This window comes from Ralstonia condita, from assembly GCF_958405655.1.
GTDB classification, from domain to species: domain Bacteria; phylum Pseudomonadota; class Gammaproteobacteria; order Burkholderiales; family Burkholderiaceae; genus Ralstonia; species Ralstonia condita.
The window spans coordinates 55722-112401 of sequence record NZ_CATYWO010000007.1 but is presented as its reverse complement, the minus strand read 5'-3'; the positions used below and the strand labels follow the sequence as shown (position 1 = coordinate 112401).

55 protein-coding genes (1 of these 55 running past the window's edge) are annotated in these 56680 nt (G+C 64.3%); 46 read left to right on the top strand and 9 right to left on the bottom strand.

From position 1 onward, the window contains the following. The 7 genes from R2N03_RS18545 to msrQ form a co-directional block, all read left to right on the top strand. A protein-coding gene (locus tag R2N03_RS18545; RefSeq protein ID WP_316659318.1) for a cytochrome c biogenesis protein ResB crosses the window boundary here: on the top strand, positions 1-1844 show its 3' portion. It extends 343 nt beyond the left edge of the window; the window shows 1844 of its 2187 coding nt (coding positions 344-2187); its start codon lies beyond the left edge, outside the window; it ends in the stop codon at positions 1842-1844. Between the two features lie 7 nt (positions 1845-1851). Beyond that, positions 1852-3042: a c-type cytochrome biogenesis protein CcsB gene (gene ccsB, locus R2N03_RS18540; protein ID WP_316659316.1), complete on the top strand. Its 1191-nt coding sequence runs from the start codon at positions 1852-1854 to the stop codon at positions 3040-3042. Between the two features lie 101 nt (positions 3043-3143). Continuing rightward, positions 3144-3572 (top strand): COG4315 family predicted lipoprotein, encoded by a 429-nt coding sequence (locus tag R2N03_RS18535; protein ID WP_316659315.1) that lies wholly within the window; start codon positions 3144-3146, stop codon positions 3570-3572. A gap of 24 nt (positions 3573-3596) precedes the next feature. Further along, a complete protein-coding gene (locus R2N03_RS18530) occupies positions 3597-4151 on the top strand; it encodes an RNA polymerase sigma factor (RefSeq protein ID WP_316659314.1) in 555 nt (184 codons plus the stop codon). A gap of 8 nt (positions 4152-4159) precedes the next feature. Next, complete coding sequence (locus R2N03_RS18525) at positions 4160-5017, top strand: anti-sigma factor family protein (protein ID WP_316659313.1); 858 nt, start codon at positions 4160-4162, stop codon at positions 5015-5017. A 96-nt stretch (positions 5018-5113) separates the two neighbouring features. After that, entirely contained in the window at positions 5114-6109 is a 996-nt protein-coding gene (gene msrP / locus R2N03_RS18520) for a protein-methionine-sulfoxide reductase catalytic subunit MsrP (protein WP_316659312.1), read from the top strand. Positions 6110-6116: 7 nt separating this feature from the next. Beyond that, a complete protein-coding gene (msrQ, locus tag R2N03_RS18515) occupies positions 6117-6776 on the top strand; it encodes a protein-methionine-sulfoxide reductase heme-binding subunit MsrQ (RefSeq protein ID WP_316659311.1) in 660 nt (219 codons plus the stop codon). Positions 6777-6838: 62 nt separating this feature from the next. On the opposite strand, the gene lysA is transcribed toward msrQ, so the two are convergent. Continuing rightward, a complete protein-coding gene (gene lysA, locus R2N03_RS18510) occupies positions 6839-8098 on the bottom strand; it encodes a diaminopimelate decarboxylase (RefSeq protein WP_316659310.1) in 1260 nt (419 codons plus the stop codon). Between the two features lie 66 nt (positions 8099-8164). Next, positions 8165-8395: an LPS translocon maturation chaperone LptM gene (gene lptM / locus R2N03_RS18505; protein ID WP_316659309.1), complete on the bottom strand. Its 231-nt coding sequence runs from the start codon at positions 8393-8395 to the stop codon at positions 8165-8167. Between the two features lie 115 nt (positions 8396-8510). Here lptM and cyaY point away from each other — a divergent pair, with 115 nt between their 5' ends. Continuing rightward, positions 8511-8852: an iron donor protein CyaY gene (gene cyaY / locus R2N03_RS18500; RefSeq protein WP_316659308.1), complete on the top strand. Its 342-nt coding sequence runs from the start codon at positions 8511-8513 to the stop codon at positions 8850-8852. 80 nt (positions 8853-8932) lie between these two features. Here the strand turns inward: cyaY and R2N03_RS18495 are convergent, their stop codons facing one another. Further along, a complete protein-coding gene (locus R2N03_RS18495) occupies positions 8933-11350 on the bottom strand; it encodes a penicillin-binding protein 1A (protein ID WP_316659307.1) in 2418 nt (805 codons plus the stop codon). A 441-nt stretch (positions 11351-11791) separates the two neighbouring features. Between R2N03_RS18495 and pilM the strand changes: the two genes are divergently transcribed. From pilM to R2N03_RS18455, 8 genes are all read left to right on the top strand, one after another. Further along, the gene (gene pilM, locus R2N03_RS18490) at positions 11792-12862 is read left to right on the top strand and encodes a pilus assembly protein PilM (protein WP_316659378.1); all 1071 of its coding nucleotides are present in this window, start codon (positions 11792-11794) and stop codon (positions 12860-12862) included. An 11-nt stretch (positions 12863-12873) separates the two neighbouring features. Further along, positions 12874-13503, top strand: coding sequence for a PilN domain-containing protein (locus R2N03_RS18485; RefSeq protein WP_316659306.1), 630 nt, complete (start codon positions 12874-12876; stop codon positions 13501-13503). Between the two features lie 2 nt (positions 13504-13505). After that, positions 13506-14165 (top strand): type IV pilus inner membrane component PilO, encoded by a 660-nt coding sequence (locus R2N03_RS18480; protein WP_316659305.1) that lies wholly within the window; start codon positions 13506-13508, stop codon positions 14163-14165. Beyond that, positions 14162-14707, top strand: coding sequence for a pilus assembly protein PilP (locus R2N03_RS18475; RefSeq protein WP_316659304.1), 546 nt, complete (start codon positions 14162-14164; stop codon positions 14705-14707). The genes R2N03_RS18480 and R2N03_RS18475 overlap by 4 nt, the downstream gene beginning before the upstream one ends. Before the next feature lie 2 nt (positions 14708-14709). Beyond that, positions 14710-16875, top strand: a complete 2166-nt coding sequence (gene pilQ / locus R2N03_RS18470; RefSeq protein ID WP_316659377.1) for a temperature dependent type IV pilus secretin PilQ — start codon at positions 14710-14712, stop codon at positions 16873-16875. A 139-nt stretch (positions 16876-17014) separates the two neighbouring features. Then, the gene (locus R2N03_RS18465) at positions 17015-17587 is read left to right on the top strand and encodes a shikimate kinase (protein WP_316659376.1); all 573 of its coding nucleotides are present in this window, start codon (positions 17015-17017) and stop codon (positions 17585-17587) included. Continuing rightward, positions 17584-18690, top strand: a complete 1107-nt coding sequence (gene aroB, locus R2N03_RS18460; protein ID WP_316659303.1) for a 3-dehydroquinate synthase — start codon at positions 17584-17586, stop codon at positions 18688-18690. Before R2N03_RS18465 ends, aroB begins: the two co-directional genes overlap by 4 nt. A gap of 19 nt (positions 18691-18709) precedes the next feature. After that, on the top strand, positions 18710-19876 hold the full coding sequence (locus R2N03_RS18455) for a deoxyguanosinetriphosphate triphosphohydrolase (RefSeq protein ID WP_316659302.1): 1167 nt from the start codon (positions 18710-18712) through the stop codon (positions 19874-19876). A gap of 196 nt (positions 19877-20072) precedes the next feature. On the opposite strand, the gene R2N03_RS18450 is transcribed toward R2N03_RS18455, so the two are convergent. Continuing rightward, positions 20073-20747, bottom strand: a complete 675-nt coding sequence (locus R2N03_RS18450; protein WP_316659300.1) for an OmpW/AlkL family protein — start codon at positions 20745-20747, stop codon at positions 20073-20075. Between the two features lie 271 nt (positions 20748-21018). Between R2N03_RS18450 and R2N03_RS18445 the strand changes: the two genes are divergently transcribed. From R2N03_RS18445 to tatC, 28 genes are all read left to right on the top strand, one after another. Next, positions 21019-21744 (top strand): transposase, encoded by a 726-nt coding sequence (locus R2N03_RS18445; protein ID WP_316659299.1) that lies wholly within the window; start codon positions 21019-21021, stop codon positions 21742-21744. Positions 21745-22003: 259 nt separating this feature from the next. Then, a complete protein-coding gene (locus R2N03_RS18440) occupies positions 22004-26752 on the top strand; it encodes a glutamate synthase-related protein (protein ID WP_316659298.1) in 4749 nt (1582 codons plus the stop codon). A 134-nt stretch (positions 26753-26886) separates the two neighbouring features. After that, a complete protein-coding gene (locus R2N03_RS18435) occupies positions 26887-28350 on the top strand; it encodes a glutamate synthase subunit beta (protein ID WP_316659297.1) in 1464 nt (487 codons plus the stop codon). 182 nt (positions 28351-28532) lie between these two features. Continuing rightward, on the top strand, positions 28533-29567 hold the full coding sequence (locus R2N03_RS18430) for a Bug family tripartite tricarboxylate transporter substrate binding protein (protein ID WP_316659296.1): 1035 nt from the start codon (positions 28533-28535) through the stop codon (positions 29565-29567). Positions 29568-29799: 232 nt separating this feature from the next. Further along, positions 29800-30633 (top strand): ABC transporter ATP-binding protein, encoded by an 834-nt coding sequence (locus tag R2N03_RS18425; RefSeq protein ID WP_316659295.1) that lies wholly within the window; start codon positions 29800-29802, stop codon positions 30631-30633. Continuing rightward, the gene (mlaE, locus tag R2N03_RS18420; protein WP_316659294.1) at positions 30630-31397 is read left to right on the top strand and encodes a lipid asymmetry maintenance ABC transporter permease subunit MlaE; all 768 of its coding nucleotides are present in this window, start codon (positions 30630-30632) and stop codon (positions 31395-31397) included. The genes R2N03_RS18425 and mlaE overlap by 4 nt, the downstream gene beginning before the upstream one ends. A gap of 28 nt (positions 31398-31425) precedes the next feature. After that, a complete protein-coding gene (mlaD, locus tag R2N03_RS18415; protein WP_316659293.1) occupies positions 31426-31947 on the top strand; it encodes an outer membrane lipid asymmetry maintenance protein MlaD in 522 nt (173 codons plus the stop codon). A 3-nt stretch (positions 31948-31950) separates the two neighbouring features. Then, entirely contained in the window at positions 31951-32778 is an 828-nt protein-coding gene (locus R2N03_RS18410; protein WP_316659292.1) for an MlaA family lipoprotein, read from the top strand. Between the two features lie 156 nt (positions 32779-32934). Next, on the top strand, positions 32935-33570 hold the full coding sequence (locus R2N03_RS18405; RefSeq protein ID WP_316659291.1) for an MlaC/ttg2D family ABC transporter substrate-binding protein: 636 nt from the start codon (positions 32935-32937) through the stop codon (positions 33568-33570). A gap of 64 nt (positions 33571-33634) precedes the next feature. Continuing rightward, positions 33635-33946: an STAS domain-containing protein gene (locus tag R2N03_RS18400; RefSeq protein WP_316659290.1), complete on the top strand. Its 312-nt coding sequence runs from the start codon at positions 33635-33637 to the stop codon at positions 33944-33946. 238 nt (positions 33947-34184) lie between these two features. After that, a complete protein-coding gene (locus R2N03_RS18395) occupies positions 34185-35141 on the top strand; it encodes an ABC transporter ATP-binding protein (protein ID WP_316659288.1) in 957 nt (318 codons plus the stop codon). Continuing rightward, positions 35138-35926, top strand: a complete 789-nt coding sequence (locus R2N03_RS18390) for an ABC transporter permease (protein WP_316659287.1) — start codon at positions 35138-35140, stop codon at positions 35924-35926. The genes R2N03_RS18395 and R2N03_RS18390 overlap by 4 nt, the downstream gene beginning before the upstream one ends. Before the next feature lie 58 nt (positions 35927-35984). Continuing rightward, positions 35985-36221: a BolA family protein gene (locus R2N03_RS18385; RefSeq protein WP_316659286.1), complete on the top strand. Its 237-nt coding sequence runs from the start codon at positions 35985-35987 to the stop codon at positions 36219-36221. 89 nt (positions 36222-36310) lie between these two features. Further along, positions 36311-37576 carry a UDP-N-acetylglucosamine 1-carboxyvinyltransferase gene (gene murA, locus R2N03_RS18380; protein WP_316659375.1) on the top strand — a complete coding sequence of 422 codons (1266 nt, stop codon included), beginning with the start codon at positions 36311-36313 and terminating at the stop codon, positions 37574-37576. A 7-nt stretch (positions 37577-37583) separates the two neighbouring features. Further along, positions 37584-38273 (top strand): ATP phosphoribosyltransferase, encoded by a 690-nt coding sequence (gene hisG / locus R2N03_RS18375; protein WP_316659284.1) that lies wholly within the window; start codon positions 37584-37586, stop codon positions 38271-38273. Further along, the gene (hisD, locus tag R2N03_RS18370) at positions 38270-39598 is read left to right on the top strand and encodes a histidinol dehydrogenase (protein ID WP_316659283.1); all 1329 of its coding nucleotides are present in this window, start codon (positions 38270-38272) and stop codon (positions 39596-39598) included. Before hisG ends, hisD begins: the two co-directional genes overlap by 4 nt. A 16-nt stretch (positions 39599-39614) precedes the next feature. Beyond that, on the top strand, positions 39615-40739 hold the full coding sequence (gene hisC / locus R2N03_RS18365) for a histidinol-phosphate transaminase (RefSeq protein WP_316659282.1): 1125 nt from the start codon (positions 39615-39617) through the stop codon (positions 40737-40739). After that, positions 40736-41326 (top strand): imidazoleglycerol-phosphate dehydratase HisB, encoded by a 591-nt coding sequence (gene hisB, locus R2N03_RS18360; RefSeq protein ID WP_316659280.1) that lies wholly within the window; start codon positions 40736-40738, stop codon positions 41324-41326. Before hisC ends, hisB begins: the two co-directional genes overlap by 4 nt. A gap of 56 nt (positions 41327-41382) precedes the next feature. Next, positions 41383-42006: a MarC family protein gene (locus R2N03_RS18355; protein WP_316659279.1), complete on the top strand. Its 624-nt coding sequence runs from the start codon at positions 41383-41385 to the stop codon at positions 42004-42006. Beyond that, positions 42003-42656 (top strand): imidazole glycerol phosphate synthase subunit HisH, encoded by a 654-nt coding sequence (hisH, locus tag R2N03_RS18350; protein ID WP_316659278.1) that lies wholly within the window; start codon positions 42003-42005, stop codon positions 42654-42656. The genes R2N03_RS18355 and hisH overlap by 4 nt, the downstream gene beginning before the upstream one ends. 75 nt (positions 42657-42731) lie before the next feature. Beyond that, positions 42732-43475: a 1-(5-phosphoribosyl)-5-[(5-phosphoribosylamino)methylideneamino]imidazole-4-carboxamide isomerase gene (gene hisA / locus R2N03_RS18345; RefSeq protein WP_316659277.1), complete on the top strand. Its 744-nt coding sequence runs from the start codon at positions 42732-42734 to the stop codon at positions 43473-43475. A 35-nt stretch (positions 43476-43510) separates the two neighbouring features. Further along, entirely contained in the window at positions 43511-44281 is a 771-nt protein-coding gene (gene hisF / locus R2N03_RS18340) for an imidazole glycerol phosphate synthase subunit HisF (RefSeq protein ID WP_316659275.1), read from the top strand. Between the two features lie 2 nt (positions 44282-44283). Continuing rightward, positions 44284-44706 carry a phosphoribosyl-AMP cyclohydrolase gene (gene hisI, locus R2N03_RS18335; protein ID WP_316659274.1) on the top strand — a complete coding sequence of 141 codons (423 nt, stop codon included), beginning with the start codon at positions 44284-44286 and terminating at the stop codon, positions 44704-44706. Further along, a complete protein-coding gene (locus R2N03_RS18330; RefSeq protein WP_316659273.1) occupies positions 44699-45073 on the top strand; it encodes a phosphoribosyl-ATP diphosphatase in 375 nt (124 codons plus the stop codon). Before hisI ends, R2N03_RS18330 begins: the two co-directional genes overlap by 8 nt. Before the next feature lie 31 nt (positions 45074-45104). Next, positions 45105-45479 carry a DUF4870 family protein gene (locus R2N03_RS18325; protein WP_316659272.1) on the top strand — a complete coding sequence of 125 codons (375 nt, stop codon included), beginning with the start codon at positions 45105-45107 and terminating at the stop codon, positions 45477-45479. A 66-nt stretch (positions 45480-45545) separates the two neighbouring features. Next, a complete protein-coding gene (gene tatA / locus R2N03_RS18320) occupies positions 45546-45794 on the top strand; it encodes a Sec-independent protein translocase subunit TatA (RefSeq protein ID WP_316659271.1) in 249 nt (82 codons plus the stop codon). Positions 45795-45811: 17 nt separating this feature from the next. Next, entirely contained in the window at positions 45812-46330 is a 519-nt protein-coding gene (tatB, locus tag R2N03_RS18315; RefSeq protein ID WP_316659270.1) for a Sec-independent protein translocase protein TatB, read from the top strand. A gap of 51 nt (positions 46331-46381) precedes the next feature. Next, positions 46382-47182 (top strand): twin-arginine translocase subunit TatC, encoded by an 801-nt coding sequence (gene tatC / locus R2N03_RS18310; protein WP_316659269.1) that lies wholly within the window; start codon positions 46382-46384, stop codon positions 47180-47182. A gap of 68 nt (positions 47183-47250) precedes the next feature. Here tatC and R2N03_RS18305 read toward each other — a convergent pair whose 3' ends face one another. The 5 genes from R2N03_RS18305 to R2N03_RS18285 form a co-directional block, all read right to left on the bottom strand. Then, entirely contained in the window at positions 47251-48327 is a 1077-nt protein-coding gene (locus R2N03_RS18305; RefSeq protein ID WP_316659267.1) for an ABC transporter ATP-binding protein, read from the bottom strand. Beyond that, positions 48320-50131 (bottom strand): ABC transporter permease, encoded by a 1812-nt coding sequence (locus R2N03_RS18300; RefSeq protein ID WP_316659266.1) that lies wholly within the window; start codon positions 50129-50131, stop codon positions 48320-48322. The genes R2N03_RS18305 and R2N03_RS18300 overlap by 8 nt, the downstream gene beginning before the upstream one ends. Before the next feature lie 87 nt (positions 50132-50218). After that, the gene (locus tag R2N03_RS18295; RefSeq protein WP_316659264.1) at positions 50219-51325 is read right to left on the bottom strand and encodes an ABC transporter substrate-binding protein; all 1107 of its coding nucleotides are present in this window, start codon (positions 51323-51325) and stop codon (positions 50219-50221) included. A gap of 119 nt (positions 51326-51444) precedes the next feature. Then, positions 51445-52956, bottom strand: a complete 1512-nt coding sequence (locus R2N03_RS18290; RefSeq protein ID WP_316659263.1) for a sensor histidine kinase — start codon at positions 52954-52956, stop codon at positions 51445-51447. Continuing rightward, on the bottom strand, positions 52956-53657 hold the full coding sequence (locus tag R2N03_RS18285; protein ID WP_316659261.1) for a response regulator: 702 nt from the start codon (positions 53655-53657) through the stop codon (positions 52956-52958). The genes R2N03_RS18290 and R2N03_RS18285 overlap by 1 nt, the downstream gene beginning before the upstream one ends. Before the next feature lie 95 nt (positions 53658-53752). Here R2N03_RS18285 and R2N03_RS18280 point away from each other — a divergent pair, with 95 nt between their 5' ends. Both R2N03_RS18280 and R2N03_RS18275 read left to right on the top strand, forming a co-directional pair. Next, a complete protein-coding gene (locus R2N03_RS18280; RefSeq protein ID WP_316659260.1) occupies positions 53753-54895 on the top strand; it encodes an ABC transporter substrate-binding protein in 1143 nt (380 codons plus the stop codon). 333 nt (positions 54896-55228) lie between these two features. After that, positions 55229-56344, top strand: a complete 1116-nt coding sequence (locus tag R2N03_RS18275) for a porin (RefSeq protein ID WP_316659259.1) — start codon at positions 55229-55231, stop codon at positions 56342-56344. Positions 56345-56680 lie beyond the last annotated feature (336 nt).

The following is a 56680-nucleotide window of genomic DNA, read 5'->3' as shown; positions in this document are numbered from 1 at the left end:
ACGTCCGCGAGGGCAGCCTGCGCGCGTTCCATCACAAGGACGAATTTGATACGTCCGCCGATGCCGCGACCGTCACGGCACGCCTGGCGGCACTCGCACAGAACCGCGGCTTCCGCATCAAAGCCTTCGCACGCGAGGAGGGCGCCACGCTCATCACCGCCAAGGCTGGCGCAGGCAGCAAGATCGGCTACATCCTCGCGCACGCCGCCATCGTCATCATCTGCATCGGCGGGCTGCTCGACGGTGACATGATGATCCGCCTGCAGATGTGGTTCGGCGGCAAGTCGCCGATCAAGGGCAACGCCGTCATCAACGAGATCGGGCCGGAGCACCGGCTTTCCACGTCCAATCCGGGTTTTCGCGGTAACGCGTTCGTGCCGGAGGGTTCGAGCGTGAGCACGGCGATCCTGAATATCGCTGATGGGGCGCTGATCCAGGACCTGCCCTTCACGATCACGCTCAAGAAATTCACGGTCGAGCATTACTCGACCGGTATGCCCAAGCTGTTCGCCAGCGACATCGTCGTGACGGACCGCCGCACAGGCAAGCGGACAGACGCGCGCGTCGAAGTGAACAAGCCTTTCGTCTTCGACGGCGTGGCAATCTACCAGTCGAGCTTTGAAGACGGCGGTTCCAAGCTCACGCTGACCGGATTCCCCATGCAAGGGAACAACACGAAGACGTTCGCGCTCTCCGGTACCGTGGGCCAGGACACCAAGCTGACCGGCCACGGGGCTGACTACACCGTCGAGTTCACCGACTTCCGCCCGATGAACATCGAGACCGTCACGGATGCCTCCGGCAAGCCCGACGCGCGCGGCGTCGGTAGAAAGGGCGGCAATGACGCTGGCCTGCGGGCGGAACTCGGCAACATCACCAAGATGACGCGCGATCGGGATCTGCGCAACGTCGGTCCTTCGGTGCAGTACAAGCTGCGCGACGCCAACGGTCAGGCACGCGAGTTCAGCAACTACATGCAGCCGGTCACGCTCGATGGGCAGTCTGTGTTTCTGGCCGGCGTGCGCACGCAGCCGGACGAGCCCTTCCGCTACCTGCGCATCCCTGCCGACGCACAAGGCACCGTGAACGACTGGATGCGCCTGCGCGCCGCGGTGCAGAACCCAGCGATGCGCGGGGAGGCTGCACGCCGCTTTGCGCTGCTCTCCATGCCTGGCGACGACCGTGCCCAGCTACGCCAGCAGTTGATGGAGAGTGCCCAGCGTGCGCTCGACCTGTTTGCGGGCAGCACCACCGCACAGGGCGCCTCCGCGGATCCACAAGGCGGCTTTGCCGCCATGGCCGCCTTCCTGCAGAAATCCGTTCCCGAGGGCGAGCGCGAGAAAGCCGCCGACGTGCTGATGAAGATCATCAACAGCTCGATGTGGGAGCTGTGGCAACTGGCCCGGGCGCAAGACGGCCTGCCAGCGCCCGCCGTGGACGCCACCACCAGCCAGTGGCTGCAGACCGCGGTCAACTCGATATCGGACAGCTTCTTCTATGGCGCCCCCGTGTATTTGCAGCTCACCGACTTCCAGCAGGTTCAGGCGAGCGTGTTCCAGCTCACGCGTGCGCCGGGCAAGAACATCGTGTATCTTGGGTCGTTGCTGCTAGTGCTGGGCGTATTCTCGATGTTCTATGTGCGGGAGCGCCGCTGGTGGCTGTGGGTCCGACCGCAATCCGGGGACGCCGCTTCCGGCGCACATGTGCTGACCGCCATGTCGACCACGCGCCGCACGCTCGACTTTGACCGTGAGTTCGAGCGCCTCAAGCACGATGTCCGCGCCGCGACTGGCGCAGCCGGTGCCGCCCAGACTGCGCTGGCCGGTCCCAACCCAACGAAGTGAGCAGGTGATGGAAGCGACCAATCCTCCCCAAACGTCCGTGGCGAGCGCTGATCTGGGTGCGCTGCAGCGCCCATCGTATTTCCGCCGCCTGCATTGGTTTGACTGGCTGTTCGCCGCGCTGCTTGTGGCGGGTGCCGGCTATGCATTTTCGCGCTACGGCGCCTACATGGACGGCTACGAGCGCGGCATCCTGATTGCCGTGGTTCCGGCCTTCGCCTGGCTGGGCTGGACTTGGAAGCCGGTGCGAGTCCTGATGATCGGCGTGGCCATCCTGGCGCTGTTCGGGATCGCGCAGTACAGCGGCCCGAACGGCCCCGAGCTCGCCCGCGCAGAGCATGCGTTTTTCCTCAAGTATTTCCTCGCCAGCCAGTCGGCCATCCTCTGGATGAGCGCACTGATCTTCCTGTCCACGCTGTTCTTCTGGGCGGGGCTCGCACTGCGCTGGGAGGCTGGCGGGGCGATCGGCAGCAAGCTGTGCTGGGCCGCCGTGGTGCTGGGCCTGACCGGTATGCTGGTGCGTTGGTATGAGTCCTACCTGGTCGGGGCGGATATCGGGCATATCCCCATCTCGAACCTGTATGAGGTGTTCATCCTCTTCACGCTGATCACCTCGCTGTTCTATCTGTATTACGAACAGCGCTACAGGACACGCGCCCTGGGGCCCTTCGTGATGCTGGTGGTGTCGGCGGCAGTGGGCTTCCTGCTGTGGTACACGGTCTCGCGCGGCGCGCAGGAGATCCAGCCGCTGGTGCCGGCATTGCAGAGCTGGTGGATGAAGATCCACGTGCCGGCCAACTTCATCGGGTACGGCACCTTTGCCCTGTCCGCCATGGTGGGAGCTGCCTACCTGCTCAAGGAACACGGCATCCTCGCCGACCGGCTGCCGCCGCTCGAGGTACTCGATGACGTGATGTACAAGGCCATTACGGTTGGCTTTGCGTTCTTCACCATCGCGACGATCCTCGGTGCGCTGTGGGCGGCTGATGCCTGGGGTGGCTACTGGAGCTGGGATCCGAAGGAAACCTGGGCCCTGATCGTCTGGCTGAACTATGCAGCGTGGCTGCACATGCGACTGATGAAGGGCCTGCGCGGCCGCATGGCAGCGTGGTGGGCCCTGATCGGCCTGGTGGTGACGTCGTTTGCGTTCCTGGGCGTCAACATGTTCCTGTCGGGGCTTCACAGCTACGGCGAACTGTAAGTCGCAAAAATGCTTCGGCGGACTGGAATAAAGACGCGCCCAGCGTGTTTACTGCTCTGAGAGGGCGCGACTCCCGCGCCTCTCCACCCAAGGAGAACGAGATGAGCCAGTCCGCAGCTTCCCCCATGTTGTCCCACCCGCGCATGGCATTGGCCGGTGCCGTACTGCTCGCCGCGCTGGGTTTGGCCGGCTGCAGCAGCATGGGCATGGGGACGCCCGCCACGCCGACAGCCGTGAAGGTGGCCAACGGCGCGCTGACCGATCAGCACGGCATGACGCTCTACACGTTCGACCGTGACACCGTCGCCGGCAAGAGCGCCTGCAACGGCAAGTGCGCAGCCAACTGGCCTCCGCTGGCTGCCAACGACGCCGACAAGCCTTCTGGCGACTACACCATCGTCACGCGCGACGACGGCAAGAAGCAGTGGGCATACCGGGGCAAGCCGCTCTACCTGTTTGGCAAGGACAAGATGCCCGGCGACCAGACCGGTGACGGCTTCCTGAACATCTGGCACATCGCCAAGCCGTAAGCCCACCGCCGCGCCCGCGCGCTCATGACCGACATCGCTGGCCGCCTGATCGCGCTGACGCCGCGTCTGCGCCGTCACGCGCGTGGCCTGGTGGCCGACCCCAGCCGCGCCGATGACCTCGTCCAAGATACGCTGGAACGCGCCTGGCGCTACCGCTGGCGCTTCCAGTTGCGGCCGACGAGTCTGGGCGTGCTCGGGGCGGCGAGCGCCGCCGACGGGCTGTTTGCCTGGCTGCTGACCATCATGCACCGCCTGCATCTGAACGCCGTGCGCCGGCCGGATCGGATCGAGCTGACCGACACGCCGCCCGATATCCCGATCGATGACGACCCCGGCTTGCGCCGCGACCTGGTGCGTGCGCTTGCCTCGTTGCCAGAAGACCAGCGCGCGGTGCTGCTGCTGGTCGGGCTCGAACAGTTCGCTTACAAGGAGGCTGCCAGCGTGCTCGGCGTGCCGGTCGGGACGGTGATGTCGCGCCTGTCGCGCGCCCGTGAGCGGATGCGCATCGCGCTGGACGGCACGCCTGCCGCGTCGAACCCATCACGTGATGGCAGCCCCGCGCTGCACCGTGTGAAGTGAGGCCCGTCATGTCCGCCAACATCCACATCGACGAACTTCACGCCTATGCCGACGGCTGTCTGCCTGCGGCGCGGCGGGCAGCCGTGGAAGCCCATCTCGCGGCGCATCCGGGGGTCGCCGCCGAGGTGGCCGCCTGGCGCGAGACCAATGCCCGACTGCATCGTGCGTTGGATCCACTCCTCAACGAGCCGGTACCGCCGCGTCGCATTCCGGCGGCCGTTCTTGCGGCAGCGCAGCGGCCGTCCCGTGCCGGCTTCGGCGCATCGCGCGGCTGGCATGTTGCGGCACTGAGCCTGGCCTGCCTGGCTCTCGGAGTGGGCGCCGGTTGGCTCGGCCGAGGTGCCGTCGAGCGCGCCTTGCCGATGCAACGCTTCGCCAACGACGCGCTCGTTTCGCACGTTGTGTTTGCCCCGGAGTCCAAACACATGGTGGAGGTGCCGGCCACGGAGGAGGCACATCTCGTCACGTGGTTGTCGCGGCGACTGGATGCGCGACTTCACGTTCCCGATTTGACGGCGCTCGGCTATCGGCTGATTGGCGGGCGCCAGACGGTCGTGGCAGATGCCCCCACGGCCATGTTGATGTACGAGGGCCCCGGCGGCACGCGCATCTCCGTACAGGTGCGGCGCATGCCGAATAACCGCGATACCGGCTTCCGGCTCGAGACGCTGGCGCCAGACAACCGCGTGCTGCAAGCGATTCATCCGGCCGTCGATCGCCAGCCGCCGATGGCCTTCTATTGGGCCGATCACGGCCTGGGATTTGCGGTATCCGGACCGCTGGCGCGCGCGCAGTTGCTGGAAGTCGCGCAGGCGGTCTACCGGCAGTACGGCGAATTCACCGCGCCGGCCGCCTTGGCCGACTAGACCCACTGACTTTTTTGGGATCGCGCTGTCAGGTTGGCGGCGTGGCCACGACAGAAGCACATCGGGAGCGCATCTCCCCAACGACGAGGAACGATCATGCTGATCAAGACCGACCGCTGGCTCCGCGGCGAAGACATTCCCGCCAGCGAGATCACGCCGCAGCACATTTTCGAGGAGCGCCGCCGCTTCCTGGCTGCGGCGGCTGCCGGTGCGGCTGGCGCGGCGTTGACGCCCTGGGCGTCGCGCGAGGCATTTGCGGCCAGCGCGCCGCTGGCCAAACTTGCGGCCAGGCCGAATCCGGCCTACACGACGGTCGAGAAGGCTACGCCATTCGCAGATGTGACGTCGTATAACAACTTCTACGAGTTTGGAACCGACAAGTCGGATCCCGCGCGTTACGCCGGCACACTGCGCCCGCGTCCCTGGCAGGTCAGCGTAGAAGGGCTGGTGAAGGCGCCCAAGACGTATGATCTGGATGACCTGATGAAACTGGCGCCGATGGAGGAGCGCATCTACCGCCTGCGCTGCGTCGAGGGCTGGTCGATGGTGATTCCCTGGGTGGGCTTCTCTCTGGCGGAGCTGATCAGGCGGGTGGAGCCGCTGGGCAGTGCGAAGTACGTCCAGTTCATCTCGCTGGCTGACAAGCGTCAGATGCCCGGTGTGACCAGCCCGGTACTGGAGTGGCCGTACAGCGAGGGCTTGCGCCTGGACGAAGCGATGCATCCGCTGGCGCTGCTCACTTTTGGCCTCTACGGCCAGGTCCTTCCCAATCAGAACGGTGCGCCGGTGCGCGTGGTCGTGCCCTGGAAGTACGGCTTCAAGAGTGCCAAGTCCATCGTCAAGATCCGCTTCGTCGACAAGCAGCCGCCGACCAGCTGGAACATCGCCGCATCCAACGAATACGGTTTCTACTCCAACGTGAACCCGACGGTTGACCACCCGCGCTGGAGCCAGGCGACCGAGCGCCGCATCGGCGAAGACAAGGGGGGCTTCGGCGGCCTGTTTGCGCCGAAGCGCAAGACGCTGATGTTCAACGGTTACGATCAGGTCGCCTCGCTCTACACGGGCATGGACCTGCGCAAGAATTTCTGAGGTCGACATGACATTGCTACCGACCATGCTTGCGCCAAGGCAGGTGCGCGCGGTGAAGGCCGTAGCGTGGCTGGTGGCCCTCGTGCCGTTCCTGCGCATTGTCTTGCTGGGCGCGACCGACCAGTTTGGGCCGAATCCGCTGGAGTTCGTCACGCGCTCGACCGGCACCTGGACCCTGGTCCTGCTGTGCTGCACGCTGGCCGTTACGCCCTTGCGCCGGCTCACGGGGATGAACTGGCTCATACGCCTTCGCCGCATGCTGGGGCTCTATGCGTTCTTCTATGGCACGTTGCACTTCCTGATCTGGCTGGTGGTCGATCGCGGTCTTGATCCGGCGTCGATGCTGCAAGACATCGGCAAGCGGCCCTTCATCACGGTGGGCTTCACCGCATTCGTATTGATGATTCCGCTGGCCGCCACATCGACCAACGCGATGGTGCGCAGGCTGGGCGGCAAGCGCTGGCAGTGGTTGCACCGGCTTGTCTATGTGACCGGCGTGCTGGGCATCCTGCACTACTGGTGGCATAAGGCTGGCAAGAACGATTTTGCCGAGGTATCGATCTATGCTGCCGTGATGGCGATATTGCTGGGGTTGCGCGTATGGTGGGCATGGCGCGGCGCCCGACAGGGGGCGGTCAGGGGCGGGGTCATGCCGGCACGCGATTGATACCGTGTGCGCAAAACAAAAAGCCGCGAATGTCGCGGCTTTTTTCTTGCGGTGGCGGTGGCTTATTGCGGCAGCAGATGCTCGCCGCGGACCAGGTCTTCGAACCGCTCGCGCTCGCGCACCAGGTGCACCTGGTTGCCGTCGATAATGACCTCTGCCGCGCGGTTGCGCGTGTTGTAGTTCGAGCTCATCGTGAAGCCGTACGCGCCGGCCGACAGGATCGCCAGCAGGTCGCCCGGCTGCACGGCCAGTGAACGGTCGCGGCCGAGCCAGTCGCCGGACTCACATACCGGACCGACCACGTCATAGACCACCGGCGCGCTTTCCCCTTCTCGCACCGGCACGATGTGGTGGTACGCCTCGTACATGGCGGGGCGCGCCAGATCGTTCATGGCCGCGTCGACGATGCAGAAGTTCTTGGCTGCGCCCGGCTTGAGATACTCGACACGCGTGAGCAGCAGCCCCGCGTTGCCGACCAGAGACCGGCCCGGTTCGAACAGCACGGCGCGGTCACCGAAGCCGCGTTGCTCGACACGGTCCAGCAAGGTGCGCGCAAAGGCCGTGATGTCGGGCGGCGTTTCATCCGTGTAAGTAATGCCCAGGCCGCCGCCCACGTCGATGTGCGACAGGCGGATGCCCTCGGCGTCAAGCTGCGCCACCACATCGAGCACCTTGTCCAGTGCATCCAGGTACGGCGACACTTCGGTGATCTGCGAACCGATATGGCAATCGATGCCGACCACGCGCAGGTTTGGCATCGCTGCCGCGGCACGGTAGGTCGGCAGCACCTCGTCGAATGCCACGCCAAACTTGTTGCCCTTCAGTCCCGTCGAGATGTAGGGGTGCGTCTTGGCATCCACGTCGGGGTTGATGCGCAGCGACACCGGGGCTGTCTTGCCCATCGAGGCGGCTACATCGTTCAGTCGGTGCAGCTCGGGGATCGACTCGACGTTGAAGCATGCGACGCCAGCCTCCAGCGCGAAGCGCATTTCATCCGCGCTCTTGCCGACACCCGAGAACACGACTTTCGACGCCGATCCGCCGGCGGCCAGCACGCGCTTGAGTTCACCAGCCGAGACGATGTCAAAGCCTGCGCCAAGCTGCGCGAACACCTGCAGCACGGCGAGGTTCGAGTTGGCCTTCATGGCGTACTGCACGTGCGCGTTGCGGCCCTCGCAAGCGGCGGCGTAGGCGCGATAGTTGGCCGTCAGCGCGGCGCGCGAATACACATACGTGGGCGTGCCGAACTGAGCGGCAATCGCATCGAGCGCGACGCCTTCGATCATCAGCGCGCCGGATTGGCGGACAAGGGACTCAGACATGGGCGAGAACATTCAGGGCGCCGCGACAGGCTGGGCGGACGGCGCCGGTTGAGCGAAATGGTCGGATCAGCGGTTGGCAGGCACCGCGCTGGCAGCTTGTGCGTCGGGTTTTGCGCCAGGTACGGGCGGTTGCGGCACGGCGTTCGGGCCTGCGATGCCGGGGTCTGCAGTCTGCGGCGCAGTCGGCGCCGGCGGCACCCTGGGCATATATAGCGGCCCGCGAATCCCGCAGCCGGATAGGCCCGCGGCCGTCAGGGTCAGGCCGACAGTGGCTACAATGGCGGCGATTCGTATCATCGGATGATGGTGCAGAAAGGATGCCCAAGGGTGCAGCCCTTGCGGCGATTGGAGTCACATGAGGCGAGGCGTCAGCGGGCCGGAAAGGCCGCTGCGCAAGACTTTGGAGTGTAGCATGCCCCCCCTGAGCGAATCGGAGTTCCTGGCCTTGGCCGACGCCGAACTCACCCGTATCGAAAGCATCGTCGAGATCGCTGCCACCGAGGCCGAGGCCGACATCGAGATCAACCGTACCGGCAACGTGCTGACGCTCGAATTCGACGACGGCTCGAAGATCATCATCAACAGCCAGGCGCCGATGCAGGAGCTCTGGGTGGCGGCGCGCGCGGGCGGTTTCCACTTCCGGCGCGACGATGGCCGCTGGGTGGATACGCGCAGCGGCGAGGAGTTGTACGTCGCGCTCTCGCACTATGTCAGTCAGCAGTGCGAGGTCGATGTGACATTGGCGGCAGGCTGAACGCGGCGCGCATCGCGTTCGCTGCAAAAACAAAAGCCGCCCCGCAGGGCGGCTTTTTTCGTGGGCGAGCCGAACGGAGCTCAGTTGCCGCGGAACATGTCGAGAATCTTCTGCTTTTCCTGTTCCGGCGTCGGCGCGAGGTTGATGCCTGGCTGCTGCGATTGCTGCTTATCGCCTCCCGGTTGGGCGCCCGGCAACGCGTCGCCAAGCCCCACCGAAGCGACGCCCTGACCGTTGGCGTATTCCTCGTAAGCCCAGTCGCCCGCCATCTGCACGACGCCTTCGGGCGGCTGGCGGTCGATTTCAGGCTGGCCCTTGAGGGCATAGCTCATGTAGTTGATCCAGATCGGCAAGGCCAGGCCACCGCCGGTTTCGCGGTCGCCCAGGCTGCGCGGGTTGTCGTAGCCCATCCACGCGATGCCAACAAGCTTGGGCGTATAACCACAGAACCACGCGTCGAACGAGTCGTTGGTGGTGCCCGTCTTGCCGGCCATGTCGTTGCGGCCGAGCTTCTGTTTGGCGAGGTAACCCGTGCCGCCCGATACCACGCTGCGCAGCAGTGAATCCATGATGAAGTCGTTGCGCGGGTCGATCACCCGCACGGCATCCTTGCCGGCCATCACCGGATGCGCCTGCTGGATGACCGTGCCGCGTACGTCGACGACGCGATCGATGATGTACGGGTTGACGCGGTAGCCGCCGTTGGCGAAGACCGAATACGCACCGGCCATCTGCAGCATCGTCACGGATCCCGCGCCCAGGGCCATCGGCAGGTAAGCGGGATGCTTGTCAGCCTCGAAGCCGAAGCGCGTGATGTACTGCTGGGCGTACTGCGTACCGATGGCCCGCAGGATGCGCACCGACACCAGGTTCTTCGACTTCTGCAGCGCGCGGCGCATCGTCATCGGGCCGTCGTAGCCGCCGCCGTAGTTTTTCGGCTCCCATACCTGCCCCCCTGTGTCACCGGACGGGATCGACAGCGGCGCATCGTTGATCACCGTGGACGGCGAAAAGCCCTTGTCCACCGCCGCCGAGTAGATGAACGGCTTGAAGCTCGAGCCCGGCTGGCGCCAGGCCTGCGTGACATGGTTGAACTTGCTGCGGTTGAAGTCGAAGCCGCCGACCATGGAGTAAATGGCGCCGGTCTGCGGGTCCACCGAGATGAAGCCCGAGGCGACTTCCGGCAGCTGCGTGATCGACCACTTCTGTGTCTTGGCGTCCTGGATGACGCGAATCACGGCGCCAGGGCGCAGTTTGATCTTGGGCTGCGCATTGGCCGACAGCGCCGCCTGGGCGAAGCGCAGGCCGTCACCCGACAGGTCGATCGTCTCGCCGGTCAGCATGGTTGCGCGCACCAGCTTGGGCGCAACGCTCACGACGACCGCCGATTGCAGGTCGTCGCTGTTCGGGTGTTCGAGCAGCACGTCGTCGATGGCCTGTTCGCGGTCCTCCGCATCGGAGGGGAGGTCGATGAAAGCCTCGGGCCCGCGGTAGCCATGGCGGCGTTCGTAGTCGAGGATGCCGCGGCGCACGGATTGGTAGGCGACCTCCTGATCTTCCTTGCGCAGCGTGGTGTAGACGTTCAGGCCGCGCGTGTAGGTCTCTTCGCGGTACTGCGCATACATGAGCTGGCGCACCATCTCGGCGACGTACTCGGCGTGCACGTCGAATTCATGGCCTTCGCCGCGCACCGGCAACTGTTCATGGATCGCCTGATCGTATTGCTCCGGCGTGATGTAGTGCAGGTCGCGCATGCGCTGCAGGATGTACTCCTGGCGCACCTTGGCACGCTTGGGGTTCACCACCGGGTTATACGCGGACGGCGCCTTGGGCAGGCCCGCAAGCATCGCGGCCTCGGCCAGGGTAATGTCCTTGATGTTCTTGCCGAAGTAGATCTGTTCGGCACTGGCAAAGCCGTATGCGCGCTGGCCCAGATAGATCTGGTTCATGTACAGCTCGAGGATCTGGTCCTTGGTGAGGCTCGCCTCGATCTTGTAGGCCAGCAGCATCTCGTAGATCTTGCGCGTGTACGTCTTCTCGCTCGACAGGAAGAAGTTGCGCGCCACCTGCATGGTGATGGTCGACGCGCCCTGCGACAGGCTGCCGTGCAGGTTCGCCAGGCCCGCGCGCAGCACGCCGATGAAGTCGACGCCGCCGTGCTCGTAGAAGCGGTCGTCCTCGATGGCCAGTACCGCGCGCTTCATCACGTCGGGCATCTGCGTGATGGGAACGAAGCTGCGGCGCTCCTCGCCGAATTCACCGATGAGGACATTGTCAGCCGTGTACACGCGCAGCGGGATCTTCGGCCGGTAGTCGGTGATGACGTCCAGCGACGGCAGGTTGGGCGCGGCCACCAGCAGGGCGTAGCCCACCAGCAGCGCCCCGACGAGCCCCATGGCAACGAACAGGCCAATCATCCAGAGGAGCAGGCGCACCCACAGCGGACGGCGGGCTTTGGGCGGCTTGGGCGAGGCTGGTGTGGTTTGGGCAGTAGCCATTACGAGGGGTATCTGTCAGCGTGGCGGCGATTATATCGTCGTGCCTCCCTGGCTCCGGGCGCGCGGGCGTAACAGCGCGTAACGGGCGTCACGACTGCGGCGTAGAGCGCACCCGCGTGGCTCAAGGGCCACCTCAAGCGCGCCGGTTGTGCGGTTGCGGCACCCGGATTCAAGCCAGCAGAGAATCCGCCGTTAGAAGTAGATGAAGCGGAAAGCAAGTCAGACGAAAGGGGTATCCCCCGACCGTGGGGTTTTGACAACGCTTTACGAATCGGCGCCAGCGAAATGCTTCGTGGTCTGCCGGAGCGTTTGCCTGTTCTAAAGGATTTTGTGAGAATCCAGCAGCAAATCCATGCAGGCTATGGCGCACGTAGGACGTGGATCGGGCGCCAGGGTTCAAAAATATATAAACGGTGGGGTGTCTCTGTGCGACGGGGTTTGTTGTCCGGCCTGCTGCGCCGCAATATCGTCGGGATAGATATCGGGTCTTCCAGCGTCAAGGTGGTGGAGCTATCCGCCAACGGCAAGCATGGAGATTTCCGTCTCGAGAAATGCGCAAGCGAGCTCATTGAACGCAGTGCCGTCGCCGACGGCAATCTGGTCAACATCGATGCGGTAGGCAACGCGCTCAAGCGTGCCCTCGCCAAGGCCGGTATCCGCAGCAAAGATGCCGTGCTTGCCATTCCTTCCAGCCTGACGGAGTCCCAGACCGTCAGCCTGCCCGACAACCTGACCGAGGACGAGCTCTTCGTGCAGGTCGAGAGCGAGGCCAACCGGCTGTTCCCGCCCTCGCAAAACGTCAACTTCGACTATGTCGTGATCGGCCCGTCCGAAACGGAAGGCGGCGTCGGTGTACGCGTGACGGCCACCGTTTCCGAGCGTGTGACCGAGCGCGTGACCGCGGCCGAGATGGCCGGGCTCAAGCCGATCGTCATGGACGTGGAAGAGAACGCCATCCAGCGGGCCATGACGCACATGTTGTCGGTCAAGCCGGACGCGAACGAGACCGAGATGCGGGACATGCCCGTCGTGGCCGTCTTTCATCTGGGCGGTGCGCGCTCGCACGCGCTCTTCTACCAGGGCTGGAAGGAGCTGTACGACCAGCCGCTGTCCGGCTCGGGCGACCAACTGACACAAAGCATCTCGCGCCTGTTCTCGCTCGACCTGCTCAAGGCCGAGGTCAAGAAGCGCAAGAACACGCTGCCCGACGAGTACCGCGGCCAGTTGCTCAAGCCGTCGCTGGAGACGCTGGCGATGGAAGTGAGTCAGGCGATCCAGAATTTCCTGTCGACATCCAGCGTCGGCCGCGTTGATGAAATCGTCCTCTCCGGCGGCCATGCGTCGTTGCTGGGGGTGCAGACCGCCATTCAGCAGCAGACGCAGATCAACACGACGCTGGCCAACCCGTTCGCCAACATGGGCGCTGCCAAGAACGTCAATGCGCGTTACCTGCAACGCGATCTGCCGGCCTACATCGTCAGCGCGGGCCTCGCCCTGCGCGGGCTGCAATAAAGGAGGGGGCGATGGCCAACGAAAGCGTCAACGCGCTCCCGAGCGTGAACCTGCTGCCGTATCACGCCGAGCGGCGTGCCGGCAAGCGCAAGAAAGTCTTCATGAGCCTGGGCGCGGCAGCGGCCGCAGGCGCCGCGGTGGTGCTCCTTGGCGGCATGGTGATCGATCACCAGACCGAGGAGGCGCAACGCATTAACAACGTCCTCACGCAGAAGAACGCGGAGATGGACCGGCAGATTGCCGAGGTCAACACTCTCAAGAAGGAAATCGACGACCTGCTGCAGCGCCAGCAGGCTGTCGAGGGGCTGCAGAATCAGCGCAACCGCCCGGTGCAGCTGCTTGAGGAACTGGTGCGCCAGGTGCCGGATGGCATCTATCTGACTGCGCTCAAGCAAGAGGGTGACAAGTACACCGTGTCTGGGGTCGCGCAATCCAACGAGCGTGTGTCGGATCTGCTGCGCAATCTCGGTTCAGTGCCCTGGTTGGACCATGCCGAACTCGGCGAGTCAGTGGCGACCACCATGACGAACAACCTGAAGGAGCAGCGCCGCCTGTTCAATTTCACCATCCGTTTCCAATGGAAGGCCGAGCCCGCAGCGCCGGCCAAGCCCGGGGCGGCCAGCGCAGTGGCGAGGAAATAACCATGGCTCTCTCGACCGAAATCTCGCTGGAAGACGTGGTCAGCCAGTTCCGTGGCCTGAACTTGAACGAGCCGGAAACCTGGCCTGCGGCACCGCGCATCCTGTTCATGATTCTTGCCGCCGTAGTGGTGATCGGACTGGGCTGGCAACTGTACTGGAGCGGCAAGTTTGACGAGCGCGATGCCAAGCGCAACGAGCAGCAGAACCTGAAGAGCGCTTACCAGGCCAAGCTTGCGCAGGTGGTCAACCTCGAAGCGCTGCGCAAGCAGAAGGCCGAGGTGGAGCAGCGCGTCGCCAAGCTCGAACTGCAACTGCCCAACAAGACCGAAATGGACGCACTGCTGGCCGACGTCAACCACGCCGGCATCGCGCGCGGCCTGACGTTCGACCTGTTCCGTCCCGCCGCCGCCGTGATCAAGCCGTACTACGCCGAGATCCCGGTTGCGGTGAAGGTGAATGGCCGTTACCACGATATGGCCCTGTTTGCCGCAGATGTCGCTGCGCTGTCGCGGATCGTCACGCTGCAGAACATCGCCCTGACGGGCACCAAAGACGGCGGAATGGTCATGGAAGCCCGGGCCGAGGCTTACCGTGCCCTCGACGCTGACGAGCAGGCTGCCCAGCGCAAGGCTGCAGCCGCCGGCAAGGGAGGCGCCAAATGAAGGGCCGTACCATGAGCCGTCGCCGTATGACGCATCTCGTGCGGCTCTCGCCGCTGTGCCTGGCGGTCGTGCTGACCGCGTGCGGCGCGAGTGAAGACGACGAGTTGCAGCAATGGATGCAGCAGGCGCGTCAGCACGTGAGCACGACCGTGCCGCCGCTGCCGCAGCCCAAGCCTTACTCGCCGCGCGAATACACGACCACCAAGCAGACTGATCCGTTCAGTGTGCAGAAGGTGGCAGAGCTATCGCGCGCGCAGAACGAATCGCCGGAGCCGAATCGCCGTCGCGAGCCGCTGGAAGACTATCCGCTGGAAGCCTTCAAGCTGCTCGGGACGATGAAGCGCAACGGCGAGACGGAAGCCGTCGTGTCTGTCGGGGACAAGACGCAGCATGTGCATGTGGGGCAGTACATCGGACAAAACTATGGCCGCATCGTCCGCATTGGCGACCAGGAACTCACCCTGCGTGAGCTGGTGCGCGAAGGCACGGCCGAATGGAAAGAAAAAATGACTACCCTGAAAGTTCAGGAGGGCGCGCAATGACGATGCGTCTCGTGAAGGGCGGCCTCGCGCAGGCCGCCCGAGTGGCCCGGGGGGGCGCGGTCGCATGGCTCTCGCTGTGCATGCTCATGGTGGCCGGCCAGGCCGTGGCTCAGCAGGCGGCCACGCCTCCTGCGGCCGTGGCGGCCAATATGATCGAAAAGGTGGAGCAGGCCTCGGCCGGTGAATCCACCGTGGTGACGATCACGCTGAAGAGCCCGCCCGCGCAGAAGCCGGTGGAATTCAGTACCCAGCAGCCGGCGCGCATCGCCGTCGATTTCTTCGGCGCCGGCTTTGCGCAGGGGCGTGCGAACTATCAATACGGCGGCAAGCTGCTGCGTGCGGCCAATGTCGTGCAGATCGGGGACCGCACCCGCGTCGTGCTCGACCTGTCGCGCCAGACGCAGTACACGTCAGAGGTGCGTGGCAATCAGTATGTGCTGACGCTGGCGGCGGCACCGGTCGCGGCGGCCTCGCCTGCGCCGACCTTCTCTGCGCCCACGCCCGCGGCTGGCGCTGAGCGTCCTGCGGTCCGTAACGTCGATTTCCGCCGCGGCGAGGATCAGGCCGGCCGCGTGGTGGTCGATCTGTCGACAGCAAATTCGGCAATCAATATCGCCCAGCAGGGTCAGAACCTGGTAGTCGACTTCGTTGGCGCGACGCTGCCGCAGTCGCTGCGTCGCCGCTACGACGTGAGCGACTTCGGCACGCCCGTGCAGGCCATGCGCGCCACCGACAACGGCACCGGCGCGCGCCTGGTCATCGAGCCGCGCGGCAACTGGCAATACAGCTCCTACCAGACCGACACGCAATTCGTGGTGGAAGTCCGCCCGACCAAGGAAGACCCGAACAAGCTGATCTCGGGCCCCGGCTACCGCGGTGAGCGGCTGTCGCTGAACTTCCAGAACATCGATGTTCGTTCGCTGTTGCAGGTCTTTGCAGATTTCACGAACCTGAACATCGTCACGAGCGATAGCGTGACGGGCACCCTTTCACTGCGTCTGAAGGACGTGCCGTGGGATCAGGCCCTGCAGATCGTGCTCGATTCCAAGGGGCTGGCTTCGCGTCGCAACGGCAATGTGCTGTGGGTGGCGCCGCGCGGCGAACTCGCGACGAAGGAAAAGGCCGAACTCGAATCGCAGCAGCAGGTGACCGAACTGGAGCCATTGCGCAGCCAGGTGTTCCGGCTGAACTATCAGAGCGCTGCCGACGTGCGCAACATGCTGTTGGGCGTCGCGGCTGCCGGCGGCGCAGGCGGTGCGGTGGGCGGTGCCACCACGACCTCACGGATCTTGTCCAAGCGCGGCTCGCTCACGGCCGACACCCGCACGAACCAGCTGTTTGTCTCGGATATTCCGAGCAAGCTTGAAGAGGTCCAGTCCTTCCTCCAGAAGATCGACATCCCCGTTCGCCAGGTGATGATCGAAGCGCGCATCGTCGAGGCGGATGACACGTTCAGCCGCAACCTGGGTGCCAAGCTGGGCTTCGCCTCCAAGACCAACGGCGCGGGTTACGGCAACACCTATACCAACGTGGTGTCGCCCATCACGCAGGGTGCGACCTGGGATAACAGCCCGGCTCTCAGCTTCCCGGCTAACGGCATCAACGGGGTGAACGCCGCCAGCGTGGCGGTGAGCCTGTTCAACGCCGGTGCCGGCCGCTTCCTGGCGCTGGAACTGTCCGCATTGGAAGCTGACGGTCGCGGCAAGATCATCTCCAGCCCGCGCGTGGTCACCGCCGACAACATCAAGGCACTGATCGAGCAGGGGACCGAGATCCCCTATCAACAGGCGACGTCTTCCGGTGCCACCTCGGTGTCTTTCAAGAAGGCCAACCTGAAGCTGGAAGTGACGCCGAAGATCACGCCGGACGGCAACGTCTTCCTGGACGTGGACGTCAACAAGGACAGTGTCGGCATCCAGACCACCAACGGTTTTGCTATCGACACAAAGCACGTGCAGACGCAGGTGCTGGTCGAAAACGGCGGGACGGTCGTGATCGGCGGGATCTTCACGCAGAACGAGCGGACGGATGTGAACAAGGTGCCGCTCCTGGGCGACATTCCGGTGGTCGGCAACCTGTTCAAGAGCACCAACAAGATCAATAACCGGACGGAGCTGCTGGTGTTCCTGACGCCGCGCGTGCTGTCTGATCAACTGTCGCAGAAGTAATCGACAGTCCGGGATCTCATCTGCAAGCCCGGCCTCCTGCATGGAGCGCCGGGCTTTTTTGCATCTGGCGGGCGGGTTTGCGCGGGATGGAGCGCAAAAGCCACTACAATCGGACTCAATTTTCCGATTTCACGCGATTTTGTCTGTTCCCAACGTTTTTTTCGTCGGCCTGATGGGCGCCGGCAAGACCACGGTTGGCCGGGCGGTTGCCCGCCGGCTCGATCTGCCGTTCTTCGACTCCGACCATGAGATCGAAGCGCGATGCGGCGTTCGCGTGCCGGTCATCTTCGAACTCGAAGGCGAGGCAGGGTTTCGCGATCGCGAGACCCACATGATCGACGAACTCACCTCCCGGGAGGGCGTGGTCGTGGCCACCGGCGGCGGCGCCGTCCTGCGGCCGCAGAACCGCGCGATGCTGCGGGAGCGCGGCACCGTGATCTACCTCCGTGCCAATCCGCACGACCTGTATCTGCGCACGCGCCACGACAAGAACCGGCCGTTGCTGCAGACAGAAAACCCCCGTGCCAAGCTGGAAGAGTTGCATGCCATCCGTGATCCGCTGTATCGCGAGGTGGCTCACTTTGTCATCGAAACCGGCAAGCCCACGGTCGCCCAGCTTGTTAATATGGTGCTCATGCAACTCGAAGTGGCCGGCATTGTGGCGCCACCAGCGGGTTCTTCCTCACCCTCGTTCGTTTCCCCTCAGTCATGATTACCGTTGATGTCGACCTTGGCGAGCGCGCTTATCCGATCCACATCGGGCCGGGGCTGCTGTCCAGGGCGGAGCTGTTTGGTCCCCACATTCGCGGCGCGCGTGCCGTGATCGTCACCAACGAGACCGTTGCGCCGTTGTACGCCGCGCAGGTCGAAGAGGCCATCCGATCGCTCGGCAAGGCCGTCGATACCGTCGTGCTGCCCGATGGTGAATCGTTCAAGAAGTGGGAGACGCTCAATCGCATCTTTGACGCGCTGCTGGCTTCGGGTGCCGATCGCAAGACGACACTCATCGCGCTGGGCGGTGGCGTGATCGGCGACATGACCGGCTTTGCCGCCGCCTGCTATATGCGCGGCGTGCCGTTCATCCAGGTGCCCACGACGCTCCTGTCGCAGGTCGATTCGTCCGTGGGGGGCAAGACGGGCATCAATCACCCGCTGGGCAAGAACATGATCGGCGCGTTCCACCAGCCGCAGGCGGTGCTGGCCGACATCGATACGCTGCGCACGCTGCCCGCACGCGAGCTTGCCGCCGGCATGGCCGAAGTCATCAAGCACGGCGCGATTGCCGATGCCGGTTACTTCGACTGGATCGAGCGGAACATCGGCGGCCTCAACAACTGCGATGCCGGGCTGATGGCCGAGGCCGTGCGCGGCTCGGTGCGGATCAAGGCTGCCGTCGTTGCCCAGGACGAGCGCGAATCCGGCCTGCGCGCGATCCTCAACTTCGGCCATACCTTCGGGCACGCCATCGAGGCCGGCCTGGGTTACGGCGAATGGCTGCACGGCGAGGCCGTCGGCTGCGGCATGGTGATGGCGGCCGATCTGTCACATCGGCTGGGTTTCATTGATATCGACACGCGCAATCGCATCGCGGCACTGACGCGGGCCGCAAACCTGCCGACGGTCGCCCCAAACCTCGGCGTCGATCGCTTCATCGAGCTGATGCGCGTCGACAAGAAAGCGGAGGCTGGCGAGATCAAGTTCGTGCTGCTGCGTAAGCTTGGCGAGGCGTTCGTGACCACCGTGCCGGACGCCGATCTGCGCGCGACCTTGCAGCATGCCGTGCTGCGCCCGCCGACCGAGGCCCCTGTCGCCTGATGCCTGACGAGAGGGCCTGATGAACGATCGACTCGATTTGCCGCCCGCACCGTTCGATCTCGAGGGCCATCTCGCTCCGTATGCCGCGCACGCGGCGCAGACGCGCGGCCGCGTCCACGCCGAGCCACCGTCCACCTCGCGCACGGAGTTCCAGCGCGACCGCGATCGCATCATCCACAGCACGGCGTTCCGCCGCCTCGAATACAAGACGCAGGTGTTCGTGAACCACGAGGGCGACCTGTTCCGCACCCGGCTCACGCATAGCCTCGAAGTCGCGCAGATCGCCCGCTCGATTGCGCGCAGTCTGCGCCTCAATGAAGATCTCGTTGAAGCGATTTCACTGGCGCACGATCTGGGCCATACGCCGTTTGGCCATGCGGGGCAGGATGCGCTCAACGATTGCATGAAGCCGTATGGCGGCTTCGAGCACAATCTGCAGAGCCTCCTGGTCGTCGATCGGCTGGAGGAGCGTTATGGCGGTTTCGACGGCCTGAACCTGACATTCGAAACGCGTGAGGGCATCCTCAAACACTGCTCGCGCAACAACGCCGCCACACTGGGCGAGCTTGGGAGACGCTTTCTCGAGGGCCAGCAGCCCTCGCTCGAAGCGCAACTTGCCAATCTGGCCGACGAGGTCGCGTACAACAACCACGACATCGACGATGGCCTGCGCTCCGGCCTCATTACGCTGGAGCAGATGGAGGACGTGCCGCTCTGGGCGATCCATCGCCGCGAGGCCGAGGCGGCCTTTCCGGAAGTCGGCGGACGGCGCCTGATCAACGAAACCATCCGGCGCATCATCAATGCGCTGATCGTGGATCTGATCCGTGCCACGCGTGCCGCCATTGCAGAAGCTGGGCCGCAGAACATCGACGACGTGCGTGCCGCGCCAGCGCTCGTGACGTTTTCCGAGCCGATGCGCGAGGAGGCGCGCGCGCTCAAGCGCTTCCTGTTCGACAACCTCTACCGGCATTACCTCGTCATGCGGATGTCCGCCAAGGCTCGCCGGATTATCGAAGACCTGTTCAGCGTATTCCTTGACGATCCGCGCCTGCTGCCGCCCCAGTATCAGGCGAAGTCCGACCCCGCCGAGCAACCCCGCTGGATTGCGCATTACATTGCCGGCATGACGGACCGCTACGCCATCAAGGAGCATCGCCGCATCTTCGCGGTGGATGCGGTCTGAACGATCGCAGCGCCGCGTGGCGTCCGGGCGATCGACGCCGGCCCCAAAGCGAGCGCCCAAAAAAAATGCCCGGCCGCCCCAACGCATGCCGGGCCGAACGCGCCAACCACCGCCGACGAGCGCCCCCGCCGTCGACGGCCCCTGCGGCACGTCGGAAAAGTCGATCAGAAGAAGTCTGGTTCGCTGATCGTCTCCCTCAGAAGCGGTAGCCCAGGCCGACGCCCAGCAGCCACGGGTCAACCTTGACCTTGCTGATGGTCTGGCCAGCCATCTTCACGTCTGCGCTGATCCAGGTCTTCTTCAGGTCGACGTTGAAGTAGACGTGATCGGACAGGCGATAGTCGAAACCCACCTGCAGCGCGGGGCCGAAGCTGTTCTTGCTCAGATCCAGCGGGCCGACGCCGGGCACCTGCAGATCCACGTTGGAGATGCGCGTGTAATTGATGCCCGCGCCCACGTATGGCTTGAAGCGTGATTCCGGCGTGAAGTGATATTGCAGCGTCAGGATCGGCGGCAGATGGCGGAAGCTGCCGATCTTGGTCGGACCGCCCAACGCGCTCTGCGTGACCGTCACGTCCTGCTGTTGCGGATAGGTCAGGATCAGCTCGGTCGCGATGTTCGGGGTGAAGAAGTACGAGACATCAAGCTCCGGGAACGCCTTGTTGTTGATCTGGATCGCATCCGCAGGCACAGCCAGCGCGGGCACGGGATCCGACTTGTTGGCCGCGGTCAGGTTGACGGCACGCAGGCGCACCATCCAGTTGCCGGTCGCTGCCGGCAGATCGGTCGTCTGCGCAAAGGCGGTCGGGCTGAAGGCGGCAGCAAGAACTCCGCTGACTGCGGCCGCGGCGGCTAGGCGAACAAAAGCCATGAATCGCTCCCTTGTGATGGTATGTCGTGATGTGATGGGAGCCAGTCTCGCGGGTAAGTCGCCCAATCGATTTGCGCCCGATCAACTTCGGGGTGCCGCCGCGCAGGCGCCTGCCCGCCGATTTGACGCGACGCAAATTCCGCGGTGAACGCGCGGCCTCACGTTGCGCCTCGGCGGCCGCATCTCCGCAACCGTTTGGTATTCGAGTAAATGGGGACAGATATGGAGCGCTCGCGCTACGATACGTGTTTCCCAATTCGGTCTTGTCACCATGGCCCGTCTGCCTCGCCTCAGTCCCGTTGATGTGCCCGTGCACGTGTTGCAGCGCGGCAACAATCGGCAGACGGTATTTCGTACCGACGAAGACTATGTGTTCTACCTCGACACGTTGCGCATGGCCGCCCGTGAGCATGACTTCGCCATCCACGCCTTCGCACTGATGCCCAATCACGTACACCTGGTGGGGACGCCCAAGGCGCCTGACAGTCTCTCGCGCACGCTGCAAGCGGTGGGGCGGCGGTACACGCGGTACTTCAACGCGGCGGCCGAACGCAGCGGCACGCTATGGGAAGGCCGCTTTCGCTCGACCGTGCTGGACCCGAGCGAATGGGTACTTCCGATGCAGCTTTATGTGGAGTCAAACGCCGTGCGTGCCGGGCTGGCCGCGACGCCGGAGGAGGATCGGTGGAGCACGTATCGCCACCATGCCGGTATCCAATCGATTCCGTGGGTGAGCGATCACTATTGCTATTGGCGGCTGGGAAACACGCCGTTCGAGCGCCAGTCCCGGTACCGGGCGTTGTGGCACGAGGGCTTGGGGCCGGACCAGCTCACGCAGATTCGCCAACACGTCCATAGTGGATGGCCATTGGGTGGCGAGGCGTTCCTGGCGACGCTGGCGCGTATGGGTGGGCGACGTGTGGCGCCGCTGCCAAAGGGGAGGCCGCCGCGTCGAACAGAAGAGAGCGGGCGTCAGAGGAATACCGAGGCCGATTAGCGCCGTGCCGCACTCCCCGCGCACATGCGTATCCATCAGCGCATTTCTGATCTGTCCCTATTTAAAAGTCCGTGCCGGGAGTAGGCATTTTTAAATTTACTCCGACCCCATTTAAAAACTTTTGCCTGTTCCGGGGCGCTCTCTTATAGTCGATCCACCCGCATTCATGGTGCGGCGCGCCATTGTCTGTCCATCGCACCTGCACCTTATCGCGAAGGCCCTCCACGGCGCGTCGTGCCGACTACATCGGAAGATCGCCGTGGAACAACATTCCTTCCCCGCCGCGCCGCAGGGCGCTGAACCGACCGCCGTCCAGGGCGTGCCGTCGTCCCAAGGGTTGTACGACCCGACCAACGAACATGATGCGTGCGGCGTGGGTTTTGTCGCGCACATCAAAGGCAAGAAGAGCCATGAGATCGTCCAGCAAGGGCTGCGCATTCTGCACAACCTGGACCACCGGGGCGCCGTCGGTGCTGACCCGTTGATGGGTGACGGCGCGGGCATCCTGCTGCAGATTCCCGACCAGCTGTTCCGCGAAGATCTGTCGAAGCAGGGCGTCAACCTGCCGCCCGCCGGCGAGTACGGCGTCGGCATGGTCTTCCTGCCGAAGGAGCACGCCTCCCGCCTGGCCTGCGAACAGGAACTCGAGCGCACGGTGCGCCTGGAAGGTCAGGTCGTGCTGGGCTGGCGCGACGTGCCGGTCGACAAGACCATGCCGATGTCGCCCACGGTGCAGAAGACCGAGCCGGTGATCCGCCAGATCTTCATCGGGCGCGGCCGCGACATCATGACCACCGATGCGCTGGAGCGGAAGCTGTACGTGATCCGCAAGACCGCCAGCCATGCCATCCAGGCGCTCAAGCTCAAGCACGGCAAGGAATATTTCGTGCCGTCGATGTCGGCGCGCACGATCGTCTACAAGGGCCTGCTGCTGTGCGAACAGGTCGGCCGCTATTACCAGGACCTGGCCGACCCGCGCACGGTGTCGGCGCTGGCGCTGGTGCACCAGCGTTTCTCGACCAACACGTTCCCCGCATGGGAACTGGCGCACCCGTACCGCATGGTGGCGCACAACGGCGAAATCAACACCGTCAAGGGCAACGTCAACTGGATCAACGCGCGTACGGGCGGCATCTCGTCGCCGGTGCTGGGCGATGACCTGCCGAAGCTGTGGCCGCTGATCTATCCGGGTCAATCGGATACGGCATCGTTCGACAACTGCCTCGAACTGCTGACGATGGCCGGCTACCCGCTCGCCCAGGCCGTGATGATGATGATTCCGGAAGCGTGGGAACAGCACGCGCTGATGGACGACAACCGCCGCGCATTCTACGAATACCACGCCGCGATGATGGAGCCGTGGGACGGCCCCGCCGCCATCTGCTTTACCGATGGCCGCCAGATCGGCGCAACGCTCGACCGTAACGGCCTGCGTCCGGCGCGCTACTACGTAACCGACGACGACATGGTCGTGATGGCGTCCGAAGCCGGCGTGCTGCCGATTCCCGAGTCGCGCATCATCAAGAAGTGGCGCCTGCAGCCGGGGAAGATGTTCCTGATCGATATGGAGCAGGGCCGCATCATCGACGACAAGGAGCTCAAGGACAACCTGGCCAATGCCAAGCCTTATAAGAGCTGGATCGAGGCCGTGCGCATCAAGCTGGATGAACTCGACGCCAAACCGGAAGACGTGGCCGCCGAGACCAAGCCGGCTGCCAAGTTGCTGGACCGCCAGCAGGCCTTTGCCTACACGCAGGAAGACCTCAAGTTCCTGATGGCGCCCATGGCGGCCAACGGTGAAGAAGCCACCGGCTCGATGGGCAACGACAGCCCGCTGGCCGTGCTGTCGTCCAAGAACAAGACGCTCTACCACTACTTCAAGCAGCTCTTCGCGCAGGTCACCAACCCGCCGATCGACCCGATCCGCGAAAACATGGTGATGTCGCTTGTCTCGTTTATCGGGCCGAAGCCGAACCTGCTCGAACTGAACAACATCAACCCGCCGATGCGCCTGGAAGTGAGCCAGCCCGTGCTCGACTTCAAGGACATGGCGAAGATCCGCAAGATCGAGCACTACACCGGCGGCAAGTTCATGTCGTATGAGCTGAATATCTGCTATCCGGTGGCGTGGGGCAAGGAAGGCATCGAAGCGCGCCTGGCGTCGCTGTGCGCCGAGGCCGTCGACGCGGTCAAGTCGGGCTACAACATCCTGATCGTGTCGGATCGCGCGGTCGACGAGAAGCAGGCCGCCATTCCGGCGCTGCTGGCGACGTCTGCGATCCATCATCACCTGGTGGAGAAGGGCCTGCGTACGAGCACGGGTCTGGTCGTCGAAACGGGCTCGGCACGCGAAGTGCACCACTTCGCCCTGCTGGCCGGCTACGGTGCGGAAGCCGTGCATCCGTACCTGGCGATGGAAACGCTCGCAGAGATGGCGCCGGGCCTCGGCCTGACCGCCGAGAAGGCGATCTACAACTTCACCAAGGCGATCGGCAAGGGCCTGCAGAAGGTGATGTCCAAGATGGGCATCTCGACGTACATGTCGTACACCGGCGCGCAGATCTTCGAGGCGATCGGTCTGTCGCGCGAGCTGGTGGACAAGTATTTCCATGGCACCGCGTCGAACGTGGGTGGCATCGGCATCTTCGAGGTGGCCGAGGAAGCCCTGCGTCTGCACCGCGACGCCTTTGGCGAGGCCCCGGTGCTGGCCGGCATGCTGGATGCCGGCGGCGAATACGCCTTCCGTATCCGCGGCGAAGAGCACATGTGGACGCCGGATTCGATCGCCAAGCTGCAGCACGCCACGCGCGCGAATTCGTACCAGACGTACAAGGAGTACGCCAACCTGATCAATGATCAGAGCAAGCGCCACATGACGCTGCGTGGCCTGTTCGAGTTCAAGGTGGAACCGGCACGCGCCATTCCGCTGGAAGAAGTCGAGTCGGCCAAGGAGATCGTCAAGCGCTTTGCCACTGGCGCCATGTCGCTCGGTTCGATCAGCACGGAAGCGCACACCACGCTGGCCGTGGCGATGAACCGTATCGGCGGCAAGTCGAACACGGGCGAGGGCGGCGAAGACGAGCGCCGTTACCGCAACGAGCTGCGCGGTATTCCCATCAAGCAGGGCACCAAGCTGTCGGACGTGATCGGCCGCGAAGTGGTCGAGCGCGACCTCGAGCTGCAGGAGGGCGATTCGCTGCGCTCGAAGATCAAGCAGGTGGCCTCGGGCCGCTTTGGTGTGACGGCCGAGTACCTGGCCTCCGCCGATCAGATCCAGATCAAGATGGCGCAGGGCGCCAAGCCCGGCGAGGGCGGTCAGTTGCCCGGCCACAAGGTCACGGATTACATCGGCAAGCTGCGTTACTCGGTGCCGGGCGTGGGGCTGATTTCGCCGCCGCCGCACCATGACATCTATTCGATTGAAGATCTGGCGCAGCTCATCCATGACCTGAAGAACGTGAACCCGCGTTCGGACGTCTCGGTCAAGCTGGTGTCGGAAGTGGGCGTGGGCACGGTGGCGGCAGGTGTCGCCAAGGCCAAGGCCGATCATGTCGTGATCTCCGGGCATGACGGTGGTACGGGCGCCTCGCCGTGGTCGTCCATCAAGCACGCTGGCACGCCGTGGGAACTGGGCCTGGCCGAAACGCAGCAGACGCTGATGCTCAACGGCCTGCGCAACCGCATCCGCGTGCAGGCCGACGGCCAGATGAAGACCGGTCGCGATGTCGTGATCGGCGCGCTGCTGGGTGCCGACGAGTTCGGTTTCGCCACGGCGCCGCTGGTGGTCGAAGGCTGCATCATGATGCGCAAGTGCCACCTGAACACCTGCCCGGTGGGCGTGGCGACGCAGGATCCGGTGCTGCGCAAGAAGTTCTCGGGCAAGCCCGAGCACGTGGTGAACTACTTCTTCTTCGTGGCCGAAGAAGTGCGCGAAATCATGGCGCAACTGGGCATCCGCACGTTCAACGAATTGATCGGTCGTGCGGATCTGCTGGATACCAAGGCTGGCATCGAACATTGGAAGGCACGCGGTCTGGACTTCGCGCGCATCTTCTACCAGCCCCCCAGGAAGGAAGACGAGCCTTGCTACCAGGTGGATGTGCAGGACCACGGCCTGGATCGGGCACTGGATCACCAGCTCATCGAGAAGGCCAAGGCCGCGCTGGAAAAGGGCGAGCGCGTGTCGTTCATCCAGCCGGTGCGCAACGTCAACCGCACGGTGGGGGCGATGCTGTCGGGCGAGGTGGCCAAGCGTTATGGTCATGAAGGCTTGCCGGACGATTCGATCCACATCCAGATGCAAGGCACAGCTGGCCAGTCGTTTGGCGCGTTCCTGGCGCACGGCATCACGCTGGATCTGGTGGGTGACGGCAACGACTACGTGGGCAAGGGCCTGTCGGGTGGCCGCGTGATCGTGCGTCCGCCGCACGAGTTCCGGGGCGAGCCGACCTCCAACATCATCGCCGGCAACACGGTGCTGTACGGCGCGCTGGCGGGTGAAGCATTCTTTAACGGCGTGGCAGGCGAGCGGTTTGCGGTGCGCAACTCCGGTGCCACCACGGTAGTGGAAGGCACCGGTGACCACGGCTGCGAATACATGACTGGCGGTACCGTCGTCGTGCTGGGCACCACCGGCCGCAACTTTGCGGCAGGCATGTCGGGCGGCGTGGCCTACGTCTATGACGAGGACGGCCTGTTCGACAAGCGCTGCAACACGGCCATGGTCGCGCTCGAATCCGTGCTGTCGTCGGCGGACCAGGAGAAGGCGCACACGCCGTCGACCTGGCACAAGGTGAACGGCGAGCGCGTGCTGGACGAGCAACTGCTCAAGGCGCTGGTGGAAAAGCACTTCCGCTACACCGGCTCGGAGCGCGCCAAGGAGCTGCTGGCCGACTGGAACAACGCTCGTCGCCGCTTCGTCAAGGTCTTCCCGACCGAGTACAAGCGTGCACTCGCCGAGATGTACGAACGCGAGCAGGAAGCGGGTCGCGAGCAGATCGCAGCCTGATCCAGCGACCTGGCGGGCGGCTGATCCAAGCGATCGGCCACCCGCCGCCAATGAAGACAACGTAACCTCACAAGACACGCTCGAGCGTCTGCGCGGCAAGGCTGTGCCGGCAGCGTCGAGCCAGGAAGGACACCATGGGCAAGGCGACCGGTTTTCTCGAATTTCCCCGCCAGAACGAGGCATACGAAGCGCCCGAGGCGCGCGTGAAACATTACAAGGAGTTCGTGTTCGCACTCGCGGACAACGAAGCCAAGATCCAGGGCGCACGCTGCATGGACTGCGGCATTCCGTTCTGCAACAACGGCTGTCCAGTCAACAACATCATCCCGGACTTCAACGATCTGGTGTACCGCCAGGATTGGAAGGCCGCGATCGAGGTGCTGCACTCGACCAACAACTTCCCCGAGTTCACGGGGCGCATCTGCCCGGCACCGTGCGAAGCGGCTTGCACGCTGGGCATCAATGAGCTGCCGGTGGGCATCAAGTCGATCGAGCACGCCATCATCGACAAGGCCTGGGAAGAAGGTTGGGTCGAGCCGCAAGTGCCGAAGCACAAGACGGGCAAGACCGTGGCGGTGGTTGGCTCCGGCCCCGCAGGCATGGCCGCCGCGCAGCAGCTGGCACGCGCCGGCCACGACGTGACGCTGTTCGAGAAGAATGACCGCATCGGCGGCCTGCTGCGCTACGGTATCCCCGACTTCAAGCTGGAGAAGGCGCAGATCGACCGCCGCATGCAGCAGATGGAAACGGAGGGCGTGACGTTCCGTACCGGCGTCATCGTGGGCGACAAGACCGTGCCTGCCGGCATCTTCAACGATGCGCGCGAGATGATCTCCGCCGACGACATCCTCAAGCAGTTCGATGCGGTAGTGCTAACAGGCGGTTCGGAAGTGCCGCGCGATCTGCCCGTGCCGGGCCGCGACCTGGACGGCGTGCACTATGCGCTCGAATTCCTGATCCCGCAGAACAAGGAAGTGGCGGGCGACGCCCCCAATCCGATCCGCGCCGACGGCAAGCATGTCATCGTGATCGGCGGCGGCGATACTGGCTCGGACTGCGTCGGCACGTCCAACCGCCACGGCGCGGCATCCGTCACGCAGTTCGAACTGCTGCCGCGTCCGCCCGAAGAAGAGAACAAGCCGCTGGTGTGGCCGTACTGGCCGATCAAGCTGCGCACCTCGTCGTCGCATGACGAAGGCTGCGAGCGCGACTGGTCGGTTGCCACCAAGGCACTCATCGGCGAAAACGGCCGTGTGACCGGCCTGAAGGCCGTGCGCCTGGAGTGGAAGGACGGCAAGATGAGCGAGGTCGAAGGCAGCGAGTTCACGCTCAAGGCCGACCTCGTGTTGCTGGCAATGGGCTTCACCAACCCGGTCGGCGGTCTGCTGGATGCCTTCGGCGTTGCCAAGGATGCGCGCAGCAACGCGCGTGCCTCCACCGAGGGTGACAACGCGTACGCTACCAACGTGCCGAAGGTGTTTGCCGCCGGTGACGCGCGCCGCGGACAATCGCTTGTGGTGTGGGCCATCCGCGAAGGCCGTCAGGCCGCCCGTGCGGTGGACACGTTCCTTATGGGGCATTCGGAACTGCCGCGCTGACCACGCGGCTGACCGCCTGACCCAGGGCCCGCTTCGGCGGGCCTTTTTGCGTTAACGCAGGCACGGAGGCGATCATGCTGCCCCCGAGGCGAGCCTTCATGGTTTACATCGACATGGTTTACATGAGTGCAGGGCGGGTGGGCGGATTTCTAGAATGAAAGCTCCGCCGGATCTCCGCCCACATGCCCTCTCGTCCCTGCAACCCGTCCGAAGATGTGCCTGCCGCCGCGCTCGATCGGCGTCGGCGACGGGCAATGGCATGGCTGGGCGCGTTGCCTGTTGCGCTCGCGCTTCCGGCCCGTGCGGAACTGTTGGGGTATCCGTCGCGGCCGCTGCATCTTGTCGTGCCGGCGGCCGAGGGCGGTGTATTCGACGCGCTGGCCCGGGCGCTGGCAAGCCAGTTGCAGCAGCAACTCGGCCGGCTGACCAGTGTCGATGATCGTCCTGCCGGCAACGGCATGGCGGCCGGCGAAATGGTTGCGCGTGCGCCGTCCGACGGTCACACCTGGCTGCTCCACCAGACCACGTTCGTCACCCAGCCTGCGCTCGAGCCTGCGCCATACGACCCCCTGCGCGATTTTCTGCCCGTGGCCATGGTGGCGACGCTGCCGCTCTTCCTGGCGGTCGACGCCCGGCTGCCTATCGGCTCGGTCGCGGACCTGATTGCCCGTGCGCGCGCCGAACCTGCCAGCGTCAATTGCGGCTCGGAGCCCCTTGGCGCCTGGTCGCATCTGGTTGCCGAACAGTTTGTCCGCGAATACGCGATTCATGCGCCACACGTAACGCTCAAGGGCGAGGCGGGACTCGTTCAGCAAGTGTTGGCGGGACGGATCACCGCATGCTTTGCGGCGTTCCCCAGTCTGTCGATGGGCGCCGCGAGCGGGCAGCTGCGCCTGCTCGGTGTGACGGGCAGCGCGCGTTCGCCATTTGCACCGGACGTGCCGACACTGCGCGAAGCCGGACTCGCCGGATTCGATCGAAGCGCCTGGGTGGGGGTATTCATGCCTGCCCGTACACCCAAACCGCTGTCGGCGCGTGCCTCTGCTGAGTTGCGGGACGCACTCAACGCGAGTGATGTCCGGGCCACGCTCCGTGCCGGCGGGTTCGAGCCGGAATGGGGAGCCTCCGACACATTCGCACAAGCCGTGCGCCGAGACGCTGTCCGCTGGCAGACGCTGGTACACCAGGCCGATCTGCGGCTGAGTCGCGGCGAATAGCCTGTCTTCCAGCGCACTTGCGCAGGGTTTTCGGCCGCCGGCAAGGTGCGATGCCGAGGCGCTGCGCTCAAGCCACACATGCCGTCGGTAAGCAGGGCGTGACTGACGGGCTACGCGGGTTTCCACCTATAATGGCGGGCCGTACCGAACCGGTGCGGCGAGCGAACACAACAAGATGCGGCGTCCATCAAGGCCGCCGATCGAACCGAGCCCTCCGCACCCGAACGCCACCGTGTCCACCCAGACCTCCACCGCCGTTGTCGAACTCGACCAGGTCGATTTCGCCTACCAGCCAGGCGCGCGGCGCATTCTGTCTGGCCTGTGCATGCGCGTGCCCAAGGGCAGCGTGGTCGCCGTCATGGGCGGCTCGGGTTGCGGCAAAACGACGGTTCTGCGGTTGATCGGCGGGCAGGTAGGCGCGGCCGCCGGTACGGTACGCGTGCTCGGGCAGGACATTGGTGCGATGGACAAGCCGGCACTGTATGCCGCGCGCCGCCAGATGGGCATGCTGTTCCAGTTTGGCGCGCTGTTCACCGATATGTCCGTGTTCGACAACGTGGCATTTCCGCTGCGCGAACATACCGGACTGCCCGAAGCGCTGGTCCGCGACCTCGTGCTGATGAAGCTCAATGCCGTCGGCCTGCGCGGTGCACGCGATCTGATGCCCTCGCAGATTTCCGGTGGCATGGCGCGGCGTGTAGCGCTGGCCCGTGCCATTGCGCTGGATCCGTCGCTCATCCTCTACGACGAGCCATTCGCTGGGTTGGATCCGATTTCGCTGGGCCTTACCGCATCGCTCATCCGCAAGCTGAACGATGCGCTGGGTGCGACCAGCATCGTCGTCTCACACGATGTGCAGGAGACGTTTCATATCGCCGACTACGTCTACTTCATTGCCAACGGCGGCGTTGCAGCCGAGGGCACCCCGGCGGAATTGATGGCCTCGACGGACCCATTCGTGCGCCAGTTCGTGCACGGCGAGGCGGACGGCCCCGTGCCGTTCCACTATCCCGGCTCGCCGCTTGCGGACGATTTCGGGCTGGGCAAGAAGGGAGGCGTCCGATGATTGCCTCGATCGGCGCTTTCGTCCGCGATCTCATCGGTCGCCTCGGTTATGCGGCGCGCACGCTGATGGCCCTGCTCGCGGCCTCGGGTGATGTGTTGCGTCGGCCGCGTCTGGTCATCGAGCAGTTGCGCTTCATCGGTAACGATTCGTTCATCATCATCGCCGTATCGGGGCTATTTGTCGGTTTCGTGCTTGGTCTCCAGGGCTATTACACGCTCAACCGGTATGGGTCCGAGCAGGCGCTGGGCCTGCTGGTGGCGCTTTCGCTGGTGCGCGAGCTGGGTCCGGTGGTCACGGCGCTGTTGTTTGCCGGACGGGCCGGGACGTCGCTGACCGCAGAAATCGGTCTGATGAAGGCCGGCGAGCAACTCATCGCCATGGAAATGATGGCGGTCGATCCGCTCGCCCGTGTGCTGGCGCCGCGCTTCTGGGCAGGCTTCATCGCCATGCCCTTGCTGGCAGCGATCTTCAGCGCGGTGGGCATTCTCGGGGGATACTTTGTCGGCGTGGGCCTGATCGGAGTCGATCCCGGCGCCTTCTGGTCGCAGATGCAGGCGGGCGTGGACGTGATGGACGACGTCGTCAATGGCGTCATCAAGAGTGTGGTGTTCGGCGTGGCGGTGACATTCATCGCGCTGTTCCAGGGCTACGAGGCCAAGGCGACGCCAGAGGGTGTGTCTAGGGCAACCACGCGGACGGTGGTGATTGCCTCGCTGGCCGTGCTGGCGCTGGACTTTGTGCTGACGGCGCTGATGTTCAGCTGACGCGCGGCGGATTCAACGAGAAACAACTATGCGTAAGAGCCTCCTCGATTTCTGGGTCGGACTGTTCGTGCTGGCGGGCATCGTGGCCCTGCTGTTTCTGGCGCTCAAGGCCGGGAACATGAGCGCGTTCTCCTTTGCCAAGACGTACCAGGTGAAGGCCTCCTTCGACAACATCGGCGGTTTGAAGGTGCGCGCGCCGGTCAAGAGCGCGGGCGTCGTGGTCGGCCGCGTGTCGAAGATCCTGTTTGACGACAAGACGTATCAGGCGACCATCGTGCTGGACATGGACCAGCGTTATCAGTTTCCTAAAGACAGCTCGGCCAAGATTCTGACGTCTGGCCTGCTGGGCGAGCAGTACGTCGGTATCGAGCCGGGTGGCGACTCGGCCATGCTGGCCGGCGGCAGCAAGATCACCATGACGCAGTCGGCGGTGGTGCTGGAAAACCTGATCAGCCAGTTTCTCTACAGCAAGGCGGCAGATGCCGGCGCGGGCAGCAGCAACGGGAGTGCCGGTGGCGCCAAGCCAGCCGGGGGTAGTGGGAGTCAATAAATCATGAAAACAACACCGTTCCTCCGCGCGCCGCGCGTTGTGCTCCAGGCTGCGCTGGCCGCGATGGCCGGGGCCACGATGCTGCTGGCAGGCTGCGCCACCGGCCCGAACGCCAATCCGGCCGATCCGATCGAGCCGTTCAACCGTGAGGTTTTCCGCATCAACGAAGACTTTGACAAGGGTGTGCTCAAGCCCGTTGCGCAAAAATATGTCGATGTGGTGCCGTCGCCCGCGCGCACGGCCGTGTCGAACTTCTTTTCCAACGCCGGCGACGTCTACTCGGCCGTCAATAACCTGCTGCAATTGAAGGGCACGGCTGCGCTGGAAGACACCATGCGCGTGGCCATCAACACCGTGCTGGGCCTCGGCGGCTTGATCGACATTGCCTCGGATGCCGGCCTGTCCAAACACAAGGAAGACTTCGGCCAGACGCTGGGTGTGTGGGGTGTGCCGGCAGGTCCGTACATTGTCTGGCCGTTGCTGGGCCCGAGCACCGTGCGGGATACCGCGGGCTTCCTCGTCGACTGGCAAATGGATCCGCTCACGTACTTTGACAGCACGGCGACGTATTCCTTGGCCGTGCTGCGGGTGGTCGACGTGCGTGCCAGCCTGCTCGGCGCAAGCAATGTGCTGGAGCAGGGCGCTGTCGACAAATACACCTTCCTGCGCGACGCCTACCTGCAGCGTCGCCGCTACCTGATCTATGACGGCAACCTGCCGGAAGACAGCGACGGGGCCAAGCCCGAAGACGTCGAGGGTGGCAGCGGCACGGTGGCGCCCTCCCGCCGCTTCACGCCCAACTGGCCTAACTGGCCGATCTTCCGGCGCTGATCGGCCACTCGTAACAGTGTTGCCTCAATGGTGACAAGGCGTAAAAGGGAGCGGTGGTTCGCGAACCAGATCGCGCGTGCTCTGTTCTAATTGCCGCCCCCCTATTGCTGCGGTGCCGCCGCATGCAAATCGAGAATCACACAAGAAGGACGCGATATGTTGAAGACTTTCCTCCGCTCCCTGTTTTCGGGCCTTGCGCTGACGGCAGTCATGGCTGCCTCCCCCGTCCATGCCCAGGAAGCTGATGCCCAGAGCACCGTCAAGACGGCGGTGGATGACGTGTTGTCTACCATCAAGGGTGATCCGGACTTGCGCAACGGCAACATGGCCAAGGTCTACCGGCTCGTTGACCAGAAGATCGTCCCGCGCACGGACTTCACTCGCACCACCCGGATCGCCATGGGCCGCTACTGGAACCAGGCGACGCCCGAGCAGCAACAGCAGATCCAGGACGGCTTCAAGACGTTGCTGATCCGCACCTATGCCGGGGCACTCTCGAACGTGAAGAACCAGACGGTCTCGTACAAACCATTCCGTGCCGCAGCGGATGACACCGATGTGGTGGTGCGATCCACGGTCAACAACAACGGCGAGCCGGTAGCGCTGGACTATCGACTGGAGAAGACGCCGGCCGGCTGGAAGGTGTACGACATCAACATCAGCGGCCTGTGGCTGTCCGAGACGTACAAGAACCAGTTTGCTGATGTCATCAGCAAGCGCGGCGGCGTTGGCGGCTTGGTGAGCTTCCTGAACGAACGCAACGCGCAACTCGAGAAGGGGCCGGCAAAATAGGCCGCCTTCCGGTAAAATCCAAAACAGCGGTCAATTTGGCCGCTGTTTCTTTTTTGATGCGACCATGTTGACCTTGTCCGGCCCGCTGACCCACCGTGAAGCGCCGCGCATCCTGCGCGAGGGCGAGGCGCAACTTGGCCAGGCGCAGGCGTCTGGCGCGGCAACCCTGCGCGTTGATTGCGCCGGGCTATCGCAGGTTGATTCCTCGGCGCTTGCGGTGCTGCTGTCGTGGCAGCGCACGGCACAGGCGGCCGGTGTCGCGCTGGATATCGCAGGCGCACCCCGGGCGCTTTCCAATCTTGCCACGCTGTACGGCGTGGAATCCCTGCTGGCGATCGCACCGGCCTCGGCGGACCACCCCCACGCTCGACATTGAGGCGGCGTCCGGTGCGGGGCGATTTCCCTCGCATCGCGATGCCGCGCTCCGGCCGGGGCGCTGCGCGCGCCTGCGGCGACCCTGGCGCGGCGCAGCTAGCCGTGCCGCTGTCTGTTGGTGCAGTTCCCCTATAATTCTGGGTTTGTCGCTCTGCCGACGCCAAGTACGGCGTACCGTTCTGTGGTGATCAAGCCGATCCGCAGGGGTAAGATGCGCAGAGTAGTTCACTTTTTCGGCCATGAAAGCCATCGAAATTGCTGACGTCCGCAAGCGCTACAAGTCGTTGCAAGCGCTCAAGGGCGTGAGCCTCTCAGTTGAGCAGGGCGAGTTTTTCGGTCTGCTCGGTCCCAACGGCGCGGGCAAGACCACGCTGATCTCCATCCTCGCGGGGCTGAATCGCGCCGATTCCGGCAGCGTCCGCGTGCTGGGTCACGACGTTGTTTCCGACTACCGCACCGCCCGCCGCAAGCTCGGCGTGGTGCCCCAGGAGCTGGTATTCGACCCGTTCTTCACGGTGCGCGAGACGTTGCGCCTGCAGTCGGGCTACTTCGGTCTGACCAAGAACGACGACTGGATCGACGAGGTCATGGCCAACCTGGACCTGACCAACAAGGCCGACGCCAACATGCGTGCCCTGTCGGGTGGCATGAAGCGCCGCGTGCTGGTAGCGCAGGCGCTGGTACACCGTCCGCCTGTGATCGTGCTCGATGAGCCGACTGCCGGGGTTGACGTCGAACTGCGCCAGACGCTGTGGAAGTTCATCTCACGCCTGAACCGAGAGGGCCATACCGTCGTGCTCACCACGCACTACCTCGAAGAGGCGGAATCGCTGTGCGACCGCATCGCCATGCTCAAGTTTGGCGAGGTAGTGGCGCTCGATCGCACCGCCAACCTGCTGTCGCAGTTCGCGGGGCTGCAACTGGTGCTGAGCTTTGCCAAGGGCGCGTTGCCGGCGTCGCTCGAAGCGCTGCGCCTGCCGGGCAACCACGGTGAGCGCGGGGTGCGCCTGCGCCTGTCGGGTTATGGCGAGGTGGAGCAGATTCTGTCCACCTGCCGTCTGGCCGGCTGCGAGATCGACGACATGGAAATCGCCAAGGCGGACCTGGAGGACGTGTTCGTGCAGATCATGCGCCGCGAGGGCGGACTCCCCACCGTGCCGCACATGCCCGAGACCGCGCTGGAGCCCGCCGCATGAATACGATTCCTGAGAGCCTGCCGGGCCGCTGGATCGGCTTTCGCACGTTGCTGTATAAGGAGGTGCTGCGCTTCTGGAAGGTGAGCTTCCAGACCGTGGCCGCACCGGTGCTGACCGCGCTGCTGTATCTGCTGATCTTCGGCCACGTGCTGGAAGACCGCGTGAAGGTGTTCGACCAACTGAGCTATACCGCCTTCCTGGTGCCGGGCCTGGTGATGATGAGCGTGCTGCAGAACGCGTTTGCCAACAGTTCGTCGTCGCTCATCCAGTCGAAGATCACCGGCAACCTGGTGTTCATCATGCTGCCGCCGCTGTCGCATTGGGAGATGTTCGGCGCCTACGTGTCTGCTTCCGTGATTCGCGGCTTGGCCGTGGGTACGGGCGTGTTGCTCGTGACGACGTGGTTCGCGCATCTGCATTTCGCGCAGCCGCTGTGGATCATTGTCTTTGCCGTGCTGGGCGCGGCTGTGCTGGGCACACTCGGGCTGATTGCCGGCATCTGGGCGGAAAAGTTCGACCAGCTCGCGGCGTTCCAGAACTTTCTGATCGTGCCGGCCACCTTCCTGGCGGGCGTGTTCTATTCGATCCATTCGCTGCCGCCGTTCTGGCAGGCGGTGTCCCACGCCAACCCGTTCTTCTACATGATCGACGGCTTCCGCTACGGCTTCTTCGGTGTGTCCGATGTGCCGGTGGCGACGAGCCTCGCCGTGATGTTGATCGCGCTGGTCGTGGTGGGGGGGATTGCCCTGCAGATGCTGCGCACGGGCTACAAGCTGCGCCATTGATGCGTCAACAACACCATGAACGACGCACACCCTAACGTTTTCTGGAGAAGGGAAGGCCATGTTGCCCACACCCGAACAAGTCAAGCAGTACATTGAAACCGGCCTGCCGTGCGAGCACCTCGAAGTCGAGGGCGACGGTCAGCACTTCTTTGCCACCATCGTCAGTGCGCAGTTCGAAGGTAAGCGCCTGATCCAGCGCCACCAGCTCGTCTATGCCGCGCTGGGTGAACGGATGCGCGCGGAGATCCACGCGTTGTCCATGAAGACGCTGACGCCGGCGGAGTGGAAGTCCTGATGGCCGAGCTTGATCCCACACCGGTCAATACGCAAACCGATTCCGACCCGGCGCACACAGCGCGCCCCGCACGACGTGACGTCTCGCTCATGGACAAACTGCTGATCGAAGGCAATGGCCCGCTGTCGGGCGAAATTCGCGTGTCTGGCGCCAAGAACGCCGCGCTGCCCATCATGTGCGCTGCGCTGCTGACGCCGGAGCCGCTGGTGCTGCACAACGTGCCCAATCTGCAGGACGTGCGCACGATGCTCAAGCTGCTGCGTCAAATGGGGGTGGAGGGCGCGCTGGACGGCCACCACCTCACGCTTGATGCCGCCTCCATCCACACGCCCGAAGCACCGTACGACCTGGTGAAGACCATGCGCGCATCGATCCTGGTGCTGGGCCCGCTGCTGGCGCGCTTCGGCCACGCCCGGGTGTCGCTGCCGGGAGGCTGCGGCATTGGTGCGCGCCCGGTCGATCAGCACATCAAGGGCCTGCAGCAGATGGGCGCCGAGATCGTCATCGAACACGGCTACATCGAGGCCAGGCTCGCTGATGGCGCCAAGCGTCTGCGCGGTGCGCGCATCGTCACCGACATGGTGACGGTGACCGGCACCGAAAACCTGCTGATGGCCGCCGCGCTCGCCGACGGCGAAACTGTGCTCGAAAACGCCGCACGTGAGCCCGAGGTGACCGACCTGGCGAATCTGCTCGTCAAGATGGGCGCGCGCATCGAGGGTATCGGCACCGACCGCCTGGTGATCCTGGGCGTCGAATCGCTGCGCGGCGCCGAGCACACCGTGATTGCTGATCGCATCGAAGCCGGTACGTTCCTGTGCGCCGTGGCAGCCGCCGGCGGCGACGTGACGCTGCGCGGCGTGCCGCCGGGCATCCTGGATGCCGTGCTCGACAAGCTGCGCGAAGCGGGGGCGACGCTCACCACCGGCGACGACTGGATTCGCATACAGATGACCGGCCGTCCAAAGGCCGTCAGCTTTCGCACCTCGGAATACCCGGCGTTCCCGACCGACATGCAGGCGCAGTTCATGATGCTCAACGCCATTGCGGAAGGCTCTGCGACGGTGACTGAGACCATCTTCGAAAACCGCTTCATGCACGTGCAGGAACTCAACCGCCTGGGCGCCAATATCGTGATCGACGGCAAGACGGCCGTCGTGACGGGCGTCGAGCAGCTTTCCGGCGCGACGGTGATGGCGACCGATCTGCGTGCCTCGGCCAGTCTCGTCATCGCTGGACTGATCGCACAGGGTGAGACGCTGGTCGACCGCATCTATCACCTCGACCGCGGCTACGATCGCATCGAAGACAAGCTGTCCGCCGTTGGCGCCAAGATCCGCCGTATCCAGGGGTAAGCAGGCCATGAACGCATTCCAGTCCGCCTCCAACCAGCTCACGCTGGCACTGTCGAAAGGGCGCATCTTTGAAGAGACGCTGCCGTTGCTGAAGGCTGCCGGCATCGAGGTGACCGAAGATCCGGAAACCTCGCGCAAGCTGATTCTGCCGACCTCTGACCCGGCGTTGCGCGTGATCATCGTGCGCGCTTCGGACGTGCCGACCTACGTGCAATACGGCGCGGCGGACTTCGGCGTGGCCGGCCGCGACGTGCTGATGGAGCACGGCATGGCGGGCCTGTATGCGCCCATCGATCTGAACATCGCCCGCTGCCGCATGTCGGTGGCGGTGCCCAAGGGCTTCGATTACGCCAACGCGGTGCGCCAGGGCGCGCGCCTGTCGGTGGCGACGAAGTATCTGAATACCGCGCGCGAGCACTTCGCCAAGAAGGGCGTGCACGTCGACCTGATCAAGCTGTACGGCTCGATGGAACTGGGCCCGCTGGTGGGCCTGGCCGATGCCATCGTCGACCTGGTCAGTACCGGCAGCACGCTGCGCGCGAACAACCTCGTCGAGGTGGAAGAGATCGTGCAGATCTCATCCCGACTCGTCGTCAACCAGGCCGCGCTCAAGCTGAAGCGCGAGCGGCTGGCGCCGATCCTCGACGCTTTTGAGCGCGCGTCCCGCCAGGGCGAGCGCGTTGGGGAACCCGCATGAGCCTGACCATCCGTAAGCTGGATTCGGCCGAAGCCGGATTCGCGGCGCAACTGCGCCAAGTGCTTGCCTTCGAGGCGAGCGAAGATGAAGCCATCGACCGCGCCGTCGCGCAGATCCTGGCCGACGTCAAGGCGCGCGGCGATGCTGCCGTGCTGGAGGCGACGCGCCGCTTCGACCGCATTGAAGCTGACAGCGTGGCTGCGCTGGAGCTGTCGCCCGCCGTGCTGCAGGCCGCGCTGGATGGCCTGGAGCCCAAGCGCCGCGCCGCGCTGGAGGCCGCCGCCGCCCGGGTGCGCGCCTATCACGAGAAGCAGAAGCTGGAGTGCGGCACGCACAGCTGGGAATACGCGGAAGCCGATGGCACCGTCCTGGGCCAGAAGGTCACGCCGCTCGACCGCGTCGGCATCTATGTGCCGGGCGGCAAGGCGGCATATCCGTCTTCGGTGCTGATGAATGCGATTCCGGCGCGTGTGGCCGGCGTCAAGGAAATCATCATGGTGGTACCGACGCCGGGCGGTGTGCGCAACGAGCTTGTGCTGGCCGCTGCCTGCATCGCCGGGGTGGACCGTGTGTTCACCATTGGCGGTGCGCAGGCCGTGGGCGCGCTGGCCTACGGTACCGAAACCGTCCCCCCGGTCGACAAGATCGTCGGGCCCGGCAATGCCTATGTGGCCGCCGCCAAGCGCCGTGTCTTCGGCACCGTCGGCATCGACATGATCGCGGGACCGTCCGAAATCCTCGTCATCTGCGACGGCACGACCGACCCCGACTGGGTGGCGATGGACTTGTTCTCGCAGGCCGAACATGACGAACTGGCGCAGTCGATCCTGCTCTGCCCGAACGCCGAGTTCATCGCGCAGGTGGAAGCCAGCATCAACCGCCAGCTCGAGGACATGCCCCGCCGGAACGTGATCGCCGAATCCCTGTCGGGCCGCGGCGCGCTCGTCAAGGTACGCGACATGGAAGAGGCGTGCGAGATCGCCAACGACATCGCACCTGAACACCTTGAAATCTCCGCCGAAAACCCGCGCCAGTGGGCCGAGCGGATCCGCCACGCCGGGGCGATCTTCCTGGGCAAGTACACCAGCGAATCACTGGGTGACTACTGCGCGGGTCCCAATCACGTGCTGCCCACCTCGCGTACGGCTCGCTTCTCGTCGCCGCTGGGCGTGTACGACTTCATCAAGCGCTCGAGCCTGATCGAGGTGAGCGAAGCCGGCGCGCAGATGCTTGGCGAAATCGCTGCGGAGCTGGCCTACGGCGAAGGCCTGCAGGCGCATGCCCGCAGTGCTGAATACCGCCTGCAACGCACCGACTCCGAATAACACCAGACGCCTCACGATGACGACCGCCGCTCCTACCCAGCCTCCGCTCGATGACCTGCTGGCCCATATCGTGCGCGACGACATTCGCGCAATGGGCGCGTACCACGTGTCCGACGCGACCGGCATGGTCAAGCTGGACGCAATGGAGAACCCATACCTGCTGCCAGCCATGCTGCGCGAGGCTCTCGGAAAGCGGCTTGCCGACGTCGCGCTCAACCGCTACCCGGTGCCCACCGCCGATGCGCTCAGGGCGCAGCTCAAGCGCGTCATGCACGTGCCGGCCGGCAGCGAGGTTCTGCTGGGCAACGGCTCCGATGAAATCATCAGCTTGATCGCCATCGCTGCCGCCAAGCCGGGCGCGACCGTGCTGGCGCCTGTCCCGGGCTTCGTGATGTACGCGATGTCGGCGCAGTTGATGGGACTGAATTTCATCGGCGTGCCGCTGAAGGCGGATCTGACGCTTGACCGCGAAGCCATGCTTGCCGCCATGGCCCAGCACCAGCCCGCCGTCATCTACCTGGCTTACCCGAACAACCCGACGGGCAACCTGTTCGACGCAGCCGATATGGAGGCCATCGTCCGCGCGGCGCGTGGGCCGGTGTGCCAGAGCCTGGTGGTGGTCGATGAGGCGTATCAGCCGTTCGCGCAGCACAGCTGGATGCCTCGCCTGCCGGATTTCGATCATCTGCTGGTGATGCGGACGGTCTCCAAGCTCGGCTTGGCGGGGATCCGCCTGGGCTACGTGGTCGGCCACCCGAAGTGGATTGCCGAGCTGGACAAGGTGCGTCCGCCGTACAACGTCAACGTGCTGACCGAGGCCACGGCGCAGTTCGTGCTCGAACATGCCGATGTGCTCGACGCCCAGGCAGCGACGCTGCGCGCCGAGCGCGCCCGGTTGATGGCTGCACTTTCCGCGTTGCCGGGTGTTGAAGTCTTCCCCAGCGCCGCCAACTTCGTATTGTTGCGTGTTGCGGATGCTGCAGGGCTGTTCGAGAAGCTGCTCAAGCGGCGGATTCTGATCAAAAACGTCAGTAGAATGCACCCGTTGCTGACCAACTGTCTGCGCGTGACGGTCAGCAGCCCCGAAGAAAACGTGCAATTTCTCGATGCCTTTGCCGCATCGCTGCAGGAAGCCCCATGAGCCGCCGCGCCGAGGTCACTCGCAACACCTCTGAAACGCAGATCCGCGTCGCCCTTGATTTGGACGGCACGGGCAAACAGACGCTGAATACCGGCGTTCCCTTCCTCGACCACATGCTCGACCAGATCGCTCGCCACGGCATGGTCGACCTGGACGTCTCGGCCACCGGCGACACCCATATCGACGACCACCACACCGTGGAAGACGTTGGCATCACGCTGGGCCAGGCCGTCGCCAAAGCCATCGGTGACAAGAAGGGCATCGTGCGCTACGGCCACAGCTACGTGCCGCTGGACGAAGCGCTGTCGCGCGTGGTCATCGATTTCTCCGGCCGTCCGGGCCTGGAGTTCCATGTGCCGTTCACGCGCGCACGCGTCGGCAACTTTGACGTGGACCTGTCCATCGAATTCTTCCGCGGGTTCGTCAACCATGCCGGCGTGACGCTGCATATCGACAACCTGCGCGGCGTCAACGCGCACCACCAGATCGAGACCGTGTTCAAGGCCTTCGGCCGTGCGCTGCGCATGGCGGTCGAGATCGATCCGCGTGCCGGCGGCACGATTCCGTCGACCAAGGGCGCGCTCTGATCCAGCGTATCGGCCTGGCCGAGCGTACCTGACTCCACGACCCGGCCACCGATCCCATGGATCTGACCAAGAGCTTTTTCTCGTTGCTCGCGCTGATCAACCCGATTGGCGCGATCCCTTTCTTCATCAGCTTGACCGAGAGTCAAACCGACGAGGAAAAGCGCCGCACGATCCAGGTTGCATCGATTTCGGTGGCGATCGTGATTGGCCTGTCGGCGCTGCTGGGCGAGCAGATCATCAGCTTTTTCGGGTTTTCGGTGGGTTCGCTCCAGGTGGGCGGCGGGATCATCATGATCATGATCGCGTTGAACATGCTGAACGCCCAGACCAGCCGCACCAAGGCCACGCCCGAGGAAGAAGACGAGGCCGGCGCGAAGGCGAGCATTGCGGTCGTGCCGCTGGCGATACCGCTGCTTACGGGCCCAGGCTCGATCAGCACGGTGATCGTCTATGCGGGCAAGACAAAGCATTGGTGGGAACTGCTGCTCCTGGCGGGCGTGGGAGTGGCGATTGCCGCCGTGGTATGGGTCGTGTTGCGGGCCGCCGAGCCGATCGCCCGGGTGATCGGCCGCACCGGTATCAACGTCGGTACGCGGCTGATGGGTCTGATCCTGGCGGCCCTGGCCGTGGAATTCATTGTTGACGGGCTGAAAACCCTGTTGCCTGTACTTAAGTCATGACTAAGATAGCAATCGTCGATTACGGCATGGGTAATCTGCGCTCGGTGGCGCAGGCCTTGATGGCCGTTGCTCCGGAGGCCGATGTGCGCATCAGCGCGCACGCCGACGAGATTCGTGCCGCCGACCGCGTGGTGCTGCCGGGACAGGGTGCCATGCCAGACTGCATGGCCGCTTTCGACCAGTCGGGCCTGCGCGATGCCGTGCTGGAAGCGTCCCGTGCCAAGCCGATGCTCGGCGTTTGCGTGGGCGAGCAGATGCTGCTCGAGCGCAGCACCGAGGCGCGCCCGGGGCAGCAATACACCGACGGACTCGGCCTGATCAAGGGCGATGTGGTCCGCTTTGAGCTGGAAGGGCAGTTGCAGCCGGATGGTTCGCGGTACAAAGTGCCCCAGATGGGCTGGAACCGTGTACACCAGAGCCGCCCCCACCGGTTGTGGGCAGGCGTGCCGGACGAGAGTTACTTTTATTTCGTGCACAGCTACTATGCACGACCCGCCAACGCCGAGGAATCGGTCGGAGAGACCGAATACGGCGTGCGGTTTACCTGCGCCATTGCCCGGGATAATATTTTTGCAACACAGTTCCACCCGGAAAAAAGTGCGCAGGCCGGTCTGCAGATTTACCGGAATTTCGTGCATTGGAATCCGTGACGCCAGAGGCCGCGTCGCAACCGAACCCGTTTTCCTACCCCTTTATTTTTCCCCCTCAACTCTGTCGTCACGCTTATGTTGCTCATCCCGGCCATCGACCTGAAGGACGGTCAGTGTGTGCGCCTCAAACAAGGCGATATGGATCAAGCCACCGTATTCTCGGAAGACCCTGCAGCGATGGCGCGGCATTGGGTCGAGCAGGGTGCGCGCCGCTTGCACCTTGTCGATCTGAATGGCGCTTTCGCGGGCAAGCCGCGTAACGAGGCGGCTGTAAAGGCCATCCTCGCCGAGGTGGGCGATGAGATTCCCGTGCAACTCGGCGGCGGCATCCGCGATCTGGGCACCATCGAGCGCTGGCTCGACGATGGCTTGTCATACGTAATCATCGGCACGGCGGCGGTCAAGGACCCGGGCTTTCTGCGGGACGCATGCACGGCGTTCGGCGGTCACATCATCGTCGGGCTCGATGCCAAGGACGGCAAGGTGGCGACCGACGGCTGGAGCAAGCTCTCCGGCCACGAAGTCATTGACCTCGCCAAGAAATACGAAGATTACGGCGTCGAGGCGATCATCTATACCGACATCGGCCGAGACGGCATGCTGCAGGGCATCAATATCGATGCCACCGTGAAGCTGGCCCAGTCGGTGTCGATTCCAGTGATCGCCAGCGGCGGGCTGTCCAACCTGAAGGACATCGACCACCTGTGCGCGGTCGAGGAGCATGGCGTCGAAGGCGTCATCTGTGGCCGTGCCATCTACTCAGGCGACCTGAACTTCAAGGAAGCGCAAGCCCTCGCGGACAAACTTGGCGCCGCTTGAGCGCGCCCAACGGGTGCCGCGAGGCACCCCTAATCATGCTAGCCAAACGAATCATCCCTTGCCTGGACGTGACCAACGGCCGGGTGGTCAAGGGCGTCAACTTCGTCGAACTACGCGACGCGGGCGACCCCGTTGAAATCGCACGCCGCTACGACGAGCAAGGTGCGGACGAGATCACTTTTCTCGACATCACGGCCACGTCCGATGGGCGCGACCTGATCCTGCACATCATCGAGGCGGTGGCGTCGCAGGTGTTCATTCCGCTGACCGTGGGCGGCGGCGTGCGTGCGCTGGAAGACGTGCGCCGGCTGCTCAACGCGGGCGCGGACAAGATCAGCATGAACTCGTCTGCGGTGGCGAATCCGCAACTGGTGTCCGACGCCAGCGCCCGCCACGGAGCGCAGTGCATCGTCGTGGCCATCGATGCGAAAAAGGTCTCCGCCGAGGGTGAGGTGCCGCGCTGGGAAGTTTTCACGCACGGTGGCCGCAAGGGCACGGGTCTGGACGCCGTGGCCTGGGCGCGCGAGATGGCGCAGCGCGGCGCCGGCGAAATCCTGCTCACGAGCATGGACCGCGACGGCACCAAGGCAGGTTTCGACCTCGAACTCACGCGTGCGGTGTCCGACGCGGTGCCGGTGCCGGTCATCGCCTCGGGCGGCGTCGGCAACCTGCAGCACCTTGCCGATGGCATCAAGCTCGGCCACGCCGATGCCGTGCTCGCGGCCAGCATCTTCCACTACGGCGAATACACCGTCGGCCAGGCCAAGCAGTTCATGGCCGGGCAAGGCATCCCGGTACGGATCTGATCATGACCAAGAAGTGGCTCAACAAGGTCCGCTGGGACGACCACGGCCTCGTGCCGGTGATCGTGCAGGAGCAGGGCAGCAACGACGTGCTGATGTTCGCGTTCATGAACCGCGAGGCGCTGCAGAAGACCGTGGAATCCGGCGAGGCCGTGTTCTGGTCACGCTCGCGCAAGCGCCTGTGGCACAAGGGCGAGGAGTCCGGCCACATCCAGAAGGTGCACGAAATCCGTCTGGACTGCGACGAAGACGTGGTCTTGCTCCGCGTCACACAAGTCGGCGGCATCGCCTGTCATACTGGCCGCCACGCATGCTTTTTCCAAAAGTTCGAGGGCACGGTGGAAGACGGCGATTGGCACACCGTCGAGCCCGTGCTCAAGAATCCTGACGACATCTACGCCGGTAAGCCCGGCCACAACCATGAGTGACACCCTGCGCCGTCTGGGCGAGGTGCTTGAATCCCGCAAGCTCGCCAACGGCGGCGACCCGGAAAAGAGCTACATTGCCCGCCTGTTCAACAAGGGCGACGACGCCATCCTCAAGAAGATCGGCGAAGAAGCGACCGAGACGGTCATGGCCGCCAAGGACGCCCGCGCCGCCGGCATGACCGATGCGTCGCGTAGCAAGGTGGTCTACGAGGTGGCCGATCTCTGGTTTCACACGATGGTGCTGCTGTCGCACTTCGATCTGACGCCTGATGACGTGGTCAACGAGCTGGCGCGCCGCGAAGGGCTTTCGGGGCTGGAAGAGAAGGCGTTACGCAAGTCGCAGGCACGCGACGCAGCAGGCGACTGACTACGGTGGCACATCGTCGCAGGGAGGCAGCGTGGAGAAATACGGAGCAGCCGTTGTGGTAACGGACGAAGCCGAACGCCTGGCCGGGCTGCGGCGGTTGACGCATATTCTGTATGCCCTGTACGCCATTTTCTGGCTCACGGGTGGCATCACCGCGTTGATCGCCATCATCGTCGACTACGTCAAGCGCGACGATGTGCGCGGCACACTGTATGAATCGCACTTCCGTTGGCAGATCCGGTCCTTCTGGTGGTGCGTGCTCTGGGGTGTCGTGGGGGTATTGCTGATCCCTCTGGCCTTCATTGGCTTTGCTGTGCTGTGGGCTCTGGGCATCTGGATGCTGTATCGTATTGTGAAAGGTTGGCTGTATCTGAATGACAGCAAACCGATGTACGCGAATCAGTAAAATTAACCAATCAATGGCGCCGCCACGGTTGCAGCGCCGATCGCCGTAATTACGTGGGAGTAGGACATGGGTTCCTTTAGCATTTGGCACTGGCTGATTGTGCTGGTGATCATCATGATGGTGTTCGGCACGAAGAAGCTGCGCAACATCGGTTCGGACCTTGGCAGCGCCGTGAAGGGTTTCAAGGAAGGCATGCGCGAAGGGTCGGAAGACAAGCCGGCAGCCCCGCAGCAGACCGCCAGCCAGCCGCCGCGCGAACTGCATGACGCGACGACGATCGACGTCGAAGCGCGCGACAAGTCCAAGCAGGGCTGAGCCGCGGCCGCTGAAAGATGATTGATCTCGGCATCTCCAAGCTCGCGCTGATCGGCGCGGTGGCGCTGGTCGTCATCGGACCGGAGCGCCTGCCCAAGGTAGCGCGTACGGCTGGCGCGCTGCTCGGCCGCGCGCAACGCTACATCGCCGACGTCAAGGCCGAGGTCAGCCGCGAAATCGAGCTCGAAGAGCTGCGCAAGATGCGCACCGAATTCGAGGAGGCCGCACGCAATGTCGAGCAGACCATCCACCAGGAGGTCAGCAAGCACACGTCGGAGATCAACGAACGCCTGAACGAGGCGCTCGGCGATCCGGCGCAGCGTGAAACCGCCACAGCCGCGCCCGATTGGCAGCCAGCGCCCAGCCGGTCTCGCAACGGCCGCAACAGCTGGCGCAACAAGCAGCTGTCGATGCCCAAGTGGTACCGGCAGAAGCAGGGCGTTCGTATGTGGGCTCAGTCCGGTGCGGCACGCGTCAGGCGCCATCGCCCGCCCATCATTGCCGCGCAGTCGCGCGCGCGCTCTTTCTTCGAATGATTTTCGGGTGCCCAATTCGCGGCGCCCTGACCGCATCCCCTTCCAGTTGACATGAGTGCCGCTCCGCTCGATCCACAATCGCCCGAGGACGGCGCGCAGGAAACCTTCATCTCGCATCTGGTCGAGTTGCGCGAGCGCATCGTCAAAGCCGGTGCAGGCGTACTGCTGATCTTCCTCGGCCTGGTCTACTGGGCCCCCGACATCTTCAATCTGTTTTCCCGGCCGCTCATCCAGGCGTTGCCGAAGAACGGCCACATGATCGTGACGGACGTCACGGGCTCGTTCTTCGTGCCGATGAAGGTGACGCTGCTGGCTGCATTCCTGATTGCGCTGCCATGGGTGCTGTACCAGATCTGGCGCTTCGTGGCGCCTGGCCTCTATACGCATGAGAAGCGGATGATTCTTCCGCTGGTGGTGAGCAGTTATCTGCTCTTCCTGTGCGGCGTGGCGTTTGCCTATTTCCTCGTTTTCCCGACCGTGTTCAAGGTCATGGCGCACTACAACGCGCCCCTGGGCGCAGAGATGTCGACTGACATCGACAAGTACCTCAGCTTCGCCATGACTACCTTCCTGGCCTTCGGCATCACGTTCGAGGTGCCGGTGGTGGTCATGGTGCTGGTGCGCTTTGGCATCGTCAGCCTGGAGAAGCTGCGCCAGGTGCGGCCGTATGTCGTGGTGGGTGCGTTTGTGATTGCCGCGGTCGTCACGCCGCCGGATGTGATGTCGCAATTGCTGTTGGCGGTGCCGCTATGGTTGCTGTATGAGGTGGGGCTGATCCTGGCTGCGGTCTTTCTGCGCAAGACGACTGCGCCCGACTCCAACCCGGATCAACTCCCCGTGGTGAAGGACTGATCCTCCTCTCGCCCGAAAGAAAAGGCAGCCGAGGCTGCCTTTTTCATTGCGACGCGGGGGGGGGGGCCTTACGCCGCGTACAACCAGAACTGCTCGCGGGGAAAGGTCAGCGCGTACTGACCATCGGACGGGGCGCTGCTGGCGTAGGCCCGCAGGCCAGTGCCGGCGGCACCGCCGGAGCGGAACAGGCATTCCCAGCGGTCGCCCAGATACATGCGGGTGGCCAGCGGCAGGTGGATGGTGTTGTCGGCATTGTCCAGACCGACGCGTACCTGCTCCAGACGGATCACGCCATGGGCCGCCGCGCCCGGCTTCAGATCGCCGCGCGCCACACCCCACAGCGACCAGCCGCCCGTCTCATCCACCAGGCGGGCCATGCCGTCACGCACTTCGGCGATCTTGCCGTTGATCCGGTTGTTGCTGCCCATGAACTCGGCGGTGAAGAGGGTTCGGGGCGCCCCGTACATCTCTTCCGGCGTGCCTTGCTGTTCGATGACCCCGTTGTTGAGCAGCAGGATGCGATCGGACATGGCCATCGCTTCGCTCTGGTCGTGCGTGACCATCAGGGCCGAAAGGCCCAGGCGGACGATCAGCTCACGCAGGAAGGCGCGGGCTTCTTCGCGCAGTTTGGCGTCGAGGTTCGAGAGCGGCTCATCGAGCAGGATCACGGGCGGGTTGTAGACCAGCGCACGGGCGATGGCCACGCGCTGCTGCTGGCCACCGGAGAGCTGGCTCGGGAAACGCTCGCCCAGATGGCCGAGGCCCAGTTGCTGCAGTACCGCCTGCACGCGTTCCTTGATCTGCGCGGCAGGCGTCTTGCGCAGCTTGAGCGGGTAGGCGACGTTCTCGGCCACGGTCTTGTGCGGCCACAAGGCGTAGGACTGGAACACCAGGCCCAGGTTGCGCCCTTCGGCCGGCACGTCGAGCTTCTTGGCGCCGTCGAACATGACCCGATCGCCGATCTTGACGGAGCCCTGGCTTGCCTGTTCGAGGCCGGCGACAGCACGCAGCAGCGTCGTCTTGCCCGAACCAGATGGGCCCAGCAGCGAGACCACCTCGCCCTTCTGCAGCTGCATCGAGACACCCTTGAGCACCGGGTTGTTACCGTATTGCAGGTGCAGGTCGTTGACAGTGAGTTCAATCATGGAGCTTCACTCCGAAACGCAGTGCGATGCTGAGGCCGACGGCCACCAGCACGATATTGACGAAGGACAGCGCGGCAACGATATCGATGGCGCCGCCCGCCCACAGGGAAACCAGCATCGAGCCAATCGTCTCGGTGCCCGGCGACAGCAAATACACACCGGTCGAGTACTCGCGCTCGAAAATCAGGAAGACCAGCAGCCATGCGCCGAGCAGGCCGTAGCGCGTGAGCGGTACGGTCACATCGCGCGTGGTACGGGCGCGGCTGGCACCGACCGATCGTGCGGCCTCTTCCAGTTCAGGACCGACCTGCAGTAACGCGGCCGAGATCAGGCGCAGTCCATAGGCCATCCATACCACCGTGTAGGCGATCCACACGCTGAAGATCGTGCTGCGCAAATCGCGCAGGCTGGGTACGACGTTTTCGATGATCCAGTTGGCGAAGGGCAGGCCGCTGTCGGTCAGGCCGGTCTCGACCCAGTTCGGTACGAACAGGAACACCCACAGGAAGGCCAGGCCAGCCAGCAGACCCGGGATCGCGCGCGGCACCAGCACGCTGTAATCGAGGAAGCGCGTCCAGCCATCGGGCTTGCGGTGCATCGCCAGGCCGATGAACGTATAGCAGGCCACTGCGATGGCGCCGCCAATGACGCCGATCAGCACCGTGTTGACGATGGCGCGCAGGAACTGCGGCTGCTCGAAGATCTGCTGGAACGCCGCGGTGGAGAAGGCTTCGACCAGCGACACGCCTTCACCCCAGTTCGACACGAAGGCGCGCAGCGCGATACCCGAGAGCGGCACCACGACCGTCACGAAGAACCACAGCACGACCACTGCCCATGCGGGCCAGCGCCATGTGCCCAGGGGCAGGGGGCGGCTACGCGTGACCTTGCCCTTGACGGTGACAAAGCGGTTGGCCGACTTCAGCATGTAGCGTTGCAGCAGCACCAGCGGGAACGTCACCATCACGAGGCAGACCGCCACGGCCGCCATCAGGTGATAGGCCGGCGTGCCGAGCTTGTTTGTCAGCTTGTATAGATACGTTGCCAGCACCAGGTGACCTTCCGGATCGCCCAGCACGAGCACCAGGCCGAACACCTCGAAGCCCAGGAACGTCACCAGCACGGCTGCGTACAGCAAGGCAGGGCGCACCATCGGCAGGCTCACGTTCAGCGCCACCGACAGCGGCGATGCCCCCGCGATCCGCGCGGCTTCTTCCACATCCGAACCCAGGCTGCGCAGCGCCGACGAGACATACAGATACACGTGCGGCACGTGCGTCAGGCCGGCAATGATGATGATGCTGGTGAACGAATACACGTTCCAAGGCGCACCGCCAAACAGGCTCTTGAACCACACGGTGTAGAAGCCCACCGGTCCGGCGGACACCACGTAGCCGAACGCCAGTACCATGGGCGAGACGAACACCGGAATCATCAGCAACGGTTCGAGAATGCGGCGGCCCGGCAGGTCCGAGCGCACCATCAGGAACGCAAGGATGCCGCCCAGCGGTACCGAGATCGCGGCCAGGCCGAACGCCAGCGCGGCGGATTTCTCGCAGGCTTGCCAGAAATCCGAATCGGTAAAGATGAAGCGATACGCATCGAGCCCCGCCAGCGCGTCGGGCATGAAGAACGGCGCGGACAGAAAGCTCTGGTAGAAGATCAGCGCCAGCGGCGTGAAAATCGCCAGCGCGGTAAGCAGGATGACCACGCCGCGCGGCAATACCTGTCCCACACGCGTCCAGGGCGAGCGCTTGAGGGGGGCTTGCGAAGCGGCGGCACGGTCTTGCGCTAGGGAACGCATGGTGCCTCCAGGAGGGGCCAGCGCCGGAATCAGGCGGCGCTGGCCGGTCGGTCAGATGAGAGGGGGGGCTGCGATCAGCAGATCAGATCAGCGGCCGGCGGCGGTGCGCCATTGCTTGATGAAATCCAGGCGCTTCTTCGGTTCAAGGAACGTCAGAATCGAATCGTCCACGGGGATCGGTTTGATCGACGAGCCAAGGATCTTCTTCAGCCCCGCGGCGGTAGCCTCGCCAGACACGTCCTCACGCAGCGAGTGCAGATCTGACTTGTTGGCGAGGATTTCCTGGCCGCGCTTGGACAGGATGTAGTCCAGCCACAGCTTGGCCGCGTTCGGGTTCTTCGCCTTCTTGGCGATCATCGCCACGCGCGACACCACCAGCGTGTAGTCCTTCGGATAGACGATGCCAATCGACGGATCCTTCTTGGCGCGTGCAATCGCATACGAACCCAGAATGTTGTAGGCCACCAGATTCTCGCCCGAGGCGACCCGTTCCATCATCGTGCCAGTGGACGACTGCAGCACCAGGTTCGGGCCCACAGCCTTGACGAAGTCGAAGTAGTGCGGCGAATCCTGGTTGTCCTGCGCGGCCATCATGAAACCCACGGCCGATTTTTCGATGTCGTACGTCGTGACCTTGTTCTTGAAGCGGTCGGCCTGGCTGCTGACCAGCTTGGCGAACTCGGCGTGCGTCTGCGGGACTTCGCTGTCCTTGATCAGGCGCTTGTTGTACAGGAACACGGCCGGCTCGTATGTCGTGCCGTAGGCCAGGCCCTTGTAGATGGCCCACTTTGGCAGGTGCGGCACTTCGGGCGAGTCGTACTTCATGGCGTAGGTCTGCGCGAGCTTGAGCTGCGAGTCCATCGACGAGTTCCACATCATGTCGGCCGACGCCCCGCCAGCGGCTTGCTCGCTGATGAAGCGGTTGTACAGCTCGCTGCTGTTCATGTCGTTGTATTCGACCTTCACGCCCGGGTAGAGCGACTCGAAATCCTTGATGAGCGGGTCGGCGGCCTTGGTGTCGGTTGTTGCATAGACCACCACCTTGCCTTCCTTCTTGGCGGCGGCAATGGTGTCGGCATAGCTGGCGGGATAGCCGGCCGGGACTTGCGCGAAGGCGGCATTGCCGAGAGTCAGTCCGGCAACTGCAATCGAAGCGAGCGCGGCGTGCGCAGGCGTAAAGCGTCCACGAAGCATGGGTTTGTCTCCTGTTTGCTGGCTTGTGATGATGTGAGGCCGGCTGCTTGTGGTGCGCAGTTCAGACGGATGGCCCCAGGTGCGGCGGATTATAGAAATCGCGCGCTTTCGTCACGCTTTCATTGATCCTGCTGCGTCGCAGCATGCTTGATGGGCGTCGCGGCGGGCGTCAGGGGTACGCGAATCCGTGCGGACAGGCCCACGCCGCCGTGTGCGTTGGGCTCGCCGTCGGCCAGCTCGATGCGCCCGCCGCTGCGCGCCGCATAGGCGCGTGCGATGGCCAGGCCAAGGCCCGAACCTTCGGCGGCGTAGCGACCGTCTTTGGGGGTGCCTGGACGGGCTCCCCCCTCGTGCGCGCGGCGGAACCGCTGGAATGCATGTGCGCGTTCGTCTGCGCTCATGCCGGGCCCGGTGTCATCCACGCAGACGAGTGCGTCATTGCCATCGGTTGATACGCGTACGGTGATGCGCCCGCCGGCCGGCGTGTAACGGATCGCGTTGTGCACGAGGTTGGACAGCGCTTCCCGCAAGAACGCCGGATAGCCCGTAACGGGCAGTGGCGCGGATTGTCCGTCGTCCCAGCCGAGATCTTGCTGCTTCTCGCGCGCCAGGGGTAAGGCGTCGAGCACGACGTCTCGGGCAAGGTCCCCGAGGCTGAAGGTTTCAGGCGGTGTGTCCTGCCCTGCGTGACGCGCGCGCGCGAGCGCCAGCAACTGCGTTGTCAGGCGATTGGTGGACTGCAGCCGCGCGATGATGGCGGTCAAGCTCTCGCGCACGCGCGCCGGGTCGGCTTCGCGCAGCGCGTACTCTGCCTGCGTGAGCAGCACGGCCAGCGGCGTGCGCAACTGGTGCGAGGCATCGGCAAGGAACTGGCTTTGCGCCTCGGCCAGCTCCTCATACCGATGGATGTGGTGGTTGAGCGCCTCGACCAGCGGACGCACCTCGGCCGGCACGTCGGTCGCGTCGAGCGGCCGCAGGTCGTCCGACGCGCGCACGGCAATGCTGCGCGCGAGGCGGTTCAGCGGACGCAGCGCGACGGTCACGCCCAGCCACAGCAGCGCCGCGCTGACCGCCACCAGCGCCGCATCCCGCACGAGCGTGCCGCGCCAGACGGCCTGCTGCATCGCGCGGCGCGTCTCGATGGTCTCCGCCACCTGGATCACGATGCGTGCCGGTAGCCCTGGCTGATACAGCGGCTTGGCGACGGCTGCGATGCGCACCGGCTCGCCGTGGTACAGGGCGTCGTAGAAGAGCGGGCTATCGTTTTCCAGGGCCGCCACGGGCAGCGGCAGGTCGTCGTAGCCTGTGAGCGCGGCTTGGGGCGGCTTGCCCGGCGGGAGTTCATAGGCCACGCGGTAGTAAACGTTGCTCTGTGCGGTCGACTCGAACATGGACAGCGCCACGTACGGCACATTGACCTGCGCTTGCCCGCGCTCGATCGTCACGCCGTTTTCGATGGCACGGACCGAGCCGAGCAGGGCACGGTCGTAGGCGCGATCGGTCGCGCTGCGCAGCGCCTGGTAGGCCGAGACGATATCGATCGCCAGCACGCCCACCAGCCCGGGAAGCAGCAGCCAAAGCAGCGTGAGTTTCAGGCTGCGCGGGAGCCGGAGCCAGGGGTGCCGCTGCATCACGCGTTGCTGTCGGCGGCCGAGCTTGCATCGCTGGCGCCGGCCTCGAGCATGTAGCCGAGCCCTCGCACCGTGACGATCTGCACGCCGGTGCCCGACAGCTTCTTGCGCAGGCGGTGCACGACCACCTCGACGGCGTCCGGGCTCGAGTCGCTGTACAGATTGAAGACCTTGTCGAACAGATGCACCTTGCTGATTGGCTGCCCGGTCTTATGCAGCAGCGCCGATAGCGCGGCATGTTCCCGGGGTGTGAGCGACAGCGGCTCGCTCGACAGGAGGAACGCCTTGCGCCCGGTGTCGAACTCCAGCGGGCCGCAGCGCAGGCGCGGGAACGCTCGCCCGCGGCTGCGGCGGATCAGGGCCATCAGCCGAGCTTCCAGCTCGGAAAGCGCGAACGGCTTGGTGAGGAAATCGTCGGCACCCGCGTTCAGGCCGCGCACGCGCTCGTCCAGTGCGCCCTGTGCCGTCAGGATCAGCACTGGCGTGCGATCGTCGCGCGCCCGCATGTCAGCCAGCACCGCAAAGCCGTCCTTGCGGGGCAGGCGCAGGTCCAGCACCACGGCGTCAAATTCGCCGGAGCCGAGAAATGCCTCGGCCAACACCCCGTCGGCGGCGCGTTCGATCACGAAACCGCTTTGGGCCAGCGCGCGTGCCAGCCACGCGGCCAGTTCCTCCTCATCCTCCACCAGCAAAATCCGCATCGGGTGTCTCTCAATATCGTGCTGTCTGCTTTTTTATGATAATGCGTGGCGCCCGCATCCCGATCACACTGTCCAACCGATGCGGTCGGATCCACATGCCGTCCATCTCGAATTCCCGTCGCCGCTGGCTTTGCCAGGCCACTGCGTTGCTGGCTGCCAGCGGCGCCACTGCGCGTGACGCGTGCGCGCAATGGCTGGCGCGTCCGGCGCAGGCATTGCCGTCGTATTACCCGAGCGATTACGGCGCGATGGTCGATGCAGCCCGCCGCGAGGGACGCGTCACGGTTTACTCGACGACCGACTTCGCGGCGGCCTACCCGCTCATCCGCGCGTTCGAGAGCCGCTTCCCCGGTATCACGGTCGACTACCGCGAGCAGAACAGCGATGACATCTACCGGCGCTTTCTGGCAGAGCTGGCCACCCAATCCCCGGGCGCCGATGTCGTCTGGAGCTCCGCCATGCCGGAGCAGTTCAAGCTGGTGAATGATGGCCACGCGCTTTCGTACGCGTCACCCGAGCGCCCCTACTTGCCGGCATGGGCGATCTGGAAGAACGAGGCCTATGGGACGAGCTATGAGCCGGTTGTCTTTGTTTACAACACGCGCCAGTTGCCGGCCGACCTGGTTCCCTCCACGCACGCCGATTTCGCCCGCATTCTTGATGGCCACCGGGATCTGCTGCGAGGTCGCGTTGCCTCGTATGACATCGAGCACTCTGGCTCCGCCTTCCTGTTTGCCGCCGAAGACGCGCGCACCACGCCCGTCTTCTGGGACGTTGCCCGGGCATTGGGTGGCGTCAACGTCAATCTGTACATCACCACGGCTGCCATGCTCGAGCGCGTGGCTTCCGGCGAAAGCCTGCTCGCCTATAACGTGATCGGGTCATACGCGGCGCGCTATGCCGATCGCAACCCGGCGCTCGCCGTCAAGATGCCGACTGACTACACATTGGTCGCCACGCGCGTTGCGTTTATCGCTCGCCGCGCCGCGCGTCCCAACGCCGCACGCCTATGGCTCGACTTCATGCTCTCGCGCGAGGGACAAGGCGTGATGGCAGACCGCGCCTTTCTGTTTTCGCTGCGTCAGGACGTCGAAACCGGCTTGACCGCAAAGCGGCTCCTCGCCGAGCTGGGCGACACGCATCGGCCGATTCCCGTGGGTCCGGGTTTACTCGCCCATCAAGATCAACTCCGCCGTGCCGATTTCCTCAAGCGTTGGCACGCCTCAATCGGGCGATGAAATGAAGATCATGAGTCACTTTAGATCCCGGCGAGGCGTAGAGGCGACAATTCCTGTCGACACCTAAGCGCCACTTTTTGTTGCGCTCGTCACCCCGACAACTGCCCGCCAACCCCCGCGCCACTGCGCCAAAAGCCTGTTCCCGCCGCCTGCCTGGAGGCGCCGCCGCGTGTTGCCCATGAGCAACAACTCGGCTGCAAATCGTGCTCCAGAGCCAGAAAGGGTTTCCAGAATCCGTCATCGCTGGCCCATAATGCGGTCAGACGTGAGGTTCCTGCGTCGTCCATAAGGACAGTCAAGATTTCCCAATCAGTTGACAAGGAAAGTGTCGATATGAAGATGAAACTGTTTGCAGCTGCTGTTGCAGCTCTGGCCGCCGGTGGCGCCTATGCACAATCCTCCGTGACCCTGTACGGCGTGGTCGACGCTGGTCTGACCTACGCAAACAAGGTGCCGAACGCCGCCAACAACGGTGGTGCCTCGCGCTTTGGTCTGGATTCGGGCAACCTGTCGGGCTCGCGTTGGGGCCTGCGTGGCGTTGAAGACCTGGGTGGCGGTCTGAAGGGTATCTTCAACCTGGAAAGCGGCTTCAACGTTGACAACGGCACGTCGGCTCAAGGTGGCCGTCTGTTCGGTCGCGCTGCTTACGTTGGTCTGCAAGGCCAGTGGGGCCAATTGACCCTGGGTCGTCAGACGAACCTGCTGTACGACTTCTCGCTGAACTATGACCCGAACGCTCTGGCAACGCGCTACTCGGTCGCTTCGCAAGACGCCTTCATGGCCGGTCGTGCGGATAACTCGGTCAAGTACATCGGTACGTTCGGTGGCCTGAGCGTCAACGCTCTGTACTCGTTCAACCGTGACGGTAACGAGCAAGCTGGCCTGAACAAGCTGGGCCGCGAGTGGAGCCTGGGTGCTAACTACGCTGGTGGTCCGTTCGGCGTGGGCGTCGTGTACGACCAATCGAACAGCACTGCTGCTGGCACGGTCGACAACAAGGAACAACGCGCCACGATCGGCGGTACCTATGCCTTCGGTCCGGCCAAGCTGTACGCTGGCTACCGTTGGTACAAGGCCAACTACGCAACCATCGCTGGCAACGGCAACCTGCGTTCGAACCTGTACTGGGCTGGTCTGGGCTACCAAGTGACCCCGGCGCTGTCGCTGATGGGCACGGCTTACTACCAACAGTTCAAGAACAGCAACGCCGGCAACCCGTGGCTGTTCGTGGTGGGTTCGGACTACGCGCTGTCGAAGCGCACCGACGCTTACGTCAACCTGGCCTATGCTAAGAACAGCAGCGGTTCGGGCCTGGGCGTGCTGGGTCTGAACGCTAGCGATTCGTACGCTAACACGTCCCTGTCGGGCGGCAACAATGTGTTCTCGAACCCGACGAACGGCAACGCCAACCAGTTTGGCGCCGTGGTTGGTGTTCGCCACAAGTTCTAATTTGACGCGCTCGTAAGGGCGCCTCGAGTTAAACGGTTAAACGCCGATTCCGAAAGGAGTCGGCGTTTTTCTTTTTCTGCGAGATGGATCGCGCGTCAGGGTGTAGCGGGACGCGCAGTTTTTGATAGCACAACCTACCTGCGCGCGCGCCCGCGCTGGCTTGTGGCTGAGCGGCTGCAGGGCGGCAGCAGGTCGTCGTTCGTTGCGTTACGCGACGGTGCCGGGTGTGCAGCGTATATAACCCGTTGCGATCACGCTCGGAGGGTGGGAGCGCGACTGGTAAGCGCAGGCTGCAATGCCGCCAGGGCATGCGGCGGGCCATGACTTCCCCCTCGT

Bases quoted from the DNA above. Each gene is read 5' to 3' on its own strand.
- ccsB (WP_316659316.1), top strand. From the start codon at position 1,852: ATGGAAGCGACCAATCCTCCCCAAACGTCCGTGGCGAGCGCTGATCTG.
- R2N03_RS18535 (WP_316659315.1), top strand. From the start codon at position 3,144: ATGAGCCAGTCCGCAGCTTCCCCCATGTTGTCCCACCCGCGCATGGCA.
- R2N03_RS18530 (WP_316659314.1), top strand. From the start codon at position 3,597: ATGACCGACATCGCTGGCCGCCTGATCGCGCTGACGCCGCGTCTGCGC.
- R2N03_RS18525 (WP_316659313.1), top strand. From the start codon at position 4,160: ATGTCCGCCAACATCCACATCGACGAACTTCACGCCTATGCCGACGGC.
- msrP (WP_316659312.1), top strand. From the start codon at position 5,114: ATGCTGATCAAGACCGACCGCTGGCTCCGCGGCGAAGACATTCCCGCC.
- msrQ (WP_316659311.1), top strand. From the start codon at position 6,117: ATGACATTGCTACCGACCATGCTTGCGCCAAGGCAGGTGCGCGCGGTG.
- lysA (WP_316659310.1), bottom strand. From the start codon at position 8,098: ATGTCTGAGTCCCTTGTCCGCCAATCCGGCGCGCTGATGATCGAAGGC.
- lptM (WP_316659309.1), bottom strand. From the start codon at position 8,395: ATGATACGAATCGCCGCCATTGTAGCCACTGTCGGCCTGACCCTGACG.
- cyaY (WP_316659308.1), top strand. From the start codon at position 8,511: ATGCCCCCCCTGAGCGAATCGGAGTTCCTGGCCTTGGCCGACGCCGAA.
- R2N03_RS18495 (WP_316659307.1), bottom strand. From the start codon at position 11,350: ATGGCTACTGCCCAAACCACACCAGCCTCGCCCAAGCCGCCCAAAGCC.
- R2N03_RS18485 (WP_316659306.1), top strand. From the start codon at position 12,874: ATGGCCAACGAAAGCGTCAACGCGCTCCCGAGCGTGAACCTGCTGCCG.
- R2N03_RS18480 (WP_316659305.1), top strand. From the start codon at position 13,506: ATGGCTCTCTCGACCGAAATCTCGCTGGAAGACGTGGTCAGCCAGTTC.
- R2N03_RS18475 (WP_316659304.1), top strand. From the start codon at position 14,162: ATGAAGGGCCGTACCATGAGCCGTCGCCGTATGACGCATCTCGTGCGG.
- pilQ (WP_316659377.1), top strand. From the start codon at position 14,710: ATGCGTCTCGTGAAGGGCGGCCTCGCGCAGGCCGCCCGAGTGGCCCGG.
- aroB (WP_316659303.1), top strand. From the start codon at position 17,584: ATGATTACCGTTGATGTCGACCTTGGCGAGCGCGCTTATCCGATCCAC.
- R2N03_RS18455 (WP_316659302.1), top strand. From the start codon at position 18,710: ATGAACGATCGACTCGATTTGCCGCCCGCACCGTTCGATCTCGAGGGC.
- R2N03_RS18450 (WP_316659300.1), bottom strand. From the start codon at position 20,747: ATGGCTTTTGTTCGCCTAGCCGCCGCGGCCGCAGTCAGCGGAGTTCTT.
- R2N03_RS18445 (WP_316659299.1), top strand. From the start codon at position 21,019: ATGGCCCGTCTGCCTCGCCTCAGTCCCGTTGATGTGCCCGTGCACGTG.
- R2N03_RS18435 (WP_316659297.1), top strand. From the start codon at position 26,887: ATGGGCAAGGCGACCGGTTTTCTCGAATTTCCCCGCCAGAACGAGGCA.
- R2N03_RS18430 (WP_316659296.1), top strand. From the start codon at position 28,533: ATGCCCTCTCGTCCCTGCAACCCGTCCGAAGATGTGCCTGCCGCCGCG.
- mlaE (WP_316659294.1), top strand. From the start codon at position 30,630: ATGATTGCCTCGATCGGCGCTTTCGTCCGCGATCTCATCGGTCGCCTC.
- mlaD (WP_316659293.1), top strand. From the start codon at position 31,426: ATGCGTAAGAGCCTCCTCGATTTCTGGGTCGGACTGTTCGTGCTGGCG.
- R2N03_RS18410 (WP_316659292.1), top strand. From the start codon at position 31,951: ATGAAAACAACACCGTTCCTCCGCGCGCCGCGCGTTGTGCTCCAGGCT.
- R2N03_RS18405 (WP_316659291.1), top strand. From the start codon at position 32,935: ATGTTGAAGACTTTCCTCCGCTCCCTGTTTTCGGGCCTTGCGCTGACG.
- R2N03_RS18400 (WP_316659290.1), top strand. From the start codon at position 33,635: ATGTTGACCTTGTCCGGCCCGCTGACCCACCGTGAAGCGCCGCGCATC.
- R2N03_RS18395 (WP_316659288.1), top strand. From the start codon at position 34,185: ATGAAAGCCATCGAAATTGCTGACGTCCGCAAGCGCTACAAGTCGTTG.
- R2N03_RS18390 (WP_316659287.1), top strand. From the start codon at position 35,138: ATGAATACGATTCCTGAGAGCCTGCCGGGCCGCTGGATCGGCTTTCGC.
- R2N03_RS18385 (WP_316659286.1), top strand. From the start codon at position 35,985: ATGTTGCCCACACCCGAACAAGTCAAGCAGTACATTGAAACCGGCCTG.
- murA (WP_316659375.1), top strand. From the start codon at position 36,311: ATGGACAAACTGCTGATCGAAGGCAATGGCCCGCTGTCGGGCGAAATT.
- hisG (WP_316659284.1), top strand. From the start codon at position 37,584: ATGAACGCATTCCAGTCCGCCTCCAACCAGCTCACGCTGGCACTGTCG.
- hisD (WP_316659283.1), top strand. From the start codon at position 38,270: ATGAGCCTGACCATCCGTAAGCTGGATTCGGCCGAAGCCGGATTCGCG.
- hisC (WP_316659282.1), top strand. From the start codon at position 39,615: ATGACGACCGCCGCTCCTACCCAGCCTCCGCTCGATGACCTGCTGGCC.
- hisB (WP_316659280.1), top strand. From the start codon at position 40,736: ATGAGCCGCCGCGCCGAGGTCACTCGCAACACCTCTGAAACGCAGATC.
- R2N03_RS18355 (WP_316659279.1), top strand. From the start codon at position 41,383: ATGGATCTGACCAAGAGCTTTTTCTCGTTGCTCGCGCTGATCAACCCG.
- hisH (WP_316659278.1), top strand. From the start codon at position 42,003: ATGACTAAGATAGCAATCGTCGATTACGGCATGGGTAATCTGCGCTCG.
- hisA (WP_316659277.1), top strand. From the start codon at position 42,732: ATGTTGCTCATCCCGGCCATCGACCTGAAGGACGGTCAGTGTGTGCGC.
- hisF (WP_316659275.1), top strand. From the start codon at position 43,511: ATGCTAGCCAAACGAATCATCCCTTGCCTGGACGTGACCAACGGCCGG.
- hisI (WP_316659274.1), top strand. From the start codon at position 44,284: ATGACCAAGAAGTGGCTCAACAAGGTCCGCTGGGACGACCACGGCCTC.
- R2N03_RS18330 (WP_316659273.1), top strand. From the start codon at position 44,699: ATGAGTGACACCCTGCGCCGTCTGGGCGAGGTGCTTGAATCCCGCAAG.
- tatA (WP_316659271.1), top strand. From the start codon at position 45,546: ATGGGTTCCTTTAGCATTTGGCACTGGCTGATTGTGCTGGTGATCATC.
- tatB (WP_316659270.1), top strand. From the start codon at position 45,812: ATGATTGATCTCGGCATCTCCAAGCTCGCGCTGATCGGCGCGGTGGCG.
- tatC (WP_316659269.1), top strand. From the start codon at position 46,382: ATGAGTGCCGCTCCGCTCGATCCACAATCGCCCGAGGACGGCGCGCAG.
- R2N03_RS18305 (WP_316659267.1), bottom strand. From the start codon at position 48,327: ATGATTGAACTCACTGTCAACGACCTGCACCTGCAATACGGTAACAAC.
- R2N03_RS18300 (WP_316659266.1), bottom strand. From the start codon at position 50,131: ATGCGTTCCCTAGCGCAAGACCGTGCCGCCGCTTCGCAAGCCCCCCTC.
- R2N03_RS18295 (WP_316659264.1), bottom strand. From the start codon at position 51,325: ATGCTTCGTGGACGCTTTACGCCTGCGCACGCCGCGCTCGCTTCGATT.
- R2N03_RS18290 (WP_316659263.1), bottom strand. From the start codon at position 52,956: ATGCAGCGGCACCCCTGGCTCCGGCTCCCGCGCAGCCTGAAACTCACG.
- R2N03_RS18285 (WP_316659261.1), bottom strand. From the start codon at position 53,657: ATGCGGATTTTGCTGGTGGAGGATGAGGAGGAACTGGCCGCGTGGCTG.
- R2N03_RS18280 (WP_316659260.1), top strand. From the start codon at position 53,753: ATGCCGTCCATCTCGAATTCCCGTCGCCGCTGGCTTTGCCAGGCCACT.
- R2N03_RS18275 (WP_316659259.1), top strand. From the start codon at position 55,229: ATGAAGATGAAACTGTTTGCAGCTGCTGTTGCAGCTCTGGCCGCCGGT.